This is a genomic window from Pantoea sp. JKS000250 (assembly GCF_003201065.1).
Taxonomy (GTDB): domain Bacteria; phylum Pseudomonadota; class Gammaproteobacteria; order Enterobacterales; family Enterobacteriaceae; genus Pantoea; species Pantoea vagans.
Window position 1 is genome coordinate 114,799 of record NZ_QICZ01000002.1, and the last position, 57,671, is coordinate 172,469.

Annotated in this window: 50 protein-coding genes and 6 pseudogenes (2 of these 56 only partly in view); 28 read left to right on the top strand and 28 right to left on the bottom strand. The window is 49.5% G+C overall.

Translation table 11 applies throughout. The annotated features are described in order from the left end of the window. Together BY447_RS20315 and fos are read left to right on the top strand one after the other, a co-directional pair. Positions 1 to 3,991, top strand: a pseudogene (locus BY447_RS20315) (GH36-type glycosyl hydrolase domain-containing protein); its annotated part reaches 863 nt to the left of the window's first position; the annotation flags it as partial. A 209-nt stretch (positions 3,992 to 4,200) separates the two neighbouring features. Next, a complete protein-coding gene (fos, locus tag BY447_RS20320; RefSeq protein ID WP_110332031.1) occupies positions 4,201 to 4,626 on the top strand; it encodes a fosfomycin resistance glutathione transferase in 426 nt (141 codons plus the stop codon). Positions 4,627 to 5,233: 607 nt separating this feature from the next. Here the strand turns inward: fos and BY447_RS20325 are convergent. From BY447_RS20325 to BY447_RS20340, 4 genes are read right to left on the bottom strand one after another with little or no spacing between them, the layout of a single operon-like run. After that, positions 5,234 to 6,544, bottom strand: coding sequence for an MFS transporter (locus BY447_RS20325; RefSeq protein ID WP_110332032.1), 1,311 nt, complete (start codon positions 6,542 to 6,544; stop codon positions 5,234 to 5,236). Beyond that, the gene (locus BY447_RS20330; protein WP_013196059.1) at positions 6,537 to 7,172 is read right to left on the bottom strand and encodes a DUF4286 family protein; all 636 of its coding nucleotides are present in this window, start codon (positions 7,170 to 7,172) and stop codon (positions 6,537 to 6,539) included. The genes BY447_RS20325 and BY447_RS20330 overlap by 8 nt, the downstream gene beginning before the upstream one ends. After that, a complete protein-coding gene (locus tag BY447_RS20335; protein ID WP_110332033.1) occupies positions 7,172 to 8,503 on the bottom strand; it encodes an amidase in 1,332 nt (443 codons plus the stop codon). The genes BY447_RS20330 and BY447_RS20335 overlap by 1 nt, the downstream gene beginning before the upstream one ends. A gap of 11 nt (positions 8,504 to 8,514) precedes the next feature. Continuing rightward, a complete protein-coding gene (locus BY447_RS20340) occupies positions 8,515 to 9,195 on the bottom strand; it encodes a DUF2848 domain-containing protein (protein WP_110332034.1) in 681 nt (226 codons plus the stop codon). A 113-nt stretch (positions 9,196 to 9,308) separates the two neighbouring features. On the opposite strand from BY447_RS20340, the gene BY447_RS20345 reads away from it, so the two are divergent. The 3 genes from BY447_RS20345 to BY447_RS20355 all read left to right on the top strand — a co-directional run bounded on the left by BY447_RS20345 (position 9,309) and on the right by BY447_RS20355 (position 11,052). Further along, the gene (locus BY447_RS20345; RefSeq protein WP_013196056.1) at positions 9,309 to 9,983 is read left to right on the top strand and encodes a GntR family transcriptional regulator; all 675 of its coding nucleotides are present in this window, start codon (positions 9,309 to 9,311) and stop codon (positions 9,981 to 9,983) included. 55 nt (positions 9,984 to 10,038) lie between these two features. Next, the gene (locus BY447_RS23665; protein ID WP_158280084.1) at positions 10,039 to 10,188 is read left to right on the top strand and encodes a glutamine amidotransferase; all 150 of its coding nucleotides are present in this window, start codon (positions 10,039 to 10,041) and stop codon (positions 10,186 to 10,188) included. A 306-nt stretch (positions 10,189 to 10,494) separates the two neighbouring features. Beyond that, on the top strand, positions 10,495 to 11,052 hold the full coding sequence (locus BY447_RS20355; protein ID WP_041456465.1) for a GNAT family N-acetyltransferase: 558 nt from the start codon (positions 10,495 to 10,497) through the stop codon (positions 11,050 to 11,052). A 177-nt stretch (positions 11,053 to 11,229) separates the two neighbouring features. On the opposite strand, the gene BY447_RS20360 is transcribed toward BY447_RS20355, so the two are convergent. Further along, entirely contained in the window at positions 11,230 to 12,396 is a 1,167-nt protein-coding gene (locus BY447_RS20360) for a PAS domain-containing protein (protein WP_110332036.1), read from the bottom strand. 705 nt (positions 12,397 to 13,101) lie between these two features. On the opposite strand from BY447_RS20360, the gene BY447_RS20365 reads away from it, so the two are divergent. Next, complete coding sequence (locus tag BY447_RS20365) at positions 13,102 to 14,742, top strand: methyl-accepting chemotaxis protein (protein ID WP_110332037.1); 1,641 nt, start codon at positions 13,102 to 13,104, stop codon at positions 14,740 to 14,742. A gap of 982 nt (positions 14,743 to 15,724) precedes the next feature. Here the strand turns inward: BY447_RS20365 and BY447_RS20370 are convergent. Next, the gene (locus tag BY447_RS20370; protein WP_013196047.1) at positions 15,725 to 16,303 is read right to left on the bottom strand and encodes an XRE family transcriptional regulator; all 579 of its coding nucleotides are present in this window, start codon (positions 16,301 to 16,303) and stop codon (positions 15,725 to 15,727) included. Positions 16,304 to 16,366: 63 nt separating this feature from the next. Between BY447_RS20370 and BY447_RS20375 the strand changes: the two genes are divergently transcribed. Further along, a complete protein-coding gene (locus tag BY447_RS20375) occupies positions 16,367 to 16,876 on the top strand; it encodes a GNAT family N-acetyltransferase (RefSeq protein WP_061062112.1) in 510 nt (169 codons plus the stop codon). Positions 16,877 to 16,949: 73 nt separating this feature from the next. Here the strand turns inward: BY447_RS20375 and BY447_RS20380 are convergent. Beyond that, positions 16,950 to 17,400, bottom strand: a pseudogene (locus tag BY447_RS20380) (DMT family transporter). Positions 17,401 to 17,791: 391 nt separating this feature from the next. Continuing rightward, the gene (locus BY447_RS20385; RefSeq protein WP_013360183.1) at positions 17,792 to 18,193 is read right to left on the bottom strand and encodes a winged helix-turn-helix transcriptional regulator; all 402 of its coding nucleotides are present in this window, start codon (positions 18,191 to 18,193) and stop codon (positions 17,792 to 17,794) included. A 113-nt stretch (positions 18,194 to 18,306) separates the two neighbouring features. Here BY447_RS20385 and namA point away from each other — a divergent pair, with 113 nt between their 5' ends. Together namA and BY447_RS20395 are read left to right on the top strand one after the other, a co-directional pair. Then, positions 18,307 to 19,386, top strand: coding sequence for an NADPH dehydrogenase NamA (gene namA / locus BY447_RS20390; RefSeq protein ID WP_110332039.1), 1,080 nt, complete (start codon positions 18,307 to 18,309; stop codon positions 19,384 to 19,386). A gap of 257 nt (positions 19,387 to 19,643) precedes the next feature. Next, positions 19,644 to 20,279: a DUF2268 domain-containing protein gene (locus BY447_RS20395; protein WP_199226959.1), complete on the top strand. Its 636-nt coding sequence runs from the start codon at positions 19,644 to 19,646 to the stop codon at positions 20,277 to 20,279. 488 nt (positions 20,280 to 20,767) lie between these two features. Here BY447_RS20395 and BY447_RS23285 read toward each other — a convergent pair whose 3' ends face one another. Then, complete coding sequence (locus BY447_RS23285; protein WP_049788851.1) at positions 20,768 to 21,106, bottom strand: hypothetical protein; 339 nt, start codon at positions 21,104 to 21,106, stop codon at positions 20,768 to 20,770. A gap of 645 nt (positions 21,107 to 21,751) precedes the next feature. Between BY447_RS23285 and BY447_RS20405 the strand changes: the two are divergent. Beyond that, positions 21,752 to 21,942, top strand: a pseudogene (locus BY447_RS20405) (general stress protein). Between the two features lie 851 nt (positions 21,943 to 22,793). Here BY447_RS20405 and BY447_RS20415 read toward each other — a convergent pair. The 3 genes from BY447_RS20415 to BY447_RS20425 all read right to left on the bottom strand — a co-directional run bounded on the left by BY447_RS20415 (position 22,794) and on the right by BY447_RS20425 (position 26,407). Further along, a complete protein-coding gene (locus BY447_RS20415; RefSeq protein WP_033784928.1) occupies positions 22,794 to 23,111 on the bottom strand; it encodes an NIPSNAP family protein in 318 nt (105 codons plus the stop codon). A gap of 258 nt (positions 23,112 to 23,369) precedes the next feature. After that, positions 23,370 to 24,374, bottom strand: coding sequence for an ABC transporter substrate-binding protein (locus BY447_RS20420; protein ID WP_110332042.1), 1,005 nt, complete (start codon positions 24,372 to 24,374; stop codon positions 23,370 to 23,372). Positions 24,375 to 24,388: 14 nt separating this feature from the next. Then, positions 24,389 to 26,407: a TonB-dependent siderophore receptor gene (locus tag BY447_RS20425; RefSeq protein WP_323859535.1), complete on the bottom strand. Its 2,019-nt coding sequence runs from the start codon at positions 26,405 to 26,407 to the stop codon at positions 24,389 to 24,391. 185 nt (positions 26,408 to 26,592) lie between these two features. Between BY447_RS20425 and BY447_RS20430 the strand changes: the two are divergent. Then, positions 26,593 to 27,381: pseudogene (locus BY447_RS20430) on the top strand (LysR substrate-binding domain-containing protein); the annotation flags it as partial. A gap of 233 nt (positions 27,382 to 27,614) precedes the next feature. Here BY447_RS20430 and BY447_RS20435 read toward each other — a convergent pair. Both BY447_RS20435 and BY447_RS20440 read right to left on the bottom strand, forming a co-directional pair. After that, positions 27,615 to 28,217 (bottom strand): LysE family translocator, encoded by a 603-nt coding sequence (locus BY447_RS20435; protein WP_110332043.1) that lies wholly within the window; start codon positions 28,215 to 28,217, stop codon positions 27,615 to 27,617. A gap of 230 nt (positions 28,218 to 28,447) precedes the next feature. Next, positions 28,448 to 29,338: a LysR family transcriptional regulator gene (locus BY447_RS20440; RefSeq protein ID WP_110332044.1), complete on the bottom strand. Its 891-nt coding sequence runs from the start codon at positions 29,336 to 29,338 to the stop codon at positions 28,448 to 28,450. Positions 29,339 to 29,457: 119 nt separating this feature from the next. Here BY447_RS20440 and BY447_RS20445 point away from each other — a divergent pair, with 119 nt between their 5' ends. Further along, entirely contained in the window at positions 29,458 to 31,011 is a 1,554-nt protein-coding gene (locus BY447_RS20445; RefSeq protein WP_323859517.1) for an MFS transporter, read from the top strand. A 102-nt stretch (positions 31,012 to 31,113) separates the two neighbouring features. On the opposite strand, the gene BY447_RS20450 is transcribed toward BY447_RS20445, so the two are convergent. Then, positions 31,114 to 31,563 carry a GNAT family N-acetyltransferase gene (locus BY447_RS20450; RefSeq protein ID WP_095707998.1) on the bottom strand — a complete coding sequence of 150 codons (450 nt, stop codon included), beginning with the start codon at positions 31,561 to 31,563 and terminating at the stop codon, positions 31,114 to 31,116. A gap of 496 nt (positions 31,564 to 32,059) precedes the next feature. Between BY447_RS20450 and BY447_RS23540 the strand changes: the two are divergent. Then, positions 32,060 to 32,632: pseudogene (locus BY447_RS23540) on the top strand (tyrosine-type recombinase/integrase). A 125-nt stretch (positions 32,633 to 32,757) separates the two neighbouring features. Then, positions 32,758 to 33,084, top strand: a complete 327-nt coding sequence (locus BY447_RS20460; protein WP_041456454.1) for a gamma-glutamylcyclotransferase family protein — start codon at positions 32,758 to 32,760, stop codon at positions 33,082 to 33,084. Positions 33,085 to 33,331: 247 nt separating this feature from the next. On the opposite strand, the gene BY447_RS20465 is transcribed toward BY447_RS20460, so the two are convergent. Next, entirely contained in the window at positions 33,332 to 34,234 is a 903-nt protein-coding gene (locus BY447_RS20465) for a LysR family transcriptional regulator (protein ID WP_095708108.1), read from the bottom strand. A gap of 136 nt (positions 34,235 to 34,370) precedes the next feature. On the opposite strand from BY447_RS20465, the gene BY447_RS20470 reads away from it, so the two are divergent. Further along, complete coding sequence (locus BY447_RS20470; RefSeq protein WP_110332046.1) at positions 34,371 to 35,117, top strand: SDR family oxidoreductase; 747 nt, start codon at positions 34,371 to 34,373, stop codon at positions 35,115 to 35,117. Between the two features lie 545 nt (positions 35,118 to 35,662). Further along, the gene (locus BY447_RS20475) at positions 35,663 to 36,637 is read left to right on the top strand and encodes an alpha/beta hydrolase (protein WP_199226963.1); all 975 of its coding nucleotides are present in this window, start codon (positions 35,663 to 35,665) and stop codon (positions 36,635 to 36,637) included. Between the two features lie 490 nt (positions 36,638 to 37,127). Here BY447_RS20475 and BY447_RS20480 read toward each other — a convergent pair whose 3' ends face one another. Together BY447_RS20480 and BY447_RS20485 are read right to left on the bottom strand one after the other, a co-directional pair. Then, entirely contained in the window at positions 37,128 to 38,069 is a 942-nt protein-coding gene (locus tag BY447_RS20480) for an alpha/beta hydrolase (protein WP_323859536.1), read from the bottom strand. 340 nt (positions 38,070 to 38,409) lie between these two features. Beyond that, a complete protein-coding gene (locus tag BY447_RS20485; RefSeq protein WP_110332049.1) occupies positions 38,410 to 39,012 on the bottom strand; it encodes a LysE family translocator in 603 nt (200 codons plus the stop codon). A 723-nt stretch (positions 39,013 to 39,735) separates the two neighbouring features. Here BY447_RS20485 and BY447_RS20495 point away from each other — a divergent pair. Together BY447_RS20495 and BY447_RS20500 are read left to right on the top strand one after the other, a co-directional pair. Continuing rightward, a complete protein-coding gene (locus BY447_RS20495) occupies positions 39,736 to 40,659 on the top strand; it encodes an aKG-HExxH-type peptide beta-hydroxylase (protein ID WP_110332051.1) in 924 nt (307 codons plus the stop codon). A gap of 48 nt (positions 40,660 to 40,707) precedes the next feature. After that, positions 40,708 to 41,847 carry an MFS transporter gene (locus BY447_RS20500; RefSeq protein WP_110332052.1) on the top strand — a complete coding sequence of 380 codons (1,140 nt, stop codon included), beginning with the start codon at positions 40,708 to 40,710 and terminating at the stop codon, positions 41,845 to 41,847. A 264-nt stretch (positions 41,848 to 42,111) separates the two neighbouring features. Here the strand turns inward: BY447_RS20500 and BY447_RS20505 are convergent, their stop codons facing one another. Next, positions 42,112 to 42,852: an SDR family oxidoreductase gene (locus tag BY447_RS20505; RefSeq protein WP_110332053.1), complete on the bottom strand. Its 741-nt coding sequence runs from the start codon at positions 42,850 to 42,852 to the stop codon at positions 42,112 to 42,114. A 508-nt stretch (positions 42,853 to 43,360) separates the two neighbouring features. Here BY447_RS20505 and BY447_RS20510 point away from each other — a divergent pair. Continuing rightward, the gene (locus BY447_RS20510; RefSeq protein ID WP_110332054.1) at positions 43,361 to 43,906 is read left to right on the top strand and encodes a cysteine hydrolase family protein; all 546 of its coding nucleotides are present in this window, start codon (positions 43,361 to 43,363) and stop codon (positions 43,904 to 43,906) included. A 251-nt stretch (positions 43,907 to 44,157) separates the two neighbouring features. Beyond that, positions 44,158 to 44,907 (top strand): alpha/beta fold hydrolase, encoded by a 750-nt coding sequence (locus tag BY447_RS20515; RefSeq protein ID WP_110332285.1) that lies wholly within the window; start codon positions 44,158 to 44,160, stop codon positions 44,905 to 44,907. A 169-nt stretch (positions 44,908 to 45,076) separates the two neighbouring features. Here BY447_RS20515 and BY447_RS20520 read toward each other — a convergent pair whose 3' ends face one another. From BY447_RS20520 to umuC, 7 genes and pseudogenes are all read right to left on the bottom strand, one after another. Then, positions 45,077 to 45,994, bottom strand: coding sequence for an arginase family protein (locus tag BY447_RS20520; protein ID WP_110332055.1), 918 nt, complete (start codon positions 45,992 to 45,994; stop codon positions 45,077 to 45,079). A 143-nt stretch (positions 45,995 to 46,137) separates the two neighbouring features. Then, the gene (locus tag BY447_RS23545; RefSeq protein WP_110332056.1) at positions 46,138 to 46,347 is read right to left on the bottom strand and encodes a DUF6434 domain-containing protein; all 210 of its coding nucleotides are present in this window, start codon (positions 46,345 to 46,347) and stop codon (positions 46,138 to 46,140) included. 181 nt (positions 46,348 to 46,528) lie between these two features. After that, positions 46,529 to 47,262, bottom strand: a pseudogene (locus BY447_RS20530) (SDR family oxidoreductase). A gap of 650 nt (positions 47,263 to 47,912) precedes the next feature. Then, positions 47,913 to 48,140 carry a hypothetical protein gene (locus BY447_RS20535; protein WP_110332057.1) on the bottom strand — a complete coding sequence of 76 codons (228 nt, stop codon included), beginning with the start codon at positions 48,138 to 48,140 and terminating at the stop codon, positions 47,913 to 47,915. Between the two features lie 2 nt (positions 48,141 to 48,142). Continuing rightward, complete coding sequence (locus tag BY447_RS20540) at positions 48,143 to 48,628, bottom strand: DUF2778 domain-containing protein (RefSeq protein WP_110332058.1); 486 nt, start codon at positions 48,626 to 48,628, stop codon at positions 48,143 to 48,145. Between the two features lie 156 nt (positions 48,629 to 48,784). After that, positions 48,785 to 49,039, bottom strand: a complete 255-nt coding sequence (locus tag BY447_RS20545; RefSeq protein ID WP_146211008.1) for an EexN family lipoprotein — start codon at positions 49,037 to 49,039, stop codon at positions 48,785 to 48,787. 86 nt (positions 49,040 to 49,125) lie between these two features. Further along, positions 49,126 to 50,388 carry a translesion error-prone DNA polymerase V subunit UmuC gene (gene umuC / locus BY447_RS20550; RefSeq protein ID WP_110332060.1) on the bottom strand — a complete coding sequence of 421 codons (1,263 nt, stop codon included), beginning with the start codon at positions 50,386 to 50,388 and terminating at the stop codon, positions 49,126 to 49,128. 162 nt (positions 50,389 to 50,550) lie between these two features. On the opposite strand from umuC, the gene BY447_RS20560 reads away from it, so the two are divergent. The 5 genes from BY447_RS20560 (at position 50,551) to BY447_RS20575 (ending at position 52,757) form a co-directional block, all read left to right on the top strand. Next, positions 50,551 to 50,853: a hypothetical protein gene (locus BY447_RS20560; protein ID WP_323859537.1), complete on the top strand. Its 303-nt coding sequence runs from the start codon at positions 50,551 to 50,553 to the stop codon at positions 50,851 to 50,853. Positions 50,854 to 51,114: 261 nt separating this feature from the next. Next, entirely contained in the window at positions 51,115 to 51,297 is a 183-nt protein-coding gene (locus tag BY447_RS23425; protein ID WP_199226969.1) for a hypothetical protein, read from the top strand. Beyond that, positions 51,266 to 51,595, top strand: coding sequence for a GNAT family N-acetyltransferase (locus BY447_RS23670; RefSeq protein ID WP_416376696.1), 330 nt, complete (start codon positions 51,266 to 51,268; stop codon positions 51,593 to 51,595). Before BY447_RS23425 ends, BY447_RS23670 begins: the two co-directional genes overlap by 32 nt. 375 nt (positions 51,596 to 51,970) lie before the next feature. Then, positions 51,971 to 52,216: a hypothetical protein gene (locus BY447_RS20570; RefSeq protein WP_323859518.1), complete on the top strand. Its 246-nt coding sequence runs from the start codon at positions 51,971 to 51,973 to the stop codon at positions 52,214 to 52,216. A gap of 31 nt (positions 52,217 to 52,247) precedes the next feature. Beyond that, positions 52,248 to 52,757, top strand: coding sequence for a GrpB family protein (locus BY447_RS20575; RefSeq protein ID WP_110332062.1), 510 nt, complete (start codon positions 52,248 to 52,250; stop codon positions 52,755 to 52,757). A 192-nt stretch (positions 52,758 to 52,949) separates the two neighbouring features. On the opposite strand, the gene BY447_RS20580 is transcribed toward BY447_RS20575, so the two are convergent. Next, positions 52,950 to 53,375 (bottom strand): VOC family protein, encoded by a 426-nt coding sequence (locus BY447_RS20580; protein WP_110332063.1) that lies wholly within the window; start codon positions 53,373 to 53,375, stop codon positions 52,950 to 52,952. A 452-nt stretch (positions 53,376 to 53,827) separates the two neighbouring features. On the opposite strand from BY447_RS20580, the gene BY447_RS20585 reads away from it, so the two are divergent. The 3 genes from BY447_RS20585 to BY447_RS20595 all read left to right on the top strand — a co-directional run bounded on the left by BY447_RS20585 (position 53,828) and on the right by BY447_RS20595 (position 56,396). Then, complete coding sequence (locus BY447_RS20585) at positions 53,828 to 54,442, top strand: protein phosphatase CheZ (protein ID WP_110332064.1); 615 nt, start codon at positions 53,828 to 53,830, stop codon at positions 54,440 to 54,442. A 440-nt stretch (positions 54,443 to 54,882) separates the two neighbouring features. Next, on the top strand, positions 54,883 to 55,584 hold the full coding sequence (locus BY447_RS20590; RefSeq protein ID WP_033784918.1) for a glutathione S-transferase family protein: 702 nt from the start codon (positions 54,883 to 54,885) through the stop codon (positions 55,582 to 55,584). A gap of 248 nt (positions 55,585 to 55,832) precedes the next feature. Beyond that, entirely contained in the window at positions 55,833 to 56,396 is a 564-nt protein-coding gene (locus BY447_RS20595; RefSeq protein ID WP_033784917.1) for a TetR/AcrR family transcriptional regulator, read from the top strand. A gap of 196 nt (positions 56,397 to 56,592) precedes the next feature. Here BY447_RS20595 and BY447_RS20600 read toward each other — a convergent pair whose 3' ends face one another. Continuing rightward, positions 56,593 to 57,671, bottom strand: partial view of an esterase-like activity of phytase family protein gene (locus BY447_RS20600; protein ID WP_110332065.1) — the 3' portion only. 280 nt of this gene lie beyond the right edge of the window; only the last 1,079 of its 1,359 coding nucleotides appear in the window; its start codon lies beyond the right edge, outside the window; it ends in the stop codon at positions 56,593 to 56,595.

The window sequence follows — 57,671 nt, forward strand, 5'->3', positions numbered from 1 at the left end:
TCCCGCTTTCAGAACGGCCAGTCTACTGTTGCAGGAGCGCGTACCTGATGCAGTCGAGCTCTATAGTCCGCGTCGTCATTTTGAGTCCCATGAAGGAAGGGTTAAGCCGGTACGCTATGAACCACGCATTTTCACCGGAGCGGACAGCCCGACCCCGGAAATACAATTACTTTCCAATGGACATTATCATCTGATGATAACAACCGGCGGTGGTGGTTATAGTCGCTGGAAAAACATTGCGCTCACGCGCTGGCGCAGCGATACCACTCGTGATAATTGGGGAACATTCTGCTATATCCGCGATCCACTGACCAGCGAGGTATGGAGTACTACCTGGCAACCTACGGGTAGTAAGGCGGATATCAGCAATGATGAAATTATTTTTACCGATGCGGGCGCTGAATTCAGACGCGTGCTCGGATCGATTAGCGTTAAAACTCAGGTTGTCGTTTCCCCGGAAGATGACATTGAGCTACGTCGTGTCACTCTGATGCATCATGGTCGAACAACGCGGACGTTAGAACTGACGACCTATGCTGAAGTGGTGCTGGCACCGGACGCCAGCGATCAGGCGCACCCTGCATTCAGCAACCTGTTTATCCAGACTGAGATAGATCCCACGCGGGATGCCATCCTGTGCCATCGACGTTCACGCTCACCGGATGAACAAAGCCCGTACCTGTTTCATATGATGGTGGTACAGGGTGATTGTTCCAGAAACGTATCGTTTGAAACTGACAGGGCCAGATTTCTTGGTCGTGGAAGAAGTCCGGCAGATGCTCTGGCGGTAAACACAGACGGGCCGCTCAGCAACACTTTCGGGGCCGTGCTGGATCCAATACTGTCGATATCTCACGCGATCAGACTCCAGCCCGGACAACCTGTCACCATTGATATCGTGTATGGCATCAGTGAAAACCGTCAGCAAAGTCTCGAATTAATGGAAAAATATCGCGACCATCCTATCGCCAATCGCGTTTTTGAACTGGCCTGGTCTCACAGTCTGGTCGTGTTACGGCAGATGAATGCCAGTGAAGGGGACGCAACCTTATTTAACCGCCTCGCCAGCGCAGTTCTTTATCCCGGCCAGGAATTACGCAGTGACCAACAGGCTATCAGTCGTAACCGGCGTGGTCAGTCTGGCCTGTGGGGCTGGGGTATTTCAGGCGATTTGCCGATTGTTCTGCTTACCCTCACCAGCGAGGAAAGAATCGCCTCCGTTGCCACACTGATCCAGGCGCATCGATATTGGCGAATGAAAGGGCTGGAAGTGGATCTCGTGATTCTGAATAACAGTGCCGGTGGCTACCAACAGGTGTTACAGACACAGATTATGGATTCAATCTACGCGGGTTCAGAAGCCAGCCTGTTGGATAAACCCGGTGGAATTTTTGTACGAAACGGCGAACATTTAACTGCCGAGGATAAGCTGTTGCTGATGAGCGTGGCCTGCCTGAGTCTGGATGATCGTGCTGACAGCATTAAAGAACAACTTAACCAACGCACTGGCGCGACAAATATCATCGCCAGGCCTTTTGTGCCGGAGATAATACCCGGTAACAATCACCATACCGACTGGATACCGGATACGGGTTCGTTACGTCATTTCAATGGATACGGTGGATTTTCTCAGGATGGCCGGGAGTATCAGATCCGCTTAAGAGAGAATGAACCGACGCCAGCGCCCTGGTCAAACGTACTGGCAAACGACAATTTTGGCAGTGTAATTTCGGAAGCCGGACAGGCCTATAGCTGGTTTGAAAATGCCCATGAATACCGTTTAACGCCCTGGGAAAACGATCCGGTGAGTGACCGAAGCGGCGAAGCGTTTTATCTGCGCGATGAAGAGAGCGGTGCGTGCTGGTCACCCATGATCTTGCCCATACGCGGGAAAGGCGACTATCTTACTCGCCATGGTTTTGGTTACAGCGTCTTCGCCCACCGTGAAAACGGGATAGACAGTGAACTGACGATACTGGTAGCCGAACAGGCCCCGGTTAAACTTGCGATCCTGAAGCTCAGTAACCATTCGGGCCGGACGCGTAAATTAGCTGTCACCGGCTACGTGGAGTGGACACTTGGGGCAACGCGTGCACACTCTGCCGCGCATATCATTACGCATTCGCACACTCTGTCTGCCGGTAATGCGGTAATGGCAAATAACTTTTATGGTTCTGACGGCAGTGAACGCACCGCTTTTTTCGCCGTCAATGATCCCCTGAGCACGGTAACGGGTAACCGTCGTGAGTTTGTGGGGCGCAATGGCTCACTACACGCGCCAGCCGCCCTAACATTGCGCAGACTCTCAGGCCAGACGGGGGCCGGTTTTGATCCCTGTGCCGCGCTACAGTCGACAGCCACCCTTATCGATGGTGACCAGAAAATCTTTGTTTTTGTCCTCGGCGTGGCAGGCAACCTGGTTCAGGCTCAGGAGACGCTTGCCCATTTTCTGAATGAGGATAACGCACGCCAGTCACTGGACCAGATTCATCATTTCTGGCACAAAATTCTTGATAAAGTCGTGGTTCAGACACCCGATAGCAGTGTTGATTTGCTGGTGAACGGCTGGTTACTCTACCAGACGATAGCCTGCCGCATTATGGCGCGCAGCGGGTATTACCAGTCCGGCGGTGCATTTGGTTTTCGCGACCAGCTGCAGGATACACTGGCGCTGAGCCATGTTGCACCGGAGCGATTGCGCAGCCAGATCGTGCTCTGTGCCTCAAGGCAGTTCACTGAAGGGGATGTTCAGCACTGGTGGCATCCTCCGCTCGGCAATGGTGTGCGCACCCGCTGTTCGGATGACTACCTCTGGCTCCCGCTCGCAGTTTGTCACTATGTAGATATAACGGGGGATAGCGGCGTGCTTGAGCAGCACATTCCCTATCTCGAAGGCCGTCAGCTCAAGCCCGGCGAAGAGTCTGTTTACGATACTCCGGTTATAAGCCATATCGAAGAAACACTGTGGCAGCACTGCGTAAAAGCCGTTGAACGGGGATTACTCTTTGGCGAGCATGGTCTGCCGCTGATGGGGGCTGGCGACTGGAATGATGGTATGAATCTGGTTGGGATTGAAGGCAAAGGGGAAAGCGTCTGGCTCGGCTTTTTCCTCTACGATATTTTACAGCGTTTTGCGGCACTGGCTGAGCAGCGACAGGATGCCGACGTGGCTACATTATGCCATTCAGAAGCGTTGCGCTTGCAAAAAAACCTCGAATCTACGGCCTGGGATGGTGAATGGTACCTGCGCGGCTATTTTGACAATGGTGCGCCGTTGGGATCACGAGGGTCACAGGAGTGCTGTATTGATGCGATTGCTCAAAGCTGGTCCGTCCTGTCTGGCGCAGCTGATCCTGTACGTAGTGCCCAGGCAATGCAGTCGCTGGACAACTATCTGGTAGATGAAGATGCGGGCCTGATCAAACTGTTAACCCCCCCGTTTGATGGCCACGGGTCTGACCCGGGTTACATAAAGGGTTATCTGCCGGGCGTAAGGGAGAACGGCGGGCAGTACACGCATGGTGCAATCTGGGCTGTGATGGCGTTTGCGCGTATGGGGGAAAAATCGCGAGCCTGGCGACTTTGGTCAATGATCAACCCAATAAACCACACACTGCAACCTGAGGGCATCAACACGTACAAGGCAGAACCTTATGTTATGAGTGCCGATGTGTACAGTGTCCCCCCCCATATCGGGCGGGCTGGATGGAGCTGGTACACCGGTTCCGCGGGCTGGGCCTATCGTCTGGTGACTGAAGAGTTGCTCGGAATAAAACGTCACGGTGATACGCTTATCATCCATGCGCAGTTACCCGATGACTGGCCTTCATTTAGCATGACGTATCAACACAGACAGAGTCAGTATTGCATCACTATTTCGCGTGGTGAAAGTGAGTATCAGGTCACACTGGATGGCATCCAGTTGCCTGACGACAAGATTCATTTAGTGGATGATGCCCACAACCACAGGGTGGATATTATTCAGCGATAAGGAAAAGAGGCGGTTGCCATAAAACAGCAACAATACGTTTGAAAGACACAATAAAACTTTGCGCTGGAGACTGCGGGCAAAATCGGTATTGCGGTACATCGTCCGTTTAGTGCCAGAAGCAGACATTGCGAAGCGACTCTCATTCAACTGAGGGAAGTAAAGATTTATGGTAGCTTGTAACTTTCCTGGGCTTGCTTAAGAGACCGTAAATGCTTACTGGGCTGAACCATATAACAATCGCTGTAAACGACATTTCCAGAAGTTTTGATTTTTACGTGGAGACATTAGGTTTTACACCTAAGGCCAGATGGGCCTCTGGTGCTTACCTTTGTCTGGGTGATTTGTGGCTGTGTCTTTCTGCTGACGAGATTAGTCCTCGGCAGGATTACACTCACTATGCCTTCAGTATTCGAAGCAAAGATTTTGATGTGTTTGCTAATCACTCAAAATCATTTGGGATTAAGGAATGGAAATCGAACAAAAGTGAAGGAAAGTCCATTTACTTTCTGGATCCTGATGGGCACAAGCTGGAAATTCATGATGGGGATTTAAACAGTCGCCTTAGTGCATGTTTGAAGCATCCCTACAAAGATATGGTGTTTTTCAACGATATGGATGGAGCGGAACAAAAGTGATTTGATAACCCAGAAGATCGGCAAGGTTAATCCAGATGCTTTCCTGCTTCAGTGCATTCTAAAACTTTATGTCCGCTCCTCACTCATAGTGAATATTGGCTCGCGTGTTAGTCCGCTTTATCCCAGAAGCCGACATTCAAAAGAGCATGCTGTGGATGCCTTCCTGAAGAAACGACGCATGGTGTTTATTTACGCAGGGTGATTGACAACGCTAAAAAACAGCGCAGGAGAAAGCATAGACAGTATTCAGAAAAAGTTAAGAATTGCATGCTCCGGGCAAGTGGTTTGCCTTTGTAAATTGAGTAAGCTCGTTAGCGTTGTTCTGTCATCTCAGCGAGGGGCTTTTCCCTTTCAGAAAATCAGATGTCCCGTGATTTGATAGCCTGACATCCGTACGCTCTGTGCCAGCGGCAAACTTCTAAGCAGCGACCAGTCGTTCCCATAATTAAGTGATTAAACACATGAAAATCATGTTTTTACATAAGGTATATTTATGCGTTCTTGAATTCAGGCATAAAAATAAGGGCTGAATTCCACTTTCCCTTGTGAAGATAGAAAGATTTTTGCTGGGCTGAACAGATAAAGGCAATCCTTCGCCATGACAACCTTAATCCTGACGATGAGCAGTCTCTTTGGCTTTCCACAAAGCGAATAGCGTAATCGCCAATGCGAAACTGACGTACAAAGAAACCCACAGCGTACTGCCCGTCTCTTTAAATAACGTGGTGATGATCAGGGGCGCAAAACCACCGCCGACAATTCCCGCCAGAGTGTATGCCAGGGATGAACCCGCGTAACGCACATGACCAGGGAACTGCTCAGTGACAAACGCTGCCTGCGGTCCGTACATCATCGCGTGGATCAGCAAACCGCCAATCACCGCCAGCACGATCAGCACCGGATGCGAGCTATCGAGCAACACAAAGAACAGAAAAGACCAGACAACCGCCAGCAGCGCACCGGTAATGTAAATCGGGCGTCGCCCCCACTTATCTGAAAGCGCGCCAAACATCGGCACCGTGATCGCGTTAACTATTGCGCCTAGCATCGTAGCCATTAACGCCAGTGGACGCGGTAATTGCAGTACGGTGGTGACATAGGTCAGCGTAAAAACGACCACCAGCGCGTAAAGCACATCGGAGCCGATACGCGATCCACCGGCAATGAATAGCTGTTTCGGATAGTTTACGAAAACCTCTTTTAACGGCGTGTGCGTGGTTTTCTCTTGTTCCTGCATGGCGACAAAGGTTGGCGTCTCTTCCACACCGCGACGCAGCCACAGGCCAAAAATTACCAGTACCAGGCTTAGCAGGAAAGGAATGCGCCAGCCCCACGCCTGAAACTGATCGGCGCTCATCATGACCGTAACCAACGTAATAAAGCCAGTACCGATCAGCGTGCCGCAGGATGGGCCAACCTGCGCAAATGAGGCATTACGCCCGCGTTTGTTCGCGTCGCCATGCTCCATCGATAACAACACGGCCCCTGCCCATTCGCCGCCCAGCGCGATGCCCTGTACAAACCGCAGTGCGACTAACAGAACCGGGCTCCAGATGCCCCAGACCGCATAGCCCGGCAGCAAGCCCATTAACGCCGTGGTTACGCCCATAATCACCAGCGTGATGATCAACACCGCTTTGCGCCCCGCAACATCGCCAAGGTGGCCGAACACGAAGCCTCCTAGCGGACGTGAAATATAGCCCATCGCATAGGTTGAAAATGCCAGAATGGTTCCGACCAGCGGATCGAAGCTGGGGAAAAAGACATGGTTAAACACCAGCGCGGCCATGATGTTGTAAACGGTAAAATCGTACCACTCGAGCGCGGTGCCAATCGAACTGGCAGCAGCCAGACGCCCGGTCTTCGATTTGGTACGCACTGCGCCTGCCGCATGGTGCAGTGAATCGGTATCAGCCATGGGTCAGCTCCTGTTTTGTTAACTGCCAGTTGAGGGCATAACGCTGTATATCTCCCGCAAATGCCTGTGCCGCGGCAGCAGCCAGGCGATCGCAGCACAGTGCATCGCTGCAATGAATCAGCAGCATCGGCTGCATTTTCCGATGATCCTGGCTTTCTTTCGGTAATGGCGAACTCAGGACGCTGTCTGGCACCAGCACGCTGGAGGAGATGTAGCCCGGCGTCTGGCTTATTTGCTGCTGCCAGGCACTTAGCGCGCTGTCATTGATCGCTTGCAGCGTCAACACAGCTAACTGATTGCCCGTGCCTTTGCCATGCTTGTGCATTACTGCGCTCACCCGGCGCATGGGATTCACCATTTTTTGCAGATTCTCTACCGACCATGCCGTCTGGTGCGTGAATGCGGCGTGATAATCGGCGCTGGTAAAGGCTTCCAGCGAATCGGTTTCATATAAACCGAGATATTTACGATCAGCGTTTATGGCCTGATAGCGTGTACCGCTCAAGAATCCTGTAATTGCCACACGTTCCTCTACATGTTCATGGTCATACCACTGGTTAAAGTCAGCCTCATCTTCAGCGCCAATGTTGGTGGCGACATACAGCATGCCGTGGGGTTTAGTCATCATCAGGATCTCGGGTTAAGGGCAGTTTCCACAGCAAGCGACCAGCTGATCAGGCTGGCGTCATCACCATGAATCGAAGCAAGGCTCAGGCCAACCGGAGCAGAACCCGGTCGGTGGCAGGGTAAAGAAAGAGCACAGCCGTCCAGCATGTTGATAATGCTGGGGTTGCGCAGCATCGACGCGTTAATCTCCATATAGCGCTGCGCATCATTGAGTGACGCGATAGTGGGCGCGACAAGCGGAACAGTTGGCATCAGTAACGCATCAAAATCACTCAGCGCTGCGTTGATGCGTTGTTGCCAGGCAGCACGCTGCTGGTAAAGCTCAATGGCATCCTGTCCGGTGAGATGGCTGCCGCGCTGGATGCGCGCCAGCACCTGGGGATCGTAAGCTTCAGGTTGTGCCTGCACGGTTTTTTTATGCCATTGCCAGGCTTCATAAGCCGTGATGCCGCCACGCGCATTCATAGCGTTAAGCTCATCCAGCTCAGGCAACGTGATGTCGATAACTGTCGCACCCGCCTGCTTAAGAAGCGTGATGGCATGCTGCCAGGCCTGCGCGACATGCTGATCCAGACCATCCAGCACGCGCGTTTGCGGCACGGCAAAGCGCGCGTTACGCAGATCCAGCAACTGTAAATCCAGCGGCCGATCGGCAATGATGCTATCCAGCAACCAGCAGCTGCGCACGTCGTCCGCGATCACGCCGATGCTGTCGAGTGAGGTCGAAAGCGGTAACGTTCCTCTCTGGTTGATGCGCTCTGCCGTGGGTTTGAAGCCAGTCAGGCCACAGAGTGCAGCAGGGATTCGTACCGAACCGCCGGTATCGGTGCCAACGGCACCAAGGCACATGCCCTCAGCAACCGCAACGGCCGCGCCAGAGGATGATCCGCCGGGAATACGCTGCTGCTCGCGCTGCCACGGATTGACTGGCGTGCCGTAATGTGGATTGATGCCTAAGCCCGAAAAAGCGAACTCCGTCATAGTGGTTTTACCGACGATTGCGGCGCCCGCCAGCAGCAACTTATCGACGACGCTGGCATTAGCAACTGCCACTGGCGCATCGGCCAGTAAGCGTGAACCGGCCGTGGTCACCTCTCCCTGGACATCGAACAGATCTTTAATGCTGACAGGCAGTCCATCAATGGCACTTAACGCCTGCTTCGCCTGCCAGCGAGCATTTGCCGCGCTGCCCGAAGCTGCATAGCGTTGCGTGAACACCAATGAGCCCTGTTGTTCAGGATTTTGTGCGGCCTGCAACGCGGATTCAGTAAATGCTTCGGGCAAAGCATCACCGCTCTGCAACTGCTGACTGGCTTGCCAGAGTGTGGTCATCGGCAGTCTCCTTATGCCACCACCGGCAGCGCGCCGGTGGTGTAGGCGTGTTCCAGCGTGCGATTAAGCACCGGATCGTGCAGCGCCATGCGGAATTCGCTGGATGGCCGGATGCCGCCAATTGCGCCCAGCGTGCCGCAGGACATAGCAACGCCCTCTTCCGCGACACCGCCATTAAAATAGCGCGCGAGCAAGTCCTGTGGTGTCAGCAGTGATGCCAGCGTGCCCTGCTGATAAATGACCCATTTATCCTGCTCTTTGATCCATGAGCTGAGTTCAAGCACATCCCAGTGTTCGGTAACGTCGTTCATGCGCCACGCGACGCTGGCGACCGGCTTGATACACGCCTGCTTAGAGAGCGCAACGCTGAAGGTTTCCAGATGGCGGTCGGTATGATCAGACGTGAGTGAAACCCACAACTCGCCGCGATGCGAGAAGACGAATGGTTCGGCTTCGCCGGAGGTATGCTCGCCAACCACTTCAAGCTGTGATTGCTGGCTGAGTTGATTAACCGCAACCCGGTAAAAAAGTGGTACTGCACCGGGAGCGGGCACACCGAGCGCTTCTAATTCACGGATATGGTGCAACACGGCTTCCCTGTCGCGGCCGGCCCAGCCAGCAATAATGAAATGTGTAACGTCCACGTTCAGTGTGGCAGCGGCTTTGTCGCCCGTAGAGAATCGCAACTGCATAAGAAAACCTCCGGATTGAAATCACAGTGAAATTTCACAGTAATTTTAAACTAGCGATTTTCATGCCAGATTTTTGTGTAAGATGTCTCATAGGTAAAAAAAGGAACGTGGTGATGAGTGAATCAGTGGCGGAAAATGTGAACCCAGGCAGCGCAGATAAAAGCCTTTCTCTTAATGAACAAGCCTATCTGGCTTTCAGGCACAAACTCATTACGCTGCGTTATAAACCTGGTGAATACCTTAACACCGCTCAGGTGATGGACGATCTGGCGATAGGTCGTACACCGGTTAACCAGGCGGTTCATCGCCTCGCAACCGAAGGTCTACTGCAAATTATCCCGCGTAAAGGAGTAATGGTGGCGCCATTATCGATTGATGACGCGCTGGAGTTGATTGAAGTACGGCTGGTAAATGAAACGCTCTGTATTGAGCTTGGCAGCCAGAAGGTGACGGATACGCAGCTTCAGCATCTGCGTCATCTTAATCAGCAAATTGATGAGGCGAGCCAGTTACGCAGCCGTGAACAGATGATGCTGCTGGATCGCGAGTTTCATCAGGTATTGGCTGAGATTGCCGGTAATCGTCATCTTGCTGATATCCTTAGCGTGATTCATGCACAGGCGCAGCGCTTCTGGGCCACCACACTTTCCAACGTGGCGCATATGGATGAAGTGATCGCTGAACATAATGAAATCATTGCGGCGCTGGAATCAGGCGATACGCAACGCGCAGCTGAAGCCGCACGTGCGCATATTTTCTCATTTAAGCGCGCCTTACTTTCCGCTTAAAGGCCAGACCGCGTGCCGTCACAAGTCTGCCTTCTGACAGCGCCTGATCAATCAGGTGCCGGTCATTATCCTGTTGGATAGGGGATCGAATACGCTACTGCTGCACCCTGCCACCTCGCTAAAAAGCGGTCGTATGCCTGATCGATTTAGGTTTATCCATGACCCGGTTGCCTCGGGCGGCGCGCTAATGATTGTTGGCGGCTAATACAGTCTTCAGGGCATCATCGGCAGCGCTCATGAGCATGATATGCCAGTCGGGAGGGTGTCGCCGGTTCGCTATCTTGCCTGGCGTAATCGTATTAAAATGGGGGCACGTTCGCTTTGTGCCAGAAGCGGACCCCGTTACCCGCCCATTGAATTAAAATCTTTCGATGATACTTTTAGCTGTACACGTCTCCAGCTTGTCATTGAGTAATCCATTTTTTCACTAGTCCGTTCTGTCTGAATCGGATGCAATTTCTTCCGACGTGTGTTAATTAAATATAAAGGTTGTATAAACGGAAGGATGAAGATGCATATTGATGAAATTCCTGCTTATTTATTGCAACACGACCGTTTTTATCTGACTGCGCCAGACCTGAGTCGTTCAGAAGAAATGCAACGTAAACTAAATGAATTTAGTTCGTTTCATCATGAGTTTCTACTCTGGTCTCCTGGCTTTCATTCGTTTTCTTCAGTCAGGGAGAATATGTTGGAAGCAGCAGAAAACTTCCTGAATGACAGAGCAGAATATAAGTTTTTGATTATTGATTGTACGTCAGATGAGCTATTAGGTTGTATAAGCTTATTCATAAGAAATCGTGCTATTCCTTATTTCGAGATCGGGTACTGGCTTGCCACGGATGCGATGGGAAAAGGCATAATGCCCGAAGCATGCAAGCTGGCTACAAAAATAGCCTCGGAATTTTTTAACGCTATAAGAATCGAAATTCGCACTGCCCGACGTAACGTGCGCAGTCAGTCTGTTGCATTAAAGTGTGGGTTCAAACCTGAAGCCATATTAGCTTCTGATAGACTGGATAGCATGGGAGTGATTGACGATACCTTTATTTATAAATTCAGCAGCTGATTATATCGTGGCCTGAAGTTTCAGCATCCACTTAGTTACAGAAGCGGACAGAATAAGCAGCGGTATAATTGATTCGAGCTGCCCACGCTGATAATTCAGTTTTCTTTTAACTAAAGAGCACACTTCACAGGATTAAACCTGGAAATGTGCTTTTGAACCCATGCTGCACAATGCTCTTTAAAGGCGCGAGGAAGCATCAAGCCGGACCTGCAGGCGGCTTATGTTTTCTGTTATCTCAGCGGTTCTGTCTGCCAGTTCGCGAATTTCACTGGCAATGACAGAAAAGCCCCGTCCCTGAACGCCCGCTCTTGCGGCCTCAATGCTTGCGTTCAGTGAGATGAGTTTAATCTGGGCAGCGATGTTGGCATTTTCAGAGACTAAATCAGCAATTTCTCTGACAGAAGCCGCTGCGTCATCTCTTCGCTGACGTTCGCTATTATTCTGTACCTCCTGATCCTTTAACGTCTGTATATCAATCAGTGCACCGACCGCCCGCAGAGGTATACCGTCCTTGTCGCGTCGGGTCTGACCGCGAGCACGGAACCAACGGTAATTACCATTTTTGAGTCTGACACGGTATTCAACGTCATAACCTGTTGCACCTGAATGGTCGTTAAGGTGTTTAATGAAGGCATCCAGCGTATGCTGACTGTCGTCGGGATGAAGACGCGAAGCCCAGCTATCAATGACATCAGGGAATTCTTCAACCGTCTCAAATCCCAGCAATTTTCTGAACTGTGGAGACCACCAAAAAACGTTATTCGGGTGCAGAGCATCACCATTGATAACCTGGAGGTCCCAGAGTCCGTCATTCAGCATTTCACGCGAGAGGTTGAAGCGTGTCATCACAATGTCATATTCACTTTCATGCGTCTTATCGTTACTGATATTCAGCAGCGTCCCCGCCAGTCTCTGGCGGGTACCATCGGCGCTGCGTTCACGTTTTACCGCTACCTGAAACCATTCATAGCTGCCGCCTGCCGTCATAAAACGGCATTCATGTTTTGTACCCGGAGAAGGACCAGGCTGAGCATTTCGTAAAAGCTGTCTGAAATGATTTTTATCTTCATCATGAACAAGCGAACAGAGCGCCGACAGAGTGGAGAGATCGCCACTCCCACGTGGCAAACCCAATGGTGCAGCCGATGAAATCCATAATTTGGTGCTGTCGGTAATTTCTTTACCCTCACACATCCACAACAGCTCTGGCATCAGAGCCAGAAAACTGTCCATAGAGGCGGGTAACGTACTATCTGGCCGGAGCTCTTCAGCTGGCACTTCAGGTAATACCGGCAGCCTGGCCTCCTGAACGGACGCAGGCTTTCCAAATAATTTGCCTAACATAATTGCTCCCTGTGAGTAAAAAATAATGACACTGATGTTATCGGCCGGATCACAAACAGCATAAGTAAAGTAAATAGTTAATTTTTCTACTGTTTAGCCTGGCGAACCTGTCTGCAGATAATTGAGAAAAGCACCTGTCTTTAGTCCCCTGGTATGTGGCTGGATTGTTCGACGTTATTAAGTAATACCGGTTACAACACTCCGGGAGCATCCAGCCCTGATAAAAATGTCCGCTTCTCGATTAAAGCGAACATCAATAGGGTTATGTTTCACGGAGATAAAGATTCCGGCAGAAGCACTCACCCTTTACCAACGGAAATGCATACGCTCGCTCAGGTGTAATCTTTCACCAGCAATAAAGTTTTCGATAAGCGAACCGATAAAAGCTATGCCTGTCGGTATGATTGCCTCTGTCACTGACAGCGTTTGTCCTCTAAGAAGCGGTTCCCGGCTTGATTGCTCTGTGTCGTTTTTTTTATTTCTGTCACCAGCCCTGCCGGGCAATACCCGTTTTAATCTTTACGAAATCAACAAAGTATGAACAGGTAAGTGCATCGATATGCATTCCCTGTAGTCCGACTTTTTGCGCAAGCCGCATACAGCAATAGCCCACAACAGCCTCTGAACGACCTTACAAAAATAAGAGAGAAGCGTTTTGCCCATGTAACGCTTTATTAAACAAACGTTATTTCAGTCAGGAACATTATGAACAACATCAGAATAGGCACGCGGCTTGGTGCTGCGTTTGCCTTCATCCTTCTTCTTCTGGTCATCGTTGCATTTACCGGATTTAGCCGCATTCAGTCTCTGGGAGAAACGGCGGATACGCTTGCCGGCAGCCGTTATCAGAAGGCCTCAGCTGCAACTAATCTGCGTTACTATTCAACTGACCTTAGCCGGCTGGTCCGTAACGTTGTTCTGGCAGATGCTCCTGACCGGAAGGCAGTCTTTAAAAAAGATTATGACAGGGTACATGATAAAATCACTGCGACGGTTGATCAGGTCGACGCCATGCTGAAGGCGCCCAAAAGCCGGGAGTTGATTGCATCAATCAGGAGCACCGGCACTCAGTATCTGGCCTTTTCTGATGATGTTGTCGCGCTGGGAATGGCGGGTAAGCGGGACGAGGCCGCGCAACTTCTTCTTGGTCCGCGCTACCAGACCCAGGTTGACTATCTGAAAACTATTGCAGACCTGGTCTCTTTTCAGGAAGAACAGATGCAAACGGCGCGCAGTGCTGCTGAAGATGAGCGAAATACGGCCACTATTCTGCTGACTTCGCTGAGTGCTGCCGCTGTTCTGCTAGCTGCGGCCGCAGCCTGGCTCATCACCCGCAGCATTACCCGCCCGCTGAACATAACGCTTGCTGCCGCACAACGCATCGCACGCGGCGACCTGAGTCAGGCTGTACCTGTCAGCGGACGGGATGAAACCGGCATGCTGCTTACCGCAGTGGCTGAGATGCAGGATTCGCTGGCGCAAACGGTCAGCACAGTACGCCGGAACGCCGAGAGCGTTGCCGCAGCCAGCCTGCAGATTGCGCAGGGGAACTCAGACCTGTCGCAGCGCACCGATGAGCAGGCCAGCGCGCTGGAGCAGACGGCTGCTACCATGAGCGAGCTCAGCGTGACAGTCAGAAATAACGCCGACAATGCCCGCCAGGCGGCACAGCTTGCCGTCAACGTGCGGGAAGTCGCCCGTCAAGGCAACGAGGTCACTGCCGACATCTCCGGCACCATGAAATCTATCGGCGAAAGCTCCGGCCGGATTGCGGACATTACATCGGTGATTGACAGCATTGCCTTCCAGACCAACATACTGGCACTTAATGCGGCAGTAGAGGCAGCACGCGCAGGCGAACAGGGACGAGGTTTTGCCGTCGTCGCCGGTGAGGTACGCACGCTGGCCAGCCGCAGCGCCACGGCGGCCGGTGAAATCCGTCAGCTGATTGAGGCAAACTCGGCAAGCGTAAGTGCAGGCAGCATCCTGGCTAACCGGTCTGTGACTACGATGGCGGATATCGTGTCATCGGTCGGCCAGTTAAGTGACACCGTTGAGGAAATTACCGCTGCAAGTGCCGAACAAGCTCGCGGTATTGAGCAGGTTGGCATCGCCGTAACGGAGATGGATGGTGTGACGCAGCAAAACGCATCACTGGTCGAGGAATCGACGTCAGCCTCGCAGAGCCTGCGCGAACAGGCATCCCTGCTGCTGCAGTCGGTGTCGGTGTTCACGCTTGCGGCGGTCTCACCTCCCCCAGTCACCCGGCATGCAATCGTATCTGTACCCGCCACAGTGAAGAAAGAAACGCCTGCTGATGCAGACGGAAACTGGACGACCTTCTGATATCCGGCTGCGTCCTGCGGGGCGCAGCCGCCCTCCTCTATTCGTAACATTTCTGTCGTACCGTGGACCTGCGCTAATACAACTATCTTTAACAGATCAGCACGCCGGAAGTGAATGAAGAGCTCACTGATGTTGGTTGTGGGAGAGAACTTATCGTCTCCCTGCCCGGTACAGGATAACGTTTCATTAAAATCGAAGAGCTGTACCTCAGTGACGTCATGTCAGGTGTTGGAAACGCTAATGTCCATTAAAAATGATGGTCATTATTCCTGCAATCCGAAGCGTGCGGGACAGGACGTTTAAATGGCGGCAACACAAATATCGATAACACAAATGGCAGAAATGGTGCGCCTGGAGCTAACGGATGAACAGCAGAGTAAATAAGTTTTCACCTTGAGCATTTTTAGCGTGATGGTTCTCAACTCTATGGAAAATGCGTGGGCAAATAAGGAAGAAAAAATGTATTGCAGACTTCCCACCTGGTTCATCAAATAGCCGATGGCGGTAATGGTGATGTCGGCAGAAGTGGCTCTGCTGGAGGCAAAGGCGAGAATTGATGAAACGGCGGTAATGGTGATAGTTCTAATAACGGGGGAAATGGCGGCAAAGCGGGACCCGGCGGATTAGGCACTCAGGGTTTACAGTAAGACAGCAACGGAGGTCACGACGGTTCTCCTGGAATAAACGGAACAAGCCTCGAAGTAGTGTTGCTGTTGAGAAAATAATCTGATGAACATCTGTCAGTCAGGGTGAAATCCGGTACTAAGACCTGATTTCGCCCTTGTTGACTTTCTGGATCTCAGAATGTCCGCATTGTGCCAGAAGCGGACGTTGCCTTGACGGTTATGTGCCAGGGAAAGACATGACCACCACCCAGACGGTTACAAAATTAAGCTGATAAAAAATGCTTAATCAGGTAGAAGAACCACCGCCTGATAATCATCCAGTTAACTCTGAATCAAATCAGTTCCAATGCATGCAATCAGGATGGCTTGAGGACTATCACGGCATAGCGGCAAAGATCACCCGTATCATTTTTGAAAATACAGTCAGCAGGATCGCCCAACTCCAGACAATCACCCGGTGACATCTCAAATGTTGTGCTCCCCTCAATAAATGTCAGCTTACCTTCAATGACCCAGATGAGCTGACGTCGTGAAAGATAGGAAATAGCGGGCATAGGCACGGCAGTATTTGCCGGAAGCTCGATGCTAACCAGATCTACAGGTATCTGCCCCGGTGAAGCATGGCGACGAATGTAGCCTGTTTCAGGATCCTGCCATACAGCCTGATTTTCATATCTGACAAGCACACCGGTACGAACTTCCATTTCCGCAAGCAGCTGGGACATAGACATATCGAAAGCGCCAGAAAGTCTTGCAAGCAGGGTTGCTGTCGGGCTGCTTTCACCACGCTCAATTTTATGAATCATCGCCCGTGATACGCCTGAGTTTTCTGCCAGATCGGTCAGTGACCAGCCACGTCTTTCTCTTTCAGCCTTTACCTTCAGGCCGATACGCGCGTTCAGGTCATCTTCTTTACTAGACAATTCATCTAACATAATGGATAAATAATATAGTGTACGGTTAGTCTACTTTAGTAAATTAGAGGTGGGGTGTCTACTATGCCAATTCGTGCTGCAACAGAACGCGATGCTGAAACCATCGCCGAGATTTATAATGACGCTGTGCTTAATACCACGGCGATCTGGAATGAAAGTAAGGTCGATTTTCTCAACCGAATAAAATGGATGAGAGACCGTCGTGAGGCAGGTTTTCCCGTCATTGTCTTTGTTGACGGGAACGATTCCGTACTGGGTTATGCATCATATGGTGACTGGCGTCCATGGGATGGTTATTGCCACACTGTTGAGCATTCTGTATATGTGCACAAAAGTGCCCGGGGACAGGGAGCAGGTAAAGCTCTGATGGAGAAATTGATCAGACTGGCTACTGATCAGGGTAAGCATGTCATGGTAGCTGGCATTGAATCTGAAAACGTTGCATCCATATCGCTTCACAAAAAGCTCGGTTTTACAGAGGCTGGCAGATTGTCAGAGGTGGGCAACAAGTTTGGACACTGGCTGGATCTGACATTTTTGCAGCTACGCCTTGATACCCGGGCACATCCCTGATAGTGGATATTCCCAGAACGTCACATTAAAAGTAATCACAGTCACACGGACGTGCCGGTGACAGCGTTTAAGACTAAAACATTTGTGATGCAACGAGAAAAGCGCCTGTAACCAGTAACATCGCGCCGATTATAGCTGGCGTATTTTTTAAGCAATCCTTCTGTACCGCTGTGGTAGATGTCATATCCGAGACCTGCGACAAGCTGACTGGCGACCAGTACCGCAATTGTCCGCGAAGCACCGATATTTTGATAACCCGTTATTACCGTGAAAACAAAAAAAGAACCTAAAATGCCCGGCAGAAACATCCAGCTTTTGAAGGACTGCAATAGTCCATAAAACCCTGATGTCCCCGTCTTTCCCGCCAGTAAGCTGATAAGTAAAACAAGCCCTACGGCAGAATTCAGCACCAGAGCTATCAGTACAGTTGAAGCCGAGTAAGTTATCCTGGTCATCAACGTGTTCTGAATAACCAGCGCAATTCCTCCGGCAATTAGCATCAGGAATGTTAGTGCTGAAGCCATGTTAACTCCTCTGAGTCTTACCAGTGGGATAAGAAATTAGTACTTTATAGTAGATTTATTGCCTATTATTTGAGATGGCACCGCAAGGAGATTATGGCGCCTCAGAAGAAACGCCAGGTCAGTTTCAAAGATGCGGATCAAGAAATGCGGATATCCGCTTCTCGTTCATAGCGGACACTGAACAACAACGTCCGCTTTGTGCCAGAAGCGGACATTGGTAAACGTGAATTTCAAAATGCAAAGAGCAGATATTTGAAGATTGGCTCTGGTCATTGCTCGGCGAACAGCGTCGGTGGCGCATTGATTCAGCAAGCTGTATTAGTATCCTTCGTGCATATTGCGATGTGACATGCCCTGATCAAAGAACCTCATACCCCATGTGAAATCACTTTTAACTTTTTCTGTCACTTAGGACCGCTATCAATTCATCCATATCTTCTTCAACTGCAGTGTTGAGCCCACGTTTTTCCAGCCATTTCCTCCCCCAGAGGCTTAAATCGAGAACTAGTTTGTTTAATTCGCGACCTTCTTCACTCAGTGAGTATTCAACTTTTGGCGGTACGACAGGGTAAACCTGCCGAACGATCAGACCATCTTCTTCCAGTTCCCGGAGCTGTTTTGTCAGCAATCGCTGATTAATACTGGTCATAAAGCGCTGGAGTTCGCTGAAGCGCAGCGTACCGTCCTTAAACAGATGATAAAGGATGACTCCTTTCCACTTCCCTCCGAGGATATGAAGCGCCGCTTCCATTGAACAACCCGGGGCGCCGTCATAGTTACGTAATTTTTTCATATTCTCTCCATAGTTACCTTTTGGTAAGTATGTGAATTTTTTTAGCGTATAAACGAAATTTGTTTGTATGGTAATTTGAGTGGGTCAAATATGGAACACTTTCTGGAGAAGAAATGTCGGCTTTACTTTTTGAACCAATAACAATCAACGGTGTTAAATTCCGCAATCGTATTGCCATGTCACCCATGTGCATGCACTCTGCCGATGAAAACGGCAATGTGACAGATTTTCACCTGGTGCATTATGGCGCGCGTGCGCTGGGCGGAGCGGCACTGATTTTCCCTGAAACCTGCGCCATCCTGCCAAACGGCCAGCTGGGCCCGGGTGACCTGGGTATCTGGAGCAGCAGTCATGTTCCAGGCCTCCGCCGCCTGGTTGACGTTATTCACGCTATGGGTGCTAAAGCTGGCGTTCAGATTGGTCATGCCGGGCGTAAGCAGGGCTTTCCTGACATGACGTCCGTGGCACCCTCGGCCATGGCTTACTCAGCCGAAGAAACCGTACCACAGGCGCTGAGCCTGGACGGTATCAGGGATATTATCAGTGCATTCCGCGCTGCCGCAGTTCGTGCGCGCGAGGCAGGTTTTGATGTCATCGAAGTTCACACTGCGCACGGTTATCTGCTGAACGAGTTTCTGTCTCCACTGGCTAATGTGCGTGAAGATCAGTATGGCGGCAGCCATGAAAACCGCTATCGCATTGTGCGCGAGGTTATTGCGGCTGTGCGCGAAGTGTGGGACGGTCCGCTGTTTGTGCGCATTTCGTCAACGGACTACGCCGAAGGTGGTAATACGCCGGAAGATTTTCTGACATATGGTCGCTGGATGAAGGAGCAGGGAGTCGATCTCATTGACTGTTCTTCCGGTGGCATTGCACCAGCTGTGGTTAATGTGTTTCCAAATTATCAGGTGCCGGCGGCTCAGCTGCTGCGCAACTCGCTGGGTATCAAAACTGGTGCAGTGGGTCTGATTCAGACGGGCCGTCAGGCTGAAGAAATTCTGCAGAATGGTCGCGCGGATATGGTGCTGATTGGACGTGAAATGCTTAAAGATCCATTCTGGGCACGCACCGCTGGAGATGACCTCCAGGTTGCCATTCCAGTACCTGCTCAGTACACCCGCTATGGTTCTGCCTGGCAGCGTTCGCAACCTAAACTGCCTGCTGCGCCAATGGATGTGACCGTGACCCGTTAACACGGACAAAAGAATGTCTTAAAGGAAATTCCTTCCTTTGCCCGGCTCTGCCGGGCAAACACTTGTTCCTTATCGGGGTATACCCACCCATAAAGTCCGCTTCTCGCTCATAGCGGACATTGGGCCTGATAGCGTCCGCTTTGTGCCAGAAGCGGACATTAGTGATCATTGGTCGGCCACTTGCTGAGCAGCAACATGACATGCCCTCTATGTCTGTTAGTATCCGCATATTACTAATGTTTCTGGGTAAGACTGACATGTCTCAAATAACCATCCATATTCTGAATGCTCAGGAAAAACTCACTGTTCACAGTAAATGGCTGAGAACTAACCTGACCGATACCTACGTCCAGGTCACAAGGTTGATGCCGACTCCTTCAGTAGACGTCATAGTTAAGTCCGGGAAGTTTGTTATCCCTGAGAAAGGGCATGTCGGTTTTTGTCCTGAAGCTGGAGTTATTTATATAACAGTCGATCCGGAAAATCCTGCATTCTGCAAAAACGTTGAGAACTCCCTTGAACGTATGTTTGCTCATGAACTTCACCATGCTGCGAGGTGGGCAGGACCGGGATACGGCTCAACGCTGGGCGAAGTACTAGTCTCTGAAGGACTTGCCGGGCATTTTTCTCTTGAGCTTTTTGGTGGTAAATCTGAGCCCTGGGAAAGCCTCATGACTGATACTGTTAAGCCCTACTATCCACTCATGCTTGAAAACTGGCATCGTACTGATTATGACCATAATTTCTGGTTTTTCGGAACTGGAGATTTACCAAGGTGGCTGGGTTATACGGCAGGTTTCAACCTGATATCCAGGTATCTCGCATCATCCCCAAACTTGAAAGCATCAATGCTGGCGAACATAAATGCTGAGGAGTTAAAGGCTTTTATATGAAGTACATACTTTTATTTCTCTTAAGATTTTATTCAACTTATAAGCGAAAATCTCATGGTCCGCTTATCGCTCATAGCGGACATTGGGCCGGATAGCGTCCGCTTTGTGCCAAAAGCGAACGAGGCTTGTATCATGGTATGTTCGTTTGCGGGGAGCAGGTCACAGGCTTGACTCGCTGCCTGAAATCCGCTCTCTTTGATTCTCGGGGCTTATGAAGTTATAAGCTCACCGTTACGGACACTGTTACCTTCCCCCGTCTGACACAATGCTATATTTACAGCTGGTTCATTTAATGGAGGATTTATGGATTCGGGCGAGAATTGCAATGAAAAAACACTGGATCTCATTGGTAGCATGGCCCGCAGGATGCTCAGCCAGAAAGCCACGGTAGGGAAAGATGAACTGATAAATGCACTGGAACTGCTTAGCAAAAGCACTACGGACTGACGTGTGCGGGAAAACAGCACAAGGGCGAGTCGGATGCTGAGTCACCGGGTACACTGACTTAGTAAGGCAGAACGTAATCGGTGCGATAAAAATACCGGATAAACACCCGTGCCCGATACTCTGCTGGCAAGAAAACTCGCGTGAACTCGTTTTATTTCAGTACTGCAACTACCGAAACAGAGGGCTGTGGCGAGAAGCCTGCTGGTCTGCCTGATTGCCTGTCTGATGATTTCGCGACGGGCAGCCTCTGTCTCCACCTCAAGCATCTGTTTAAGCTGTCGGGAGAGGGTGAAAGCGCTGAAGACATCTTCGTCCTCAAGCAGTGTTAATATTGCTTCGCCAATAACGATATTGATCTTTTCTTCTTCACTTCTGAACATATCAAACTTCCTGTTGCCTGGCGGTAAAGTCCGTCGCGGCGGACAAGCAGTATTGCTCTTGAGCGGCTATAACCTTTGTCTGATTTCAGTAGCAGCTCTGACCTGGCTGAAACTATGAAATCATACCTGCCCTAAGTGTAACAGAGTGGGACCAGTCTGCCCGATGTTTCACCAGCCTGGGCGCACCTTTTATTCCACCACCATAGGGGTGATGAGCATTCTGCGAGATCAACTATTGTGCGTGTGAGTCTCATTAAGTCTCTATTGTGCCAGGAGCAAATATTGATGGCATCGTGTGATGTTATTAAGTCGAAGGATGCATGAGGTCTGCTGTCTAAGGCTGAATGGCGCTGGTGAAGATGTATGATTTTTTGAGCTGTCTGCTATTAAATTTTATGCGCAATAAGCAGATCTTTTTTTATGCGAAATCCAAAAAACGCTTAAAGATTTAAAAATCTCGAAACCACACGGTTTGAATCCGGAGGGTAAATTCGCGTGAGGCAAAAAGCACCTCACTGTAACATTAATGAAAATAACGTTTTTTTCAGTCTTTCCATACCTTCATAAAGATTGCTGTAAAACGGCCAGAAGAACGGCGGCTCCTATACTTAAAGATGATAATACTTAACCCAAAGTGAAGATTTTATGGCAGCAAAACGTGTTGGAGCCGGTAATTTTGCTGAGAATCCGGAGCGCGCGGCAGAGGCCGGACGGAAAGGTGGTCAGTTAATCGGAGGGAATTTCACAATAGCCCTGAGCGAGCCAGTGAAGCGGGCCTCAAAGGAGATCTGGTAAGAAAAAAAGGCGTTCAGACGCAGTTGCTTCCTGATGTTTGATGAAAAAAGCCTGCATCCGGAGGGCTTTTCAACATTGGAACATGGCCATGCGGTTAAATCAGAATGCCCGGCAGTTGAGATATATTGTACTTAGTTCAGAGCATATCTGACGCTTGCGATCGTATTGTGCCTTCGCACTTAAGAATGGCTGTCCGGACACTTCGGACAGCGACCTGTATTGCAGCCTCGCGCACTATTTCCTCTGTGAGGGGCATGAAGGAGCGGAGCTTAAGATGCAGCTGAGCGCAGGTTATGGGTCCTCCCTCATTAAGCAACATGATAACGGCTTCACCCATTATTTTATCGGGCAGACATTCTACTTCTTTTTTGAACATGCATAGCCGTCAGCGGTGGGCGCTCTTCCTGTCTGGCAGAGCTGATATACAGGATAGGTCAAATATCGCTTCGGTGTACCCGGACGCTGAGATGGTTTTGCTTTGGTGCCTCAAAATCCAACACTGTCTGCCGAAAAAATAAAATCCCCGCTTACGCTTGTTGTCCTGTTGAAGCCTTTTATCATTAAGGCCAATCGGCGGCGGCTCCGCTCGATTACCATAAAAGAAAAAGTCACGAAATCCTCTTTGAACCGCCTTAACGGCGGTTTTTTTTACCTTTAAAACCTTTTGTTTACTCCTGCCTGCTGACCATGCCAGGAATTCCTGGCTGGGCTGTTACGTTACGTTTAATTTGGCTGAATTTGCTTGCCGCTATCATTTTGATATCTGCTCATCTCTCATCGATGACCTTACGCCATACGCATGTCCGCATAGTGCCAGAAACGGATATTATTTGAGTAGAGCAGTTTCACCTGGCTTAACTCGTCTATTTATTTCACAGCATCTTATAACAGGTTAATGCTGTTTATCAGATAGCAACGGCTTCATGAAACTGCGTTCGTAGCTAAGGATGAACTTTTTTTGGTTAGCTTCATCGAAAAGTTTGACACATTCAGCCTTACTTAAAATGGCTACTCTGTATTCTTCATACTGCGCCAGACTATCAAAGCTAAACAAACAGTAGGCTATGTTATTTGCACCTTCCGATGGAAGGAAATACCCATGATGGATGCCACCCATAGATTCCACAATTTCCATCCAGTTTAAAGCATAATTCTCGAAATCGCTTAATTGATATGGATCAATAACATATCTGACGTGACAAGTGATCATTCTCTTCCCTCATGTGAAATAACACGCTGTTTTTATACACTATTCAAAGTTCTCATCACAGCGCCTGCAATAAAATAGTATCAATTCTGATTGTTCGCTTCTCGCATAAAGCAGCAAGTCCTGTACACAGGGCTGATATTTGTCAGGAGTAATGCTTATCCTCCTGACAGGTTTCGATGTGGCATGAGAAAAAAAGTTGTCATTTATCAATTACTAAGATGAAAAATTTACTGGCACTGGCTTTGATAACTGTCTGCCTTATTCAGGAGGCAAAGCCTGCAGAATACGCTGCGCATCATTTGCGCTGAGCGGATAATCGTAAAATGTCCGGTAAAATTCCTGTGTGGCTTTGCGCAGATCCCGCTTTGAGAATAGCGCCGGATGCAGCTTTTTTGCCGCCCACTGGATCTGCAGTGCGACCTCAGTACCATAACGATCCCATGGAAATACACCTGATGGATTCTGCCAGACCTGGCGCTGCTTCACGGCTTTTACGCTGGCAAACAGCGTCCCGAATTCTGAGTCTGCCAGTGTTCCCGCTTCGGCTCCGATGATTATCACATCCGGGTTCCAGCGAATGACTTCCTCCGGAGAAACAGGCCGCATGTTGCCATTAACAGATGCCGCTACATTCCGGCCGCCGGCAAGCCTGATCCAGGTGTTAATCAGGGTATTGCGGCCATCCACTTTCAGCGGATGCAACGACTGGATATGCAGTACTCGCGGACGCTGTATGTCCGTGAGTGACGCCGTTTTAGCCTGAATATCTGCAATTTGATTATCCAGATAGTGATTGTATGCCTGCGCGCGGGCTGCCGCGGCTGGCGTGCCGACCACCTGAGCCGTGGTGATGAGCGAGCGTTTCATTGTGTCAAAATCATCAAAATTCATTGCCAGCACGGGAAGACCAGCCTGACGATAGGAGCCTGCATCAGGGTCGCTGGCGGGAACGAAAACGGCATCAATCTTTCGCGCTACCAGCGCTTCACTGTTAAAGGTCCTGCCATGCGCCTGCAGCGCCCGGTTTAACGATGGCTGCACTTTAAACATCCATGGTCGATCTGCAGGATGGTTTACAGTTGCCACGATGCGATCGCCGGCACCCAGCGTCATGAGCAGAGAGTGATGGGCAAACCAGGCATCGGCAATGTTCCGGGCAGGTTTATTTATCTCTACACGGTTTCCACTGTCGTCAGTCACTGTCTGAGCCGACGCCAGGGCACTGACTATCAGCAGCGGTATTACCCATTGCAGGCTTTTCATTTTTGACTACCCCATCAGAAACTAAGTTGCATGGAAACCTGCACCATGCGCGGTTCCCCCAGAGAGGCGCTGGCATAACCGGCACCGCTGTAGCCGTTCAGACCGCCCGGCACTATATTGGTCCAGTAGTGCCGATTCGTGAGGTTTGTAACATCAAGACGAAAGGTTGTAGCGGTCTCAAACAGACGGGTCTGATATGCCGCCCCCATATCCAGTGTGGTGTAACTGCTTACCCAGCCCTGATTTTGATTATCAGTAGTGCGCTGTCCCACATAGTGAATGCCACCGTGAATATCCGTGCCGCTGAACATCGGTAAGTCATAGGCCGCGAACAGGCTGGCCGTGTAACGTGGCAGACCCACGATCTGTTTGTCAGCAGTCTGACTGCTGGCCGTTTTCACCAGGCGGGGATCCAGCCAGGTCATGCCGCCAAACAGGTGCAGACGATCGGTAACATCCCCATCGGCTAACAGTTCAAGGCCGCGGTTACGCTGCTCACCATCCACCCCGTAATCTCCGCTGGCGTTGGTATAAGCAAATGGACGTTTAATCTCAAACAGCGCGGCAGTAAGCAGCAGCTTATCAATAGCCAGTTTGCTGCCCGTCTCGATCTGGCGACTCCGGTATGGAGCCAGAATTGTTCCGGCGTTACTGGCGGTAGCGGGTGCGGTGTCGCCCTGCTGCAGGCTGTCGGCGTAGGTCACGTAAAGCGTCAGCGGATCGACTGGTTTGTAGATCACGCTGGCAGAGCTGCTAAAGCCACTGTCTGAGGCGTTACTGCTTCGGCGGCCCGTTCTGGCATAGCTGGATGAGCTGAGCAGGCTTTCGCTGCCCGCTAACAGTACGCTCCATTGTGGAGAAAACTGAAGGGTATCGCTCAGCAGAAAAGCGTGCTGGGTGGCTGTTGCAGAATGGTAGCGATGGGTGAAATCAGGATAATCAGGCTCATTGAACGCCTGTGGATTGTCCAGCGAAGCGCTGCCCAATGTTAAAGTGCCACCATTTCGCGGGTTGTAATTTTTCCAGACAAAGCCCCGCACGCCGGTGGCTATCTGATGATGAATACGACCAGTATCAACCTCACCATTTAAGTCAGCCATGTAACTGTTAATCGTGAAGCGGCTGGCTGTCGCTGATGACGTCGTGGTCGTGTAATCGCCACGGTTACTGGTAAACGTATTAGTCACAGCAGTCGATTCGCGATCGGCGATCTGACGCAGCACGCCGACTTCACCGAGCCAGTTGCCATCAAAATCATGCTTCAGATGGACACCGGCAGTCAGCGTGTGGTTATCATTTCCCGCGTAGGATTGCCCCAGGCGTGCTGTTTTCGGGTCTGGCGATGCGGGAAATGTTAAGCCTTTACCCAGCGCAAATTTCCCCGGCAGACCCTTTTCATAAAAATGGTAATAGCTGAAATTAGTTTCAAGCACAGTCTGGTCGCTCAGGGTCGCATCCAGTCCCAGACTGAAAAGCTGACGCCGCTTCTTACTGCCGCTGACATAGCCATTGCCCTCATCATCCAGCATATTCAGCCGGTAACGTAGCCGGTCATTTGCATCCACCGGACCACTGAAATCACCCGCGACCTGATGAGTCGGGCCTGTACCGGCCCCCAGGGTGAAGCTTCTCTGAGGTGTGTCACTGGCGCGCTTGCTGACAAAATTGAATAAGCCCGCCGGATTGGCCGGGCCATATAACGCGCCAGCAAGGCCATTGAGCACTTCAATATGGTCAAACTGTTCGGCTGCATAGTCCGTGGTCGACACGACATTGAGCCCATCAATCATACTGTTCTGAACAACGCTTCCCTGCATACCACGTGTCTGAGGACGAGCCCCCTCTCCCTGAACGGAAGGCAGGTAGCGGTAGAGATCGCTCACACTTTTAAATTGCTGCCGTTTCATAAGCTGGGGGGGAATGGTCTGAACTGACCACGGGGTGTTACGAACTTCCTGGGCACCCAGGTTTCCCAGGGTTGCTTTCTTATCGGTTTCGGCAGGTGCGTCGGATGACAGAGCGTTAACGGTCATGGCTGGTTGTTCGTTCACGGCATACACAGGAAAAGCAGACAATAACATTGCGCTGGTGAACGTTGTTTTCACCAGGGTCGGACGTTTAATAAACATGAAGTTTCCAGAACACTGTCGACGGGGCAGGCACAGCCACTTATCGTTGTATTGAGGATTATATAACGATTATTGTAATTTAATCGACCCTTAGCCGGTACATCCGAACACTTGAGGCGTGGTTTGACTGTGAACTTTTCAGGCGAAACGGGCCGCGCGTAAGAGTGAGCGAGGCGGGTCGTACCCTGGCCGGTCAGCCTACCGAGGGGTTCATGGGCATAGAGCGGGCCTGTAATGCCTCCAGAAGTCACAGTCAGTTTTTGCGTCTCAAAGCTCCCTCTACGCTTAGCATGAGATGGCTTCTGGACGTGCTCAACAATTTCCGTGAAAACCACACCACTCCCGGAATCGAGATAACCAGCGTCTGGATGGATATGGACGAGGTGGACTTCAGCCGCGAACCTTACGACTGTGCAATTCTGCCCGGCAACGGTAATTTTGGGGAGAGTACAGAGAGCAGGCTGCTTTTCAGCGAGTGGCTGATACCGGTCTGTTCTCCTGCGATGCTCGTCAGCGCAAGGAAGTTTCTTCCTGACTGTGACCTTATCCATCCCTCCCCGGACCGTCGTGACAGGCGGAGGTGGCTGTAGAGAACCGGGCGTTTCAAGGGGCTCAGCATCAGTAGCGAAAAAGTATTTGATACGCTGGAGCAGGGAAACCTTGCCGCCCTGAGCGGACATGGCGTCTCTGTTGGTGACCTGCTTTTGAGCAGCGAGGCATTAAAAAGTGGTCTGCTAGCACTTCCTGTCACGGAGGCGGTGGCAACCGGTGACGGATATTATCTGGTGTGGCCGGAAAATTCTCCCGTAAAGCAGAATGTTGAAATACTGCTGAACTGGCTTAATCGCCATATCCCTCAGCTTCTGAGGAGAACCTGAAATACCATAATTTTGACGAAAAAAAGATTTCCTGAGCAAGGCTCGCTCAATAAGGCCTGTCTGCTGTAACCGTACACACAGCATGACTATTGTACATGCCAGTTCATTTTTGACTTGAGCAAAGGTGTTCTGCCGCAGGCAAACTGAAGGTATACGATTACCGCTCAAAGCAGACAGTGCCGGACTCAGTTGCCAACAATGCAGTAGCGATCATTAAATTTATAGCCGAAGAATTAATGGATGAGATTATGCAGAGAAAAAACAATGAGCAACACACCGCCGGAAATATTGACGTATTTTTTGAGCGTCGATGGATTAATTTTTTTCGATGAGAATACCAGCGTTTGAGCGAGCGCGTAAAGCCAGACGCTCATAACTGCTATATGAACGGATGCCAGCATCAGGTAGTTGCAAATGCCGCCTTTAACACCTGCGAATTGTGAAACCACTGTCAGATAAAAAAGTATGGCTTTAGGGTTCAGAAGATTAGCCAGCCAGGCTTCTTTTAAAGTCACGTAATGCTTTGCATCAGTAGACCCGCCTGAACTTACCATTATCCCACTACGGATGAGTACAGCACCTAACCAAAGCAGCCAGGCAGTTCCGGCAACTTTAAGCACAGTAAACGCTGCTGGCGACGAGATGAGCACAGCCGTGATACCGAACCCTATAAAAAAAGCATGGGTATATATACCCAGAGCTGTTCCAGCGAGAGTCCTGAACAGGCCTTTATGGCCTTCTGCCAGAGCACTGTTCATAACGAGGGTGAAACTTGCTCCCGGGGACAGTGCAACAGGGAGTAGTGCTGGCATAAAGCCAAAAATGTTCACATCCATAGATTCTGGATATTAATTGGCACTCTTTGAAATTGCCAGTCCAGACATTTCGCAAAATCGTAATGTTCAGCCAAGCAAAACAGGTAATCGTGATGTATCAAACGTCCGCTTCTCGCTCATAGCGGACATTCGCCTGCCGTCAGTCCGTTTTATGCCAAATCAGACATATAAAAACTCATTTTCGCACCTGAAGTGACTATTAACCCGATAGTCTGCATCACGTTAGCGGCCTATACAGATAAACCCGACTCAGCAATAAAGTCGATAAAGCAGCGGACTCGGGGTGAGAGGTAGCGGCCTGATGGCCACACGGCGGAGAAATGCCCCTGCTTTGTACAGTACCCTTTCATCACTTCTTTGAGCTGTCCTCCTGCCAGCGCTTCGCGGACTATAAAGTCGGGCATATAGCTAATGCCCGTACCCGCCAGGCTCAGGCCAATGGCAGCTTCAATATTATTCACCGTCAGAACCGACGAAGCGCTTAGCGCAACCCCGGGGCGGAGACCGTTCAGTTCCCAGGGCTGCAGCATACCTGTTGAGGGTAATCGAAAAAGAATGCACCTGTGCGCCGCCAGCTCCGAAGGTGACGCCGGCACGCCTTTTTCCTCCAGATAGCCTGGACTGGCGCAGAGAGTGAAGCTGAATTCACCCAGCCTTCTGGCGGTCAGTCTGGAGTCAGCCAGCTCGCCGCTGCGTATTGCCACATCGAACCCTTCATCAATGATATTCACCAGACGGTCGCTGAAATCCAGGTCCATTTCGACCTGCGGGTAACGTCGGTTAAATGCGGAAAGAGCGGGAAGCAGAAGCCTGTAGCCTACTACGGGCAGGGAAACCCGAAGTTTTCCCACGGGTTCAGCAGCACTGTTCGTCAGCTCTGATTCGGCCTCATGAAGCTGCTCAAGAATATGCTTACACCTGACCAGTAGTGCCGCCCCTTCCGGGGTCAAACTTACCTTTCTTGTGCTGCGATTAAGAAGCCGTACGCCCAGTTTATGTTCAAGTCTGGCAACGTTTTTACCGACCGCTGACGCTGAAATACCCAGCAGTCTTGCAGCCTCCACAAAACTCAGCGTTTCAGCTGTCCGTACAAAGGAGGTAAGAGAAGTCAGGCTGTCCATTAATTATTAACTTTATGTCTGCTCAGAAGGTAGCTGCAGTCTATTTATCTGCGCTTTTGTCCGCAATAACATCACAGCAGTTTTCATTCATCAGCTGTCCGGATAATTAAGGTCACATCATGACATTTGCAGCCAGCACGTTCTGTCGCACCCAAAGAACCGCAGCAGCCCTTACCATTTTTATGGCGGCTACGCTTCTGCCGTTAAGTTTTACCGGCGGCGTGGTAACAACGCCAGCCATACAGCGCATGCTGGGTGGCTCACCCGGCGAGCTGTCATGGCTTACGAATGGATTTATGCTGACGTTCGGCAGTTTTCTGCTGACAGCAGGCATAGCGGCAGATGCCATCGGGAGAAAACCGGTTTTTATCGCCGGCGCAGTGCTGTTCTGTCTCAGCAGTATTTTCACCGTCCTCACGAATAACCTGATGATGTCAGGTATTCTCAGGTGTGTGCAGGGACTGGCAGCGGCCATGTTACTGGCCAGCGGAAGCGCTCTGCTGGCCAGGCTCTATACCGGCGCTGCCCGGACCCGCATGTTCGGCCTGCTGGGCACCGTCTTTGGCGCTGGCCTGGCATTCGGCCCCCTGGCGGTTGGGCTCGTTACGGATGCGCTCACCTGGCGCTGGGTCTATATTCTGTTTGCTGTACTTTCAGGATGCGTGCTGCTCGCCGGTATGATGTTTTTGCCTCTGTCACAGCAGAGCAGTCTGTCCCCTTCAGATAAAACAGGTCTGGCGTTGTTTACGGCGGCGCTGATGGTGTTTACCACGGCGGTTATGCTGCTGCCCACACAAGGGTTTTTGTCACTTCTCACACTCGCTTTATTACTCAGCTCTGTACTGCTCTTCAGCGGGTTTATCGTGCGATGCCTGCGCGTGAGCAATCCTGTCCTGGATATTCACCTGCTCCGAAGTCCGCGCTTTGTCGGGGTCTTGCTGCTGCCGTTAGCCACCTGCTATTGCTACGTTGTTCTGTTAATCATTATTCCGCTGCATTTTATGGGCGGGAGTGGATTTAGCGAGTCTCAGAGCGCGATTTATCTTATGGCACTCACGTCTCCAATGCTGGTCGTTCCTTACTTCGCAGCCCTGCTGACGCGCTGGTTTTCGCCGACAGTATTATCAGCCTCAGGGCTGATGCTCGCCTCTGCCGGGTTACTTTTCCTCAGTCCCGCGTTACGCGGTAACAGCACAACTCTTCTTCTCATCCCGATGCTGATAACGGGGGCTGGAGCGGGATTACCGTGGGGACTGATGGATGGACTGGCCATTTCTTCCGTTCCGGTTGAAAAGGCAGGTATGGCGGCGGGCCTGTTCAACACCGTTCGTGTTGCAGGAGAGGGTATTGCTCTTGCGATAGTATCCGCGTTTCTCACTGAGATGAACGATCTGAACCTTAACAAAACCGTGCATGGTTTTTCGCCACAGGAGATTCACCTTGCAGCATCCTGGCTGGGAGGCGGTAATATTCAGCAGGCCATCACCCTTCTAACCGGCGTGCCGCGTGAGGTAGTCCAGGTCAGTTATGACAATGCATATTCATTGCTATTTCAGGTACTGGCTACACTAACGTTTGTTTGTGCGATTACTGTCTGGGTCATGCTGGGCCATAAGGCCTTTGATTCAGCTACGGCCAGTACTGATTCCAGAGACGATAACATAGAATACTGACATGAGTGCTGTGTCCGCTTTGTGCCAGAAGCAGACTTTGATACGCGGTCTAAAAGCTGCAAGGAGCATGCCGAGCTTAGGTTGAACAAATTTATGTCAGCCTTACAAGGACTTCGCAAAACAGACCGCCTCTTTCCGACCAACGTATGGTCCGTAATTCTCTATGCGTATGTATCCGTTTTTCTCATAGAAATTTACAGCCTTACGGTTAACATGGCGCGTTTCAAGCCAGAGTTCGTTATATCCCATGCTCTTCGCGGTTGCTTCCAGGAAGGTAAGCAAGGCGTTACCAATACCGGGAAAGCTACGGTCCGAAAACATCCTTTTAAGTTCAGCTATATTTTCAGTTAACGGTCGAACAGCTCCGCATCCTATCGCTTTTCCCCTGCTGTCCCGTGCCAGTGCCCACAAAGCTCTGTTCTCATTTATTGAGTCTGTTGTGAAGTTGCTTTTGCCACTATTGCCGGTAATAGAGGCGAGTTCTGCTGACAGTTTATCGATTAAGTGACGAGAGTCTGGAGAAAGTGGATCTGATTTCTCTACTGTTATCATGCCAGTATCCTTTTCAAATAATATTCGTCAGGCCAGAAGCAGATGATGACAAAAACGTCATCCTTCAAATAATGATGCTGAGTAGATAGCTTGCAGCATAATCGCCTGAACGGATATGCCTTTACGTCCGCTTCTTGCTCATAGCGACCTTCAATCTCACATGAACGTTATCGATGTCCACAGACATCAACTTTTTCGCCAGTAAGTCTCTCAACCACCTTTATTGCGTCTGGATCACCATGCCAGGCCATGCAACTTAAACAATCTCCGCCACAGTCTACATTCAATGTGTCTGGTATTTTACTCATTGGCTGATTGCAGGTCTGGCAATTGTTTTCTCTCACTGGAAATGGCATCCGTTTTTTGATTTTCATTTCAATGCTTCCCGACATATCACTCTTATGTGCGCTGTTCGCTCATATGAAACAACCATAATCACATCTCCTAACCCAAAGGAGATTGAGCATGACAACATCCTCGCTGGAATAAGGACGGTATTATTGGCCAGAAACGGCTTCTTCAGATCTCTCATATCTGGGAAATCCGTATCAGACTTGAGCTGTAAGTAAAAGTGCGCGATTTAGCTCTGCTTAACATGGCTCTGGACAGTACACTTCGGGACAGTAATCTGATTAAGCTAAAAGTTTCTGATGTGGCCTGTGGGCACTCTGTTTCGGGCCGAGCGACAGTGCTGCAGCAAAAAAACGGGAAGCCCCGTTCAGTTTGAACTGACTAAGGGAACAAGAGAGGCTGTAGCAGCATGGTTCAAAATGGCTCATCTGCGTAATAGCGACTATCTGTTCCAGTCCCGCATTGGTTCTTCACGGCATATCTCAGCCAGGCAATATAACCGTATTTTTCATGGATGGATTGATACGCTGGGTCTCAACGGGACTCTGTACAGTAGGCATTCTATGCGAAGAACCAAGCCATATCTGATCTATAAAAAAACGAAAAATCTTTGAGTGATCCAGCTACAGTTTGGTCAAAAAAAACTCGAAAGTACAGTCCGTTATCTCGGTATGAAGTGGATGATGCACTGGAGATATCTGAGTCTATTGAAGTTTAATTTGTGGGGGCTGCAACAGCAGCCCTGTGCCAGAGGCGGACATTTATGAATTTGCCTCGCATTAACTGTGGAAAAAAAAATTTATAGTGAGATATTCTGATTATTGTTTTTCAACAGGAGGATGCATGGAAAGTCTGTTTGTTTATGGAACGCTGGGGCCAGGCCGTCCTAACGCTCATATTCTCGAAAAGATAGGTGGTACATGGCGCGAAGGGCATGTCGCAGGCTCCCTCATCAATGAAGGTTGGGCAGCCGAAATGGGCTATCCCGGTATTATTCTGGATAACTCAGGCAATCGCGTGCAAGGATTCCTTTTTACGTCAGATAATCTGCAGCATCACTGGGATGTACTTGATGAATTTGAAGGTAGTCAATATGAGCGCGTGCCTGTTAAGGTTACTATGAGTGATGGGGAAACCGCCAGTTCATACATTTACATGTTAAAAAAATAATGGCATTAAGTCCGCTAATCAGCGGGCTACCTTCTCTAAAAACCCTTTTATAACGTCAGCTCCTCGCTCATAGCGGACGCCTGACTGCATGTAATCTGCTGTGTGCCAGGAGCGGACGCTGGGAACTGCCTGAGCATAGTTAAACCGTGTGCCATCGCGCTCTTCCCAGGCGATTTTGAGGTTAAGAGAAACCTCCTGAGAATGACTGAATTTTACTGAGGGTTAAGTTATCTCAGGTATCTCAGTTTCATTTCACCGAATTGTAAGCCTTGAAGGCGGGATTTTTTTCAAAAATTTCAGCTACAAAATCCATGAATACAGTCGCCCGTTTTGGCAAAAGTCGATTGGCAACATAAACGGCCTGGATGGGAACGGGCGAAGCAGTGTAATCAGTCAGCAATAACTGTAATTCGCCATTTTCCAGTCCCTCTTTGAACAACCATTCCGGACCCTGTGCGATCCCAGTCCCTGCATTGACAAATTTCTGTATTGCTTCAGGTGAATTGACCCTGAGCCGGCCAGAAACAGGAACACTGATATCCTGAAATCTCCAGGTGGCTCCTGTCGTCAGCAGGGTATAAATCAAACAATCATGTTTTTTTAAATCTTCTGGTGTATCAGGGGTTCCGTGTTTAGCCAGGTATTTGTTACTGGCAACACAGACTCGCACAAACATCCCAAGCCTGCGGGCACGCATAGCACTGTCCTCCAGGTGGCCAATGCGTATTGCCAGTTCAGCCCCTTCATCAACAAGATTGATATAGCGGTCATTAATCTGCAGGTCAAGTTCCAGCTCAGGGTAGCGTTCTAAAAAAACCGGGATGTGCGGTACTAAGAATGTATGAGCCAGTGCTGTAGGGCAGGCAACGCGTAACAGCCCTGTTGGACTGACATTTTCTCTGAAAGAAGAATCTGACTCTTCGACGGCTTCAAGAATTCGCCTTGCTTCCAGATAATAACGTTCTCCTTCAGGCGTTAATGAGAGCTTGCGGGTCGATCTGTGAAGTAATCTGGTCTGCAGATGTTCTTCGAGGTTTGCTACATGACGACTGATGTTCGGTTGCCCTAAACCTAAATCCCTGCCAGCAGCGGAAAAGCTGCCTCTTTCAACAGTACGGACAAAACATGTCATCAAAAGTAGTTTATCCATTTTATTGTCCATCTATGCTTTTAAAGCATGAAATATATTCAAATATACAATCTTATCACTCAGTTTGCATGAGCATATATTTTCTCCCTGTCGGTCATTCTCTGATCCGTCGTTAAATCCAGCAGGAGATTTTAAGATGTCCAGATTACAGGGTAAGCGCGCACTGATCACAGGCGGAACTAGTGGTATTGGTCTTGAAACAGCGAAGCTGTTTATTGCAGAAGGTGCCCGCGTTATTGTTACCGGGGTAAACCCGGATTCAATTGCAAAGACAAAAGCAGAACTGGGTAATGAAGTGTTAGTAGTAAGCGCTGATTCCGCTGATGTAACCGCACAAAAAGCGCTGGCTCAGGCGGTAAAGGAACACTTTGGTGAGCTTGATATCGCTTTCCTGAATGCAGGCATATCGATGTATATGCCAATTGAACTATGGACAGAGGAGCTGTTTGACCGCATTTATGATATCAACGTCAAAGGCCCTTACTTCCTGATGCAGGCTCTGCTGCCCGTCTTCGCCAGCTCTGCATCGGTGGTCTTTAATACATCAGTAAATGCTCACACAGGCCCCGTTAATTCTTCTGTGTATGGCTCAACGAAAGCAGCATTACTGAACATGTCGAAAACACTTTCTAATGAGCTGCTTTCCCGTGGGGTCCGTATCAACGCAGTGAGCCCTGGCCCTGTTGACACACCGCTTTACGATAAGGCGGGGATACCGGTCAAATATCATGATCAGGTAATGAAAGATATCGTTGCAACCATTCCTGCAGGTCGTTTTGGTAAGCCTCAGGAAGTAGCGCAAGCAGCGCTTTACTTCGCCTCTGATGAGTCTGCCTGGACTGTGGGTTCAGAAATCATCATTGACGGCGGCGTTTTGATTTAAGCCCCAAAAATAATATCTACTATTAATCAAGCCCGTCACCTTTTATAGCGACGGGCTTTCATTCTATTTGGCGTCTGAGATGTCTATCCAATGTCCTGCTCCTGGTTAATCAACCCTGGTGCAGCTTTGTAACAAGCCCGTGGTGAGGGTAAATACAGAGTTCCGCTTTTCGCTCACAGCGGACCTTGCAGCACGTATGTACGCTTTGTGCCAGAAGCGGACGTTGACAGCCCGGCACTGCAGTGGCTGCCCTGAAGCTGGACGCAAGCGATTCTTCAGTTTCAGGTCTGACTAAAATTTGGCTTCGCAATCCAAAATATATAAAATATTTTCATTTAATCTGTGACGTTCATCCTTTCCATATTTTCATGCCTTCAACAAAAAAAACCTTAAATTCAGGGTGTATCTGGCATTTAAACTATAATCAGGTTTCATCATCTGGATTCGTACGGATGGTTTTTCACTGACCTGATACAGTTAATTGTTAAGGATATGTCATGAATAAAGTGACCTCTGCCCTGATTAGCAGCAGTATTTTTCTGGCTATGAGTGCGGCCGGCGCGGCCTCAAACGATGTTCATCTGGAGCATCACACGCAGTCTTTCGTTGACCAGCTGAACAGCGGTAATGGAAAACCCATTGAGAAACTTTCGCCGGAGGAAGCCCGCAAGGTTCTGTCCGGTGCACAGTCTTCAGTGAAAGTTGACCTCTCCGGCGTGACAACCTCAAACAAAACCATTCAGGTCGATGGTAAGCCCGTAGAACTGACCATCGTCAGGCCTGAAAATGCCTCAGGAAAGCTGCCGGCCTTTATGTTTTTCCACGGAGGAGGATGGGTTCTGGGAGATTTCCCGACGCATCAGCGCATGGTCCGGGACCTGGTCCTTGCGTCCGGTGCGGTGGCCGTCTTTGTAAACTATACCCCCAGTCCGGAAGCACACTATCCGGTTGCCATAAACCAGGCCTACGGTGCCACGAAGTGGGTCGCTGAACATGGCGATGAAATCAGTGTCGACGGTAAGCGCCTCGCGGTCGCGGGAAACAGCGTTGGCGGAAACATGGCGGCAGTGGTAAGCCTGATGGCAAAAGAAAAACACGGATCTGACCTGCGTTACCAGGTGATGCTCTGGCCGGTAACCGATGCAAAATTTGACACAGCCTCCTACGAAAAATATGCGACAAAGCGCTTCCTGACCCGGAATATGATGAAATGGTTCTGGGATAATTACACAACCAGCGATGCGCAGCGTAATGAAATATACGCTTCACCGCTCCGTGCTTCAGAAACCCAGCTGAAAGGTCTCCCGCCAGCGCTTGTACAGACGGCAGAGAACGATGTGCTGCGGGATGAAGGGGAAGCTTACGCCCGTAAGCTTAACGCAGCCGGCGTGGACGTGGTTCAGGTGCGTTATAACGGCATGATACATGATTACGGACTGCTGAATGCTCTCGCCGAAGTTCCTGAAGTTCAGGCCTCACTGACTCAGGCGGGTAGTCTGCTTCGCGAGCATCTGAAATAGTTTTAGCGGGCTGCTCAGAATGCTGACCAGCCCGGTTTTACTCTTCCTGAACCCTTCTTCATGCCGTAGATTAGTGCGATTATGGCAATCACAGATATAACCCCAAATCAGACATTTCATCCCGAAAGACTATTACGCCGGAAAAAACGTCTGCTGTTCGCTCACAGCGGACGTTCATCACCTGCAACCACTATACGCCTTCAAAACACCCTCTTAGGTTGACCTCAAACACAACTGCTCACCCGTTCCCCGCCGTGCGCGGGACATTCAGTCCGCTTCGGCGGCGCATGCGGCTTCCGGTGTCGCCCCTTCCTGCTCCACTTTACGCCCGACTGCTATGGCAGCACGGTGCAGGTAAGGTCGTGCAACCATTGACTGAGGGTAAGCGCCACATACAGACCGTATTGATGCCCCACATTTACTTGGCATTTGACAGCAAATCGGGAAGTCATGCCCCTCTTATCAGAAAAAGGAATTTGCAAAGCGCTTTTTAAACTTCACCAAGCCACCTCCTGTAATGCGCCGGCCATTCTACCGTGGGGGTTCCGGGTCTGCCCATGCCGAAACCATGTCCTCCTGATGCGTATCTGTACATCTCCACGGGCACATGTTCATGTTGGCATGCTGTCGCCATGATCAGCGTGTTATGTGGATCAGATATGGGATCATCTTCAGCCTGAATCAGGAATACCGGGGGGGGGTGTGGAGTGACAAAATTCTGTACGGACCACTTAGCATTTTCCTTCTCGCTCGCATGTGGCCCCACCAGTACATTATGCGTTGAAGTATGGGTATAGGGTCTCTCAAGAGTTATAATTGGATAAATCAGTGCTGCACGGTCTGCATAAGCGCGAGTCCTGTCGAGTTCATCCTGTTCCGGATACGATCTGACATCTATCCGGGTCGTCGCCATACCCATCAGGTGCCCGCCTGCTGAAAAACCCAGAACGCTGACGTTTTTTTCGCGACTGCGAACAATCCGTAACGCCCGCTGGGCATCCTGCAGGGCGACCATACTGCCGTCATGCCAGCCTTCTGCAGGCAAACGATAAGTCAGTACATAAGCGGTATAACCCAGCCGCGTCAGCCACCGGGCAGCAGGCCAGGCTTCCTTTCCCATTTCGATGCGTTTATAACCGCCCCCTGCGGCTATCAGAACGGCCTTCCCTGACGGATGCTCTGGCCGGAATACACGCAACGAAGGACGGACGACATTGCTTACGCCTCCTGTGGCAGAAAGCAGCTCATTTCCGGCTGGTCCTCCCCCCCCGGGGGGGACTCTCTGCCATAGTCCCATATCGTCCCAGTTACCGGAAAGTGTCTCCCCTGATGGAAATGCTCCCGGAGCAAGGGGATTTTTGGCCAAAGCGTTTCCGGTCCGAATGGCCATCAAAGCTGATGCCGACAATGCAATAAACCGACGACGATTTATCATGTGATTTTCTCAGAGAAATTTGAACTGTCATCACAACATACTAACTATAAGTGGAGACTTTTTGAGGATTCTATTACCTGCCACGCTGTACTGTAATTTTATGTGAAAAGTATGTCATTTACTGGTAACGCCACATACAGATCGTATTGACCCTTATACAAGGTCTTGACCGGCCATCATTCACCTTTAGTGCATAGCCATGCGGCCGTGCACAAATCATCAGGGGCGTTTTCAGTGTTTTGGACAGTGATCAGGCCCGCATAAGCCAGAATCGTGCTGAGGACCTTTCAGAGGGGGCAAGAACTCTTATGTTAAAACGAGGCAGTGAGCCGCTTTATTAATGGACAAAAGCGTGTACGGAAAAGGCAATAAGCAGTATCCCGCCAGCAATATTGACGTATTTTTTAAGCAATAAGGGATCGGTTTTTTTTACTGAAAAGACCAGCGTTCGACTGACAACTAAAAGCCACACGCACATGACCGCTATATGTACTGATGCCAGCGTCAGATAGTTGCTGATGCCCGCCTCTTTTCCTGCGAACTGTGAAACAACTGTCAGGTAAAAAATGATGGCCTTGGGGTTTAAGACGTTAGCTATCCACGCCTCTCTCAGCGTTACCGAATGCTTTGTATCAGTAAGGTCTCGATGGCCTGCCCTTATACCGCTGCGAATGAGCATTGTTCCTAACCAGAGAAGATAAACGGTCCCTGAAATTTTCAACACAGCAAACGTTGCCGGAGAGGATATGATCACTGCGGTTATACCAAGCCCGATAAGAACGGCATGGGTGTATATGCCCAAAGCTGTCCCGGCAAGAGTTCTGAGCAGTCCCTTACGACCGCCAGCAATAGCACTGCTCATAACAAGAGTGAAGCTTGCTCCCGGTGACAGTGCTACAGGGAGAAGCGCTGGCATAAAGCCAAAAAGGTTCATATCCATAGATTTAAGATAGTAAGTGACGCCTTGCTATGTTGCCAGTCGAAGCACTGCGCAACAGGGATGTTAGGTCTAATGTGGCATAACATCTCCATCTCCATGATTTTGACGTCCGCTTTTCGCTCAAAGCAGACCTTCACTTTTCCCTGTCCCTCGAAAATGGCCTTTTTAATCCTGCTCTCCGCTTGCAAGTTAAGAGGGTATCTTATTTCATTCTGTCCACAGCCCTGGTGCATATCCGGTCAGTAACTCTGTGGATAAAACCGCAGCAGCAGCAGTATCCGCGCACAGACAACAGGCGGTCACAAAATGACCGTATATCGTATCTTTCAGATGCAGGTGAAACAGGGCTTCGTGAAAAAACATTAGGAAAACTATCCTATCCATTCCCCCTGGTGAAAAATTAAGCTAATAAAGTTCTTGATAGGATCTTGCTTATAGAATTAAAAATGGCGCGAGTGTTTTAAAGCAGAATTTTTAGCTTTTTTTCAAAGAGAGTATTGTAGCGGTAAGATACTTTTTGTTAATTGTTAATTGTTCCGGGACAGAATGTTTTTAGAATGTTAACTTTAATTTTAAAAGGAAAGTGAAATGAAAAAAGTTGAATCATCAAAACTGCTGAAAATCAAATCTCCACTGTCTGGCTGGTCATTCAGCAAGTAATTACTGACAAGTAGATTTGGAAAATCACGCTCACTGGAGCGTGATTTTTTTGTGGAGATTATTATGTTGAATATCGCTTCCCCAGATTATGATCACAAAGCTGCCAGAAAGTTTTTCACTGAAAGCCTGCACGAATCTGTCGACTATCTCATAGATTTCTATGAACTGGACGGTGTTAAAAAGTCCCCGCCTCTTTCATGGCAAATGTGTGCAGCACACTATCTTGCCGCTAAGTCGGCTGAGTCCGAGGATCATGATTCAGCAATAAAATATTTAAAATTTATAGAGTCAATTCCTGTTCCAGAAGGCATTGTTGTCTCACCACTAACATCAAGTGATAAATCTTTTGACAAGGAAATGATATTAAAGATCATCCATGATGATAAAGAACTTGGTTTCGGTTTTTGTGATGACAAAAACCTTGCTGCAATCGAAGCAGGAAAGGTTGTTCAAGCTCTTGATGTAATTAAAGAAAATGTTCCTGATGCCTATGAAGAGATAAACACGTTTATACATTCAGTACATCTCACTCGTGAAACCAGTGACGGTTCTCGTTTCATGCGTTCCGGAACTAACTTTTATATGTGGGGAATGATGTTTACGTATGTTCATGAAGAACATACCGTGCCTTACTATATTGATATTCTCGCCCACGAGTGTGGGCACACTGCACTCAATATTATAAATTCATTCGATGAACTGGTTATCAACAATCCAAACGATACGTTTGTTGCACCCTTACGCGTGGATAACAGACCAATGATCGGAATATTTCATGCATTATTCGTTCTTTCGCGAATCTGCTATGTTTTTGATAGGATAATTAAGCGTGGAACCAGTGAATATGTCGAAGAATGTAAGGAAAGATTCTCGGTCGCGTTTAAAAAACTAAATGATACATATGAAATAGTAAAAGAGCACGGACGATTTACCGAAGCCGGGCAGACTATCTATGAAGATATCTGCAAGCTCTGGAAACTGAACTAAAACAAACAGCACCGTGACGGTGCTGTTTGTTTTAATGGAGCTTTAGAAATGAAAGTTTACCGACATCTTTTTGAACGTAAAAGTCGTAATATCAATTTGTGCTTTTTGTTTAACTCTATTGGTTCTACACTTCTGATGCCCCTAGCTCTGCTCTATCTGGCAGGCAATAGCCTAAGTGCAAAAGATATTCTGTACCTAGGCACAATGAAATTTTGGTCATTTTCACTTTCGTATTTTCTTATTATTCCTCTTGCTAATCGCCTCGACGTTAAGAATACAATATTTTTTTCCTTGTTTTTTAAACTTATATCATTAGCAGTTCTATTTACCGGGCAGGGATTTATCATCTGTATGGCTGTGATGCTGGCGAATGGCCTGGCGTCATCATTTTTCTCTACGGCCTCTAAGATTTATGTTCGGGCAACTTCTGATAATATCAGTGAAAGTTTTTCAGCCCGAATGACGCTCAGTAACGTTGGTGCTGCAGTATCGCCACTGGTTATCAGTGCCTTGGTCTTTTTCCATATTCCGTTTCGCCCTGCTCTGCTTATTCTGATCGTACTTTACACCGTTGGTGTGTTGATGGCCGCTGGCCTAGCCCGGTGCAAAAGGTCTCCAGGGAAATCTTTTGGATTACCGCATCTGGCCGGAGTGCTTAGCAGGGAGTCTGCCGTAGTAGCAACCCTTAGCATTGTGTTTGCCATGCTGTATTACACTTTTGAGACAATCGTTCCTCTGGAACTGGTCCAGTCTGGAAAAAAAGAGTTAGTTGGGCCCATCATGTTATTCAATACCAGCGTCATTATTCTTGGTCAAATCCCCGTTTATAAGTATTTCACAGAAAAACTTGGTGTGATTAATGCTCTTCTTTTTTCGACGGCATTCTGTATTTTATTGTTTATACCTTGGTTTCTGCAGTTTACAGAACTGTCCGGACTGCTGCTGATTGTAGTTGGCGTTACGCTATTAGAAATGTTTTACGGCGCGGGGATAGATACCGTAATTGCATCTGCCGAAAATGACAATAAAATTGCATTGCTGGATGGTGTCTCAAGTATTGCATTATCTGCCGGAGCAGCTTTGGCGGCTGCAGTTTATGGTGATCCCGCCATGTTCATCCCTTTTGTTCTAACACTGTTTGTTATGAGCTTGGTTTTGATCAGAGGTGCAGATCATAAGCTCGCTTAATGGAAGCTGTTTTCTCTGGTGCTGAAATTTTTTTGTCCACAATTGCACCTGTGAGATATGCCCTGCTATCGGAAAGCGCACGCACATGAAGAGCAGACCGAATGTCCCGCTCACGGCGGGGAACGGGTGAGCAGTGGTATTTGATGTCAATCAGGAAGGGTGTTTCAAAGGCGCGCATTGGTTGCAGGTGATGAGCGTCCGCTAAGAGCGAGCAGCGGACGATATTCGATTAATTTCAGTTAATTTCGTGACTTTGGGAAGCGGTCAGTAATGTGCCAGACCGCCATCTACAGCATACTGGCTGCCGGTAACATAGGATGCTTCATCGGACAGAAGGAAAAGTGCAACTGCAGCGGCCTCTTCTGCTGTTCCTGCACGACCCAAAGGAACCTGGCTTACCACAAAATCTTCAAACTGCTGACGAGACTCTTCTGGCATAAAGTGCCTGAAGTTAGTTTCAATCGGACCTGGTACCAAAGTGTTGGCGCGGATACCGCGTTCAGCAAACTCAGATGCCCAGCTTTTGACCATAGCGATAACGGCGCCTTTCGTCGCTGCATACAGGCTTGTCATCGCCGCTCCTTCATATACAGATGAGGATGACGTCACCAGAACGGACGCGCCTGAATTAAGTGATTTGGAGAGAGCTGCCAGCTGTAGCATCGGACCGCGCACATTAGCATTCATCATATCATTGAAAGAATCTGCCGTTACAGACTCCGGAGAGCCTACCTCTGCAAAGCCGGCATTAAGCCATAATCCATCAAGTGACCCCCAGCCTCTGATAGCTTCACCCAGTACGTTTATGTCAGCTTCGCTTGCGGCATCGCTTTTTAAAATAAGTGATGTCGCAGGAAGCAAGCTGCGTGCACGTTCAAGCCTTTCTTCATTAAGCCCTGTAATGGCTACGTTGCCACCTTCTGTAACAATACGCTGAGCCCCTGCCAGCCCGATGCCACTGGTGCCGCCCGTGATCAGTATACGTTTACCCTGAAATCTTCCCATGCTTACTTCCTTTATTTAGCTGCGGAATCAGCTTTTACCTTACGTAAACAAAACACTATTCGTCATCTGTTTCATTAAGTAACCAACCATGGGAATGCATGGATTGCGACTTGGACGTCCGCTTCTGGCACAAAGTGGACAATCTGACTGAGCGGAAGGTCTGCTTCGAGCGAATAGCGGAAGCCAGTATTGTCTTTTGTGAGTTCGTGATATGCCAACAGGGGAGGTCATCAATCAGGAAACATATCCGTTGAAATCCCTGATTTCCGATGTTACAAGATGAAGAGCATGTTCAAAGATGTTTAGTATTTACTAATTATCAACTCAACAGAGCACGTCTGAAAATGATTAAGTTAGCTAAGCCAGTGACAACCGCTACCACCACCGAAACCTTCGGCGGCGTGTGCGCATCTGTGACTGACTTCTGACAAAACAGATTCTGACTCCCCGCCCAACCGGACGGGGAAGAAAATCTCTCCGTTCATGACTTACTGAATTGAGAGACATCATGATTTCATCTGAAAATGCACTTTTAGTTATCGATATGCAGCAGGGGTTATTCCGAGGTCCCTCTTTGCCCCATTCCGCAGACTCAGTTTTGTCAAACATTTGCCTGCTTATACAAAAAGCCAGGCAGGCGCAGGTGCCGGTATTTTTTGCCCGCCACAACGGACCTGACGATTCCCCCTTCTCTGAGCAAAGTCCCTTAACACAACTGATACCCGAAATGAGGGTAAATGCCGAGTTCGATATCGTTTTCATCAAAAAATTTCCCAATTGTTTCCGGGATACGTGCCTTCAGCTGCAGCTCGGCAAGCGCGGAATAAAACAACTTGTTATCGCCGGGATGAAAACAGAATTCTGTGTGGACACTACCTGTCGTGCAGCGCCTGAGCTGGGGTTCAGGACCGTACTGATTTCAGATGCGCACACCACAATGGATAACGGCTATTTGGCAGCTAACGAAATCATCAACCATCACAACGCCACCCTGGCAGGCCCGTTTGTGACGCTTGCGACAGCCGCGGACTGGCAATTTTATTCTGAGAAATGAGTTAAAACTGAGAGCCGCCCGCCGGGCGGCTGAAGTGCAAAAAGTCCGCTAAGAGCGAAAAGCGGACATCTGTAGTTGTTATTACACTTAGAGATTTTACTTCCATAGCCGTGTATTCGTTAACAGGGAGCAGGTCAAAGCACGGCCATCAATAGTTATTGAATAATTGAAACCTATGCATCTGAGCCTTGTCTGCGGGCTTCAATGCAAAGATACTGATGTTTTTATACTCAATCAGTATTGATAACTCTATGGAATCTTTCTTTTCCTCCACTGCAAACTGTCTCGTCCGCTGGCAGGATCTACCTGGCAGCGGAACACCCCTGATATTTGTGCACGGACTAGGATGCGCTTCTTCGTACGAGTATCCGCGTATCGTCACCGACCCTCTTTTTAATAAAAGACGTGCGATTCTTATAGATTTGCCTGGTTGTGGCTACAGTGGAAAGCCCCGTGATTACAGCTATTCAATCACTGACCAGGCTAGTGTGGTGGCGGAGTTAGTACGGCATTTAGGGCTGAATAAATGTTTTATTTACGGACACAGTATGGGGGGAAGTATCAGTATTGAAGCGGCAGACTTAATCACAGACCGCATGGAGGGACTTGTGGTATCTGAACCTAATTTCAGACCCGGGGGTGGTTTTTTCAGTCGGCAGATATGCAGCCACAGTGAAGAGGAGTTCATAAACAGACACTGGCAACACATGATTGAAAACGAATCAGGCCCCTGGGCGGGAAGCCTCGCAGTTAATGCACCTTGGGCGGTTTGGCGAGGTGCTGCCAGTCTGATAGCAGGCGGTGACTGGCTTGAGCGATTTATTAAATTACCAGTGCGCAAACAACTTATCTTCGGTGCATGGTCGTTACCAGACGACGATGTCGATTACTTAGACAAGTCAGGGGTTTCAACGGTAATCCTTGATGATTGTGGGCATTGCATGTCATGGGAACAACCGGGTTCACTTTCTCTTGCACTGTCAAATTTTGCCAGTGAATAGCAATAAAATTCAGGCCGCAATTGAGGTTCACGGGCTTTGTGCCGCCTTACACCACACACGGGGCGGGCGATAACGGAGGGTCTGTTCATGGCACACAGCGAACTGACGGCAGGCTAAGGTCCGCTATGAGCGAGAAGCGGACGTAGTAACCGCATTGATTGTAAGTGGGTCAGATATCGTTAGTTATGCTTCTGAGCATGTCCAAAATGAGCTTTGCTGCTGTCCCTTCATGATCTAAATCAGGATCATAAATGGTCACTGTAATGCCACAGCAGCGCATATTTTTGAAAAGTTCGCGACAGACATTTACAAGTGTTTCAGAAGACAAACCGGTAATGCCGGGACAATCAACTGCAGACATTTCAGAACTGTCCAGGACATCCATATCAAGATGAATCCAGTAAGGCATTTCAGGAAAAAGATTGAGCCGCTCGAATATCACATTGATGAGATGATGATCAGACAACTTAAGCGCGTCAAAAATAGTTATACGCCGGATATCAGTGCCATCAATGTCAGGCCATTCATAATCTTCAAGGAGCGACTCACGCTCTTCCAGTTGAATCACTGCGTCATCCTGAATCAGTGATCCTTCGATACCGGGCCATGCAGTCAGTAATGGCTCTCCCCGACCGGTAACGAGTGCCAAATCCATTCCGGCCGCAGCGCCTGGTCGTGCTCCTGGTTCTCGCTTCCAGTTTCCGGGATGACGGAAATCGCTGTGGCCGTCAATATGCACAAGTGCAAGTTGCCCTAACTGACGCCTGCTGCCAAGCAAGGCTCCGGGCAGTATGGCGCAGTCGCCTCCGATAACAACGGGCTTTAAGTTGCGATGATGCGCCGCCTCTACTTCATCAGCCAATTGTAGATTAAGTTGTCTGAGCTTGTGGCCGTTCAGGATATCAGTACCTGGCTCACATTTAGAACTGTATTCAGGGCAGGGAACAGTAACAAAGTTACAAGAGGAAAACATTTTATCGAGTCCGTGGTGCATGAGAACTGCTGGCGCGCGGAATGTGCCCGGTATGTGCCCTTCATAAAGCGGGTTGAGACCAAGATTAGACGGGACAAGAATTATTTTTTTCATAAAATCCTGTTTTTAACTGATCTGGTTAGCACAGAAACTAAGCTATCTTACGAAACTGCTTTCTCGCCGAGATAAAATTCGGGGTGCTAACCAGTGCCAGAACGCACAAGGTTCGCTATAAGTGAGAGGCTGACATCCGTATTTTAACGTTTATACCGCCGTTTCCACTTATCCACGACATCACCCAAATTCTTAGGGGTAGCATTACTTATCCAGATCATAAATTCACGATTGAATCGGAAATTCTCTCCACACTCTTTGATCATAAAGCGGCGAACGTTTTGTGTGTTTTTGTAATTTTTATCAACGATTGTAGAACGTGTTAGTGAGGAGCTATGCCAATCAGTTTCCATCTTTCTAACTCCCGTAATGAGTAGTTTTAAATAAAAATTAGTACTCCACTTTAGTCAGAGAAGCTGAAATTTCTCAAAGTCCGGTTCTGGCACAAAGCGGACTGACGGCAGGCCAAGGTCCGCTATGAGTGAAGAGCGGAAGTATGAATGTTTGTTTAACTCTATTGGCTTTTAGCCACTCTTATCCCAGGTCTTCGCGAGTTGGACCTTGAAAGTAGATACTGCTTATATGACAACTTCGTGGCTGTGTCAGCACAAAACGAATTGTTTCCCAGACTGAGCGCCCATTCATCAGACGTTCCCCCATTCTGAATTCACTGTCGACAAGCGTATCTAATCCTGTAAGTTCGAAATCGGGTGGATACAACCCGGTCACACGTATGTTTTCTTCGGACAACTGCTGTGACAGTTTGGTGATAAACCCGCTAAGCCCATGTTTGCTGGCGAAAAAAGCAGGATGCGCAATTGAATCCGTAAAATTCGGGATCCCACATGAAGATATAATTGAGACGATATCAGCATTGTCTGAACGTCTTAACCCGGGCAGCAGAGCCTGAGTCAGTAGAATCGAACCTGTCAGACCTGAACTAACGGTATTGATAATTTCTGTGTCGGGCTGATCGTCTAATCTCCCTGACAACCACTGAGCAGCATTCAGGATTAAAATGTCTATAGGCTTGTCTGAAATTAACAGCTGTGAAGAAAACTGAGAAAGGGATTCAGGCCGGGTTAAATCACAGATATACCCTTTTGCAATGCCGCTTTCAGCAGTTATGATGCTGCAGGTTTTTGAATATCTTCAGCCCGCCGTGCACAAAAATCTACCTCGACGCCCTCTCGTGCCAGCCACACGCACAACGCCTGGCCAAATCCCCCGCCACCACCGGTAATAACAGCCCTTTTACCTCTCAGCATCTTCATTCATCCCTTTTCCTGATGACTATGTGTGGATGTAGATATACATGAGGAAGTTAATTGTCATCTTTCAGTTAATGCTCTTTTTACATGAGGAACAGAAATAAGCTGCACTGCAAACTGTTTGGCGTGTGTCAGGGGATTAGCAATGTCCGCTTCTGGCACAAAGCAGCCCCTTAGATGACCAAAGGCATGATGTGTTTATTTTGGAAGATAGCGCCTGAAGTTACTTAAAGAGATTATCAGTACCATACTTTATTGATGTATCCTTGCCCGGACTTTCACAAGGAGCAGGTCTGGAAATGAAATGTGGATTTTGTGGTACACACGTACCTGATAATTATACCGTCTGCACGGGCTGCCACGCTGAGTACAGACTGGAGCCAGCGAGAACGGGATGCAGGCCGGCATTGCCGTTGCTGACGGGCATAATCATATTGTTTTGTACTCCGGCCATCATTGAACTGGGGCTGAGACGCCCATTCATTGCAGCAACTATTTTCACAACCGGTTTAGTTCTTTTTATTGGTGGCTGGAGACGTTTGAGACGTCTTCAAAAAGTGACTCCGCGAGTAGGGAGATGGTACAGGAAGAGAATCTGATTTTTAGAAGAGTCACTTTCCTAATCAATCATACTCATACAGGCATGCTCAACGTTTTCTGAACAAACCTTTCAGCGCCCACACCAGTACAAAAGACATAATGACAGAAAGAATGATATTGGCTGTAAGTACAAAGTCGATGGTTGCTTCATCGCCACTGATATTGAAAAGACCGGCGATGGCATAGAAGAATGTAACCGGCACTATGACAGCAATAGCCTTTGAGATTGCTATCGCACAAATAACAAACAGTAAACCCAGTAAAATAATGCGCATCGTTAGTATACCTTTATCGTTCCATAGGCTTTGAGCTGGCTACCAGGAATGTTCAACGTCGGGCCGGATTTCAGGAACATGTCGCGCATGTAATTGAACTGAATGGGGTGTTGAAGAGTAATGCAGCCTTCACTCAACCCTAATGGCCCAATGGGGTGCAGACGGAAATTACCACGCTTAACTCCCTGAACAAACGTGTAGTCATCAATTTTTCCATCGTCACGATAGAGCCCAAACCACGTTGAGCGATCCGTTCCGTAGACTTCTTTCAACAACCGTTCTTTGAACGGCCCCAGTCGTCCACCTGTAGGCCGCTCAACGATAAAATAGCGGCCACGAACAATCGGCCCTATGTCGGGGACGTTTGTTTTTTCTGGATTATTTCGGCCTTCTTTTTGACCAGAGAAAGCAGGAAATGTACCAATGCCCGGGCAATTGAGGCTCGCCATTTCACGGCGATTGAGAAGAAAATAACAGCTATATGACATGAGAACGCCATTCTTTATGTGCAAATATAGTAGGACCAGTGGATAATAAAATTAAATGCTACCTTCTGATAGTGCAATGTTAATTGTGCGGGGCAGTTGCCTGGGATTGTCCGGGGAAGGGCACAAAAAAACCGCCTGGCGGCGGTTCATTCTCAGCTAACTCTTGGGACCATCAAGAGTCCACTCTTTAGGTTTACTCTCTGTAATATTGCCGTCAGCGCGAACAGAAGCATCAATCGCATTCCGGCAGTCCTCGGAGCCGCGTGGGTCGGACGCTTTTTTGCACTCTTCAACTTTTGCATTGCGTTCCTTATCGTGCGCCTTATACCACTCAAGGCTCTGCGCGCCAGCATCGCAACCGGTAAGCAGGGTAGCCAGTAACCCCAGTGAAATCAGTCCTGTTTTCATCATTTCTTCCTTTTAATGGATTAATTGCGACGGCAATTGTAGACCAACAGCGCGACCGGGCGCACTAAGCAAAGACTGCGAAAACTGAGTTACTTTATTTTTGGGATATCTTTTAATCTCGTTGTGTAGCGAGGTGACAGCATTTCACGTTTCATCTGCCATGAACTGTCGCGATCACCCTGACCCGCGAAAAAGACTTTTCCTTTCCCGGATCGATTAATACCGTCCAGTGCTGCCATTAGCGCGTCTGCGTTCGCACGCGGCTGCTGCTCACTGAACATGTCAAACTGCGCAACACCTGACTGATAAAAATCTCCCAGCATGACGCCAGCTTTCGCATACCGGTAACCCGCCTGCCAGATGGTGCTGAGGCCGCTTAGCGCTGATTCAATGATGTCGCGGGTATCGTTCGTCGGATAATCACAGATGCGAGAGGCGGTATTCGAATATTGCGGTTCATTACCGTGACGAGCGGTGGCGATGGAAACACTGATATGTCGGCAGCGCGAATTCTGCTCTCTAAGTTTTTCCGCCGCACGTGTGGCATACAGCACGATTGCCTGCTGCATGTCTTCCAGTTTTATGACTCTTTCACCAAAAGATCGCGAGTTTAGAATGTGCTGCTTTGGTGGCGGGGCATCTTCCAGTGCAATGCAGGACTCACCATTAAGTTCGCGAGTAGTACGCTCAACAATAACGTCAAAATTTTTCCGTATCATGCTGATGTTGCTGTCAGCCAGCTGCAGAGCCGTTGTGATCCCCAGCTGGTGCATGCGTTTGGTAATGCGCGGGCCAATCCCCCAGATATCACCGACGTCGGTCAGGTGCAGTAGTTTTCGCTGCCGGATTCTGCTGGACAAATCCACGACGCCCCCGGTCTGCGTCCACTTCTTTGCCGCATGGTTAGCCAGTTTGGCCAGTGTCTTCGTTGGTCCGAACCCTACGCCAATAATCAGCCCGGTTTCACGCCGGATGCGCTCGCGCATCTGCTGCCCGAATGCCTCAAACGGGATGAGGTTATCAATCCCGGTAACGTCCAGGAACGACTCATCAATGGAATATACTTCCTGTCCCGCGGCCATCTCGCCCAGTATGGCCATCATGCGCGCTGACATGTCGCCGTACAGTTCATAATTGGAGCTGAACACATGCACACCATTCTGCCGGAAATAACGCTCGTTCTGGAACAGCGGAGCAGCCATTTTGACGCCTAAACGCTTTGCTTCTGCCGATCGCGCGATAACGCAGCCGTCATTGTTCGACACAACGACAATCGGTTTGCCGCGAAGGTCGGGCCTGAATATGGTTTCACATGAGGCGTAAAAGTTGTTGGCATCGGCCAGCGCAAACATTACTAACCTCCTGCAGGTCCGTTAAATCCAACTCCGGCTACATCGGTGAGGGCATAGGCAACCACACCCCACACCGGGAGCGTCTGGCTCACGTCAAGCAGCGTTACAGTCTCGTCCGTATCCAGCGCCTGATGGGCGGGTAAGCGGACGGTTAATCTGCTGATTAACGATCTCAACACTTTTTCACACCCTGCCGGTCCGGGCATCGACATTGAAAGTGACCAGCCTGTTTATCTTAGGGTTGATGTCAGGCTTGACGCCGCCTTGTTTTATTATTCTCTCGATGAACAGAACTGGCATAGCGTCGGAGATTATGTCGAGTACAGCAAGTTATCAGATGAATACTACAAAGAGAGAGGACATGAACGTTTTACCGGCACCTTTGTGGGGCTCTGCTGTCAGGATTTTACCGGCGAAAACGTACACGCTGATTTCGATTATTTTCTGTATGAGCCACTCAGCTGATGTACCCGCGAAATCCTGTAAGCCCGCGAGCAGCTGCATTAAAATAGTGTACTGATGCGGGTCTGAACAGATGCTCTCAGGCGGGCACATCAAAAGGTACATCGGGCATCCTCACAAAGCCCTTAATTCGCGGCTACTAAAGTCCGCTTCTCGCTCTTAGCGGACATTAATGACGTGGTATTTATAAAAACATGGTGCAAAACTCTTATTAAATTGAGCTATCTAGTGGAAGTGAAAATTTAAGACCGGAGAGAGCCTTAAGTGAAAGCATTTACGGTGCGTCGAATTAATGAGAGCGATCCAGAAGATTTCAGAAGATTAAGGCTGGAAGCATTGCTCCTTCATCCAGACGCTTTTGGCGCGTCCTACGAAGACTGGAGCCAGAAGCCAGCACCTTTCTTTGCTGAAAAAATTGCGAACCAATTATGTTTTCGGTGGATTTGACCTTCACAACACCATACAGGGCCTGATTGGTTTGAGCTTCAGTACCTCACCAAAGCTGAGTCATGTCGCTACTATCTGGGGGATGTATGTCCGTGCCGGGATGAGGGGATCGGGACTATCATCAGGGCTAATGGAGGCTGCGCAGAAAGCTGCAAGCTCAGTAAGAACTATAAAGCTTTCAGTCGTCACAACGAATCATGCCGCGTATGCACTCTATCTGTCGTACGGTTTCACTAACTGGGCCACTGATACTGCTGCGCTTTACGCTAAGGGTATTTTCATGACGAATATCTTATGAGACGAGATTCGGAAAACGACTCATACATTCAATGAAATGACATCCTGTTTAGGTTTCCACTACTATGTTGTTTAACTTAACCTGGTGAGATTGATCTGCTTCCAGTTAATTCTCACACAATGCTTATAATCGTACCCGATGTTCGCTCTTTGCAGACACTATGTACATCAGAAATTGCCTGCATCGGCAGTTAAGATGCAAGCGTACTGTTGTAGTCATTCAGACGTCCGCCATGATCATTTGAGGATAAGCAGAATGCTCCTGGAAAAGCTCAGATTACTTGAGTGCAGCCTTCATGGTGACAGGCGAAACGATCGGGAGTGGCTTGAGCTGATTCTTCATCCTGCGTTCCGGGAAATCACCCGATCAGGTGTAATGGTCAACCGATCAGAGACCATTACGGCGCTGCTGAGTGAGAAGGATGCACCCTTTATTCTCAGCAGCGATTTCCGGCTCACGGAGATGGGCTGCGGTAGCGCGCTGCTTCACTATCGGACGTTTTGCGCTGATGGCAGCCATCCTTCATTACGTTCCTCTTACTGGATTTGTTCAGATGAAAACCAGTGGATGCTGTTTTTTCACCAGGGAACGCCAGCGGCAGGCACAGAGGTTCACGGGTGAGCTGCATACTCAGGGCTGAGGAGATGTGTTTATGCGGACGGTTATAGTTGTGCCATACGATGATAAATGGCCTGAGATGTTTGCGGAAAGGTTACTGATAAAGACACTGCTCGGTGGTGTGGCTAAAGATATCCATCACATTGGCAGCACATCCGTGACTGGTCTCTCAGCAAAACCCATTATCGACATATTGCTGGAAGTCTCCGACATCCATGAACTGGATAGATACAATAGTGCAATGGCCCACGCCGGTTATGTTATCCGCGGTGAGAATGGGATATCAGGCCGAAGATATTTCATTAAGGGTGGCGAACAGCGAAGTCATCAGGTGCATGCATTTGCTAGTGGCGATATGCAGGTACCAAGACATCTTGTTTTCCGCGATTACTTACGAAAAAACACTCACATCGCAGGGATGTATGCTGAGCTGAAACACTCGGCAGCACGACTCAGCAGGAACGATGCTCATCGCTACAGCGCGCTCAAAGCAAACTTTATAGCACATCATTTACGTCTGGCCCAGGCTGAGTCAGAACGATAAGGAATGAGTTCATTGCAGGATGTCATGTCCCCTTTTATCCTTCAGCAGACTTCACCCTGCTGGTATCTCCGCTTTATGCCGGAATCGCACTGCGCCAGCCGTGAACTTAATTGAGATTTTTCGCCGTAAATGCTGGAGTCCACGGCTGAGTTGTCATCGCTGAAAATCGTGAAATTTTATTAAATGGGGTAACTATTCTTCGACTGTGTAGTTATCCGCTTCAGGAGAATAACCCCGACAAACGCATGCCAGCTTATGCCCGTCAGGATCGCGCAGATAGGCAACATAAAAGTCGGGGCCGTATAAGGTTCGTGTGCCTGGAGCGCCTTCATTCTCTCCACCCGCAAGAAGGCCGGCTGCATGAAAGCGTCTGACAAGTTCCGCGTTATCTGCACTGAATGCGAACATGGTTCCGTTTCCAGCCGTCGCGGTATGTCCATCAAAGGGAGGGCAAATACAAAAGCTGAACCCCTTATCCGGATTATTGTCATCTCCCCACATTGCCCAGTCCTCTGTCCAGGCTGGCTGTCGCGAATAGCCGAGGACGTTAAAAATAGCGTCATAAAAGTTCTCGGATCGCTGAAGGTCATTTGTACCCATCGTGATATACGTCAGCATTTGATTACAACCTCTCGCCGTTTGTCTCAACAGATACTATACCGTTCACAGCAGCAATGAATATTTACCTGACACGCCACTTTCCGCTTTAAATCAGAGCACCGGCTATCAAAAGCACCTTATTAATGGCGGCAGCTGGCATGCCCTCTGTTGTTCAATAAGTGACTTTGCTGACGGTAACGTTCTCTGCTGTAGAACCACAACTGAAGTCCGCTTCCCGATCAAAACAAACGTAACCGCTGGCATCATGCTCCAGGCATATCAGCCCGCGGTGTGAACACAGATATTCAGCCACATTTTCCCTTTCCGGACCTGACAACATCCGCGCCGAGGCGTCTTCTTAACATTCTGATACGTCTGTTCTGAGGGAAAAATCACAGGAAATTTAATAAACCGCCGGACGCTGCCGATAACCTCAGGTATCGAAACTTCGTACGCAGGAAACAGCATCCATGTCACCATTCGACACCCATAGTAAGCAGCAGGAAATTACCGAGATTACGGCACGTGCTGGCTACATCCTGCGGCAGCTTCGCGACAGTCTGCAACAGCTGGGCCTTGATAAAACCATTGCCGATGTGGCGGGAAGTATCCCGAACGCCCGTGAAAGGCTGGGTTATGTGGTCACAATGACCCGCGAAGCCGCAGAGGGCGTCATCAACAGCGTAGAGATCACGCAGCCTCTGCAAACCGAACTGGGCGAAAAAGCGGAGAAGCTCACACAACGCTGGGATGTCGCTTCCGGGAATCCGTCGGACAAAGAACAGGCTCAGGCACTAGCTGTGGATACCGCGGCCTTGCTGGATGAGGTCCCTCGTATCACGGGTCTGACACAACAGCAGTTGCACGCAATTATGATGTCACAGGGCTTCCAGGATCTCACCGGACAGATAGTTCAGGCGATGATGGCCGTGCTGAATCAGGCTGAGCAGCAGCTGATACAGGTTATCCGTGATAACACCGGCTCACATGGCACGGCCAGTGCGCCGTCTAAACCCGCCTCCCCATCAGAAACCCCTGCCAGTCAGGATGATGTAGACGACCTGCTGGCCAGTCTGGGAATGTAAACCGAATGAAAGAAACCCGGATAGCACTGACAATAAATATCAGGGTAATCCGGCGTTCTTACTGAAAACAGATGTGTTATTAAGCGTCCGCTCGTAGCGCCCGCCTGTTTTCGTAACCCATTAAGATGCCGACACCCGTCGGCTACATGGGCAGACCTGACTGCGACCACCCCACTCCATAGCCTTTTGGGAATCGCACTGCACCTGAATACCCTTTTGCATCGCTCCACACCCGTCATCTGCATTCGTTCAACCCTCCTGCGTCATCCTCTTCCCACCTTCAGCTCAGCCTGCGTTGAGATGTTGTACCGACCAGATGGACTGCCAGAATATTTACCTAACAAATGTTAGGTAGACATTGACGTGGGTCGATCTTGCAGCTAAGGTTTATCTACCTAACGATTGTTAGGCAACTCAGCCACCAACCCACAGGATCGACCATGACCGCTAAACTTCAGCTTTTCACCTCGCCTTCGGCCTTTCCGAACCCACAGCGCTTGCGTCTGTTCATGCATGAAAAGGGCATCGCTGATCAGTTTGCCGAGACCATCTATGACATGTCTCCTGGAGGAGAACAGCGTGGCTGGCGTCATTTGAATATGAACCCGTGGGGCGAGACGCCTACCCTTCAACTGGCTGACGGTAGTTATATTTCCGAAACGGCTGCTATCGTTCGTTATCTTGATCAGGAATATCCGGGGCGCAGGATTATGGGGGAGACCGCGCTGGAACAGGGTCTGGATAATATGTGGGATAACCGGGTGTGGGTGCATATCCTGTACCGCATCGTTACCGCATTCCACGTGTTGCACACCGGGCTCGGCTTCAAGCTGGAACTGACCAAAAATGAGGCCTGGGGCGAACACTGCCGTAAGGAAGCGTTGTCTCATGCCGCTCTGGTCAATAGTCATCTGTCAGACGGTCGCGAATGGCTGCTCGGCGGCGATGCTCCGACCTTCTCAGACATTACGCTGGCAACCGCGATCGCTTTCTCGAAATTCCCGGTCAATGCAACCCCACTGGACGAGCGTTTTGAGTTCTTAGATGCGTACTGGCAGCGCTGGACTAAACGTCCCGCTTTCCAGGCAGCCTACGCCGATGGCAATAGCGGCATTCCTGAGCTGGATTCGCCAGCCCGGTAATCCGCTCTTACTGGAAATGCTGGTACACCGGGATCGTTATCTGCTGACTTTCCCGGTGAGCACGGTTTTCCGGAAAGCGTCGGCTGTCGATGTCGCTTGCTGAATCCTGATGGAGCGACATCTGCCTGAGCATCCTGGACGCATTGAACTCACTGCGCTTACTGACAATCTGCCTGTCACCCGGTAAGCGTTTGCTGTAAATTAGCGTTCCCAGTTTAAGAGATTATCCCAATACCAAAGGCATCAAGATGAGCGTCAACGCCAGGGAAGCCATTTTGTTGGCGGCCAAAAAAATTGCCCAGTCCCAGGGTTACAATGGTCTGAATTTCCGCGACCTCGCCCAGGAAGTGGGTATTAAAGCGGCGAGTATTTATTACCATTTTCCAGGCAAGGCCGCTCTGGGCACTGCGGTTGCCAGACGATACTGGGAGGACGGTACGCTCGCGCTGGAAATTATCGAATCAGAAAGCCCCTCTCCGATTGATGCTCTGCATCGCTTTCCTGAAATATTTCGAAGATCGCTGGAGGCCGACAATCGTCTCTGCCTGGGCAGTTTTATGGGTGCGGAAAAAGATACCTTACCCCCTGAGATGAGCGAAGAGATTCAGAAGTTTGCTGATGTCAACATTGCATGGCTGAACAGGCTTCTGGTGGCGGCAAAGGTGTGCGAATCAGAGGAGAGTGAATCCAGAGCACGTGCAATTTTTACGGCCATTGCCGGTGCCCAGCTTATTGCCAGAAGTCGCTCTGATATCTCGCTTTTCGATTCACTGGTGGATTCATATCGCGCCTTCGGACCTCTGCCGGCATAGCTGCTGTCAGCAACTTACTTCAGCTAACATCCAGCTTGCTACATGCGCGCCAATGCGAAGCGGCGGCCGGTAGCGCCTGTACTTTTCCACTCAGGATTCTCCCCTTTGGCTCAATGCGCGACGGGCAAGAGCAAATGTATTACGCCGTGTCTCATCACCTGCGCTAAAGGGGTGAAGCCCCGAATCAGAAAAGCATTTATTTCAGCGATTCCGCCAGCGTGATAATCCACAACTTACTGTCTGACTCCGGTTTCTTCAGCAGCTTCAGACCGATGGTCGTGGCAACCGGCTTGTTATCCAACGTAAGCGTCCCCTGCTCTGTCACCCGATAATCCTTACGCTTCTTACCTTCAACCGGATTCTGCATCACCGCTTTCACGCCGAAGTCATTGTCATTAGTGACCGCCAGCGTTTTATTGTCGATCAGCGCCAGCCCTTCGGCTTTCTCCTGCTGCCAGCCCAGCTGACGTAAATCAACCACCTGCTTTTTAGTAGCGAACTTTATGCCGCGTTTCAGCAGCGTTTTCTCGTCGTCAGACTCGGGATATTCACCGGGCTTATCAAATGCTGAAAGCTCGGTAGCGGGGCTGAGATCCACCTTATAGACAAGGTTGCGCATCGCATCGTTTTTGTCGGTGCCCTGCTCTATCAGCAGGATATGCTGATTGTCGATCGCCACGATATCGCCAATTTTTGCGTCACTGTTTTTACTGTAAGCCTCGCTGTCGATCGGATATCCATACATTGCGGTTTTCCCGGTCGCCGGATCGAAACTCACCAGGCGGGTAAAGCGCGCCTGCTTTTTACTTTTACCGTCGATATCCAGCGTGCTCTGCACCGCGGCGATGATACGCCCATCGGGCATGCGGGTGATCCCCTCAAAGCCACGGTTTGGCTGACGCCATTTGAGTATGTTCGGCAGACCGCCCGCGATGGATTTCTCCCCTTCGGCGGCCTGCGGCCCGTGAATCGCCAGGATTTTACCGCGCTCATCTACGTTAATCAGGAACGGACCATACTCATCGCACAGCCAGTATCCGCCCTTGCCATCCGGCGTAATGCCTTCCGTATCCAGACCACGGTTATCGCCCTGCAGCGCTTTCAGCGTATCGCTTAGCGCGACCTCATTGGTTGATCCGATGACGCCATCCTGCAACGGCAATCCGTTAACGTTGCCCTTGTCGTCATGCAACGGTCGGGCATCTGTGGCCTCGGCTTTGCCGTTCTGCACCTGAATATTCATCAGCAGCGGGGCGAAGTCCGGCGTGACGAAAA

Bases quoted from the DNA above. Each gene is read 5' to 3' on its own strand.
- fos (WP_110332031.1), top strand. From the start codon at position 4,201: ATGCTTACTGGGCTGAACCATATAACAATCGCTGTAAACGACATTTCC.
- BY447_RS20325 (WP_110332032.1), bottom strand. From the start codon at position 6,544: ATGGCTGATACCGATTCACTGCACCATGCGGCAGGCGCAGTGCGTACC.
- BY447_RS20330 (WP_013196059.1), bottom strand. From the start codon at position 7,172: ATGATGACTAAACCCCACGGCATGCTGTATGTCGCCACCAACATTGGC.
- BY447_RS20335 (WP_110332033.1), bottom strand. From the start codon at position 8,503: ATGACCACACTCTGGCAAGCCAGTCAGCAGTTGCAGAGCGGTGATGCT.
- BY447_RS20340 (WP_110332034.1), bottom strand. From the start codon at position 9,195: ATGCAGTTGCGATTCTCTACGGGCGACAAAGCCGCTGCCACACTGAAC.
- BY447_RS20345 (WP_013196056.1), top strand. From the start codon at position 9,309: ATGAGTGAATCAGTGGCGGAAAATGTGAACCCAGGCAGCGCAGATAAA.
- BY447_RS20355 (WP_041456465.1), top strand. From the start codon at position 10,495: ATGCATATTGATGAAATTCCTGCTTATTTATTGCAACACGACCGTTTT.
- BY447_RS20360 (WP_110332036.1), bottom strand. From the start codon at position 12,396: ATGTTAGGCAAATTATTTGGAAAGCCTGCGTCCGTTCAGGAGGCCAGG.
- BY447_RS20365 (WP_110332037.1), top strand. From the start codon at position 13,102: ATGAACAACATCAGAATAGGCACGCGGCTTGGTGCTGCGTTTGCCTTC.
- BY447_RS20370 (WP_013196047.1), bottom strand. From the start codon at position 16,303: ATGTTAGATGAATTGTCTAGTAAAGAAGATGACCTGAACGCGCGTATC.
- BY447_RS20375 (WP_061062112.1), top strand. From the start codon at position 16,367: ATGCCAATTCGTGCTGCAACAGAACGCGATGCTGAAACCATCGCCGAG.
- BY447_RS20385 (WP_013360183.1), bottom strand. From the start codon at position 18,193: ATGAAAAAATTACGTAACTATGACGGCGCCCCGGGTTGTTCAATGGAA.
- namA (WP_110332039.1), top strand. From the start codon at position 18,307: ATGTCGGCTTTACTTTTTGAACCAATAACAATCAACGGTGTTAAATTC.
- BY447_RS20395 (WP_199226959.1), top strand. From the start codon at position 19,644: ATGTCTCAAATAACCATCCATATTCTGAATGCTCAGGAAAAACTCACT.
- BY447_RS23285 (WP_049788851.1), bottom strand. From the start codon at position 21,106: ATGTTCAGAAGTGAAGAAGAAAAGATCAATATCGTTATTGGCGAAGCA.
- BY447_RS20415 (WP_033784928.1), bottom strand. From the start codon at position 23,111: ATGATCACTTGTCACGTCAGATATGTTATTGATCCATATCAATTAAGC.
- BY447_RS20420 (WP_110332042.1), bottom strand. From the start codon at position 24,374: ATGAAAAGCCTGCAATGGGTAATACCGCTGCTGATAGTCAGTGCCCTG.
- BY447_RS20425 (WP_323859535.1), bottom strand. From the start codon at position 26,407: ATGACCGTTAACGCTCTGTCATCCGACGCACCTGCCGAAACCGATAAG.
- BY447_RS20435 (WP_110332043.1), bottom strand. From the start codon at position 28,217: ATGGATGTGAACATTTTTGGCTTTATGCCAGCACTACTCCCTGTTGCA.
- BY447_RS20440 (WP_110332044.1), bottom strand. From the start codon at position 29,338: ATGGACAGCCTGACTTCTCTTACCTCCTTTGTACGGACAGCTGAAACG.
- BY447_RS20445 (WP_323859517.1), top strand. From the start codon at position 29,458: ATGACATTTGCAGCCAGCACGTTCTGTCGCACCCAAAGAACCGCAGCA.
- BY447_RS20450 (WP_095707998.1), bottom strand. From the start codon at position 31,563: ATGATAACAGTAGAGAAATCAGATCCACTTTCTCCAGACTCTCGTCAC.
- BY447_RS20460 (WP_041456454.1), top strand. From the start codon at position 32,758: ATGGAAAGTCTGTTTGTTTATGGAACGCTGGGGCCAGGCCGTCCTAAC.
- BY447_RS20465 (WP_095708108.1), bottom strand. From the start codon at position 34,234: ATGGATAAACTACTTTTGATGACATGTTTTGTCCGTACTGTTGAAAGA.
- BY447_RS20470 (WP_110332046.1), top strand. From the start codon at position 34,371: ATGTCCAGATTACAGGGTAAGCGCGCACTGATCACAGGCGGAACTAGT.
- BY447_RS20475 (WP_199226963.1), top strand. From the start codon at position 35,663: ATGAGTGCGGCCGGCGCGGCCTCAAACGATGTTCATCTGGAGCATCAC.
- BY447_RS20485 (WP_110332049.1), bottom strand. From the start codon at position 39,012: ATGGATATGAACCTTTTTGGCTTTATGCCAGCGCTTCTCCCTGTAGCA.
- BY447_RS20495 (WP_110332051.1), top strand. From the start codon at position 39,736: ATGTTGAATATCGCTTCCCCAGATTATGATCACAAAGCTGCCAGAAAG.
- BY447_RS20500 (WP_110332052.1), top strand. From the start codon at position 40,708: ATGAAAGTTTACCGACATCTTTTTGAACGTAAAAGTCGTAATATCAAT.
- BY447_RS20505 (WP_110332053.1), bottom strand. From the start codon at position 42,852: ATGGGAAGATTTCAGGGTAAACGTATACTGATCACGGGCGGCACCAGT.
- BY447_RS20510 (WP_110332054.1), top strand. From the start codon at position 43,361: ATGATTTCATCTGAAAATGCACTTTTAGTTATCGATATGCAGCAGGGG.
- BY447_RS20515 (WP_110332285.1), top strand. From the start codon at position 44,158: ATGGAATCTTTCTTTTCCTCCACTGCAAACTGTCTCGTCCGCTGGCAG.
- BY447_RS20520 (WP_110332055.1), bottom strand. From the start codon at position 45,994: ATGAAAAAAATAATTCTTGTCCCGTCTAATCTTGGTCTCAACCCGCTT.
- BY447_RS23545 (WP_110332056.1), bottom strand. From the start codon at position 46,347: ATGGAAACTGATTGGCATAGCTCCTCACTAACACGTTCTACAATCGTT.
- BY447_RS20535 (WP_110332057.1), bottom strand. From the start codon at position 48,140: ATGCGCATTATTTTACTGGGTTTACTGTTTGTTATTTGTGCGATAGCA.
- BY447_RS20540 (WP_110332058.1), bottom strand. From the start codon at position 48,628: ATGTCATATAGCTGTTATTTTCTTCTCAATCGCCGTGAAATGGCGAGC.
- BY447_RS20545 (WP_146211008.1), bottom strand. From the start codon at position 49,039: ATGATGAAAACAGGACTGATTTCACTGGGGTTACTGGCTACCCTGCTT.
- umuC (WP_110332060.1), bottom strand. From the start codon at position 50,388: ATGTTTGCGCTGGCCGATGCCAACAACTTTTACGCCTCATGTGAAACC.
- BY447_RS20570 (WP_323859518.1), top strand. From the start codon at position 51,971: ATGGTCAACCGATCAGAGACCATTACGGCGCTGCTGAGTGAGAAGGAT.
- BY447_RS20575 (WP_110332062.1), top strand. From the start codon at position 52,248: ATGCGGACGGTTATAGTTGTGCCATACGATGATAAATGGCCTGAGATG.
- BY447_RS20580 (WP_110332063.1), bottom strand. From the start codon at position 53,375: ATGCTGACGTATATCACGATGGGTACAAATGACCTTCAGCGATCCGAG.
- BY447_RS20585 (WP_110332064.1), top strand. From the start codon at position 53,828: ATGTCACCATTCGACACCCATAGTAAGCAGCAGGAAATTACCGAGATT.
- BY447_RS20590 (WP_033784918.1), top strand. From the start codon at position 54,883: ATGACCGCTAAACTTCAGCTTTTCACCTCGCCTTCGGCCTTTCCGAAC.
- BY447_RS20595 (WP_033784917.1), top strand. From the start codon at position 55,833: ATGAGCGTCAACGCCAGGGAAGCCATTTTGTTGGCGGCCAAAAAAATT.